The following is a 57,671-nucleotide window of genomic DNA, read 5'->3' as shown; positions in this document are numbered from 1 at the left end:
TTGTCAATATTAAAGCGAATAATGATTGACAAATGATTTCAAAATGTTATCATAATAAAAATACAAATAGCAATCAAGCTACACATAAATAAGAAAAGAGGAAGAAAATGTCAAACTGGGACACTAAATTTTTGAAAAAAGGCTTTACTTTTGATGACGTATTACTTATTCCGGCTGAAAGCCATGTTTTACCACACGATATTGATTTAAAAACACAATTAGCACCAAATTTGACCCTTAATCTTCCGATTATTTCTGCTGCCATGGACACTGTAACAGATAGCAAAATGGCTATCGCTATGGCACGTGCAGGTGGTTTGGGTATCATCCATAAGAATATGTCTATCGCGGAGCAGGCTGATGAGGTGCGTAAGGTAAAACGTTCTGAAAATGGTGTCATTATCGATCCATTCTTCCTAACACCAGAGCACACCATTGCTGAGGCTGAGAAATTAATGGCAACTTATCGTATTTCAGGTGTGCCAATCGTCGAAACATTGGAAAATCGTAAATTGGTTGGTATTATTACCAACCGTGATATGCGTTTCATTTCCGATTATTCACAGCCAATTTCTACAAACATGACAAGCGATGCTTTGGTAACAGCGCCAGTTGGAACTGACCTTGAGACTGCTGAGGCTATTCTACACAAGCATCGTATTGAAAAATTGCCATTGGTTGATGAAAATGGTCGTTTGTCAGGCTTGATTACTATCAAAGACATTGAGAAAGTCATTGAGTTCCCAAATGCAGCGAAGGATGAATTTGGTCGTCTCTTGGTTGCGGGTGCTGTTGGTGTCACATCTGATACTTTTGAACGTGCTGAGGCTCTCTTTGAAGCGGGTGCTGATGCGATTGTTATCGATACTGCTCATGGTCACTCAGCTGGTGTTCTTCGTAAGATTAAAGAAATCCGTCAACACTTCCCAACTCGTACCTTAATTGCCGGCAATATTGCCACAGCTGAGGGAGCTCGTGCTCTTTATGAAGCTGGTGTTGATGTTGTGAAGGTCGGTATTGGACCAGGTTCAATCTGTACAACACGTGTCATCGCAGGTGTTGGGGTACCACAAGTGACTGCTATCTATGATGCAGCTGGTGTTGCGCGTGAATATGGAAAAACCATTATTGCTGATGGTGGTATCAAGTATTCAGGTGATATTGTGAAGGCACTTGCAGCAGGTGGTCATGCCGTTATGCTGGGTTCTATGTTTGCAGGAACGGATGAAGCACCAGGTGAAACAGAAATCTTCCAAGGTCGTAAATTTAAGACTTACCGTGGTATGGGCTCTATCGCTGCCATGAAACAAGGTTCGAAGGACCGTTACTTCCAAGCATCTGTAAATGAAGCTAACAAACTTGTTCCAGAAGGAATTGAGGGACGTGTAGCTTATAAAGGATCTGTTGCAGATATGATATTCCAAATGGTTGGTGGACTTCGCTCAGGTATGGGCTATGTAGGTGCTGGCAACTTGACCGAATTGCATGAAAATGCTCAGTTTATCGAAATGTCAGGCGCTGGTTTGAAAGAAAGCCATCCACACGATGTTCTAATTACAAACGAAGCTCCAAACTATTCAGTACAGTAAACAAAAACAAGACCCTGGTTGACAGGGTCTTTCTTTATATGTAAATGTAGTTGACAAATGTTGTAAAGCACCTTTTCACTCTTCGGTAATGTTTCCCTTTTGAATATGGAAAATTTTAAGATTATCAGGCAGCTTATGTAAATGGTCCAAAGATGTCGTAGTTATAAATGTTTGAATCGTATCGGTAATTGTTTCAAGCAATTTCAATTGTCGACTGTTATCAAGTTCGCTCATGACATCATCTAACAATAGAATCGGATACTCTCTTGTCATTTCTTTCATTAATTCTATTTCAGCGAGCTTGAGAGAAAGCACAAGACTACGGTGTTGTCCTTGGCTACCAAAATGGGCGTTCATGTCATTTAGAAAGAAGGCAATATCATCACGGTGTGGTCCTACACCTGTATTTTTTTTGAATAAATCACGTTTACGATTATTTTCTAACTCTGTCAAGAAAGTGTCAATTAAATTGACAGAGTTAGTCAAGTTTACTGAAGATAGATATTGAATGGTTAAGGTTTCTTTTTGATTTGAGATTTCTTGAACTTTGCTGTTGCCATACAATTCTAATTTTTTTAGAAAGTCAATCCGGTGTTGGATAACACGACTACCATACTCTGCTAGTTGATGATCCAATACAGATAAAAAGGTATTGTCTACCGTTTCTGTAGATTTAAGATAGGCATTTCTTTGTTTTAAAACATGGTTATAGCTTGACAAGTCTGAGAGATATATTGGTTTGATTTGTCCCAATTCGACATCAATGAACTTTCTCCTTAAGGCAGGGGCACCTTTGATTAATTGCAAGTCTTCCGGTGCAAAGAGAACAACGTTTATGTGTCCAATGTAGTTTGAAAGCTTTGCTTGCTTGAGATGATTGACTTTTGTTACTCGCCCTTTATCTGTCAAGTGAATGTCAAGCGGAATCTTACCATTTGTACGATGAAGTGTTCCGGAAATAGATAATTCTTTTTCCTGAAATTGTAGAAGGTCTTTATCTGTTCGGGTTCGATGACTCCGTGTCAGGGCTAAAAAATAGATAGATTCTAGCACATTGGTTTTACCTTGGGCATTTTCACCTAAAAAGACATTGAGTCCTTTGTGAAACTCAATATCTAGATGGTTGTAATTCCGAAAATGTTTTAATGCTAATCGTTCCAACCACATGTTTATGTACCAGGGAAACGAACAGGTTTTCTATCAGCTTTTTGAGCTGTTTTTTTTGAAGGAGGGACCTGTTTCTTGTTTTTTTTATTCTCTTGATTCAATTTTTTAACAATGGCAGCTACCCGCTCTTTTTCAGCCTGATCTTCTTGGTATTGCTGAATTTCTTCTGTACTTGGAGCAATAACAGTTATAGTAATACCATGTTCTGGTAGTGCGACTGTGTCACCAATACGGATTTTTTTCCCTCTTCTTTTTTCATCTTCTCCATTAAAAAGGATGGTATTTTCCTCTAAAAAACCTTTGATAGCACCGCCTGAGTGAAGAATACCAGTTGTTTTTAAAAGGGCCTGTAAAGTAATGTAGTCATCAAATAGTTTAAATTCCATATGTCACCTCGTTACAGAATATTATAACACAAAATGGTATAATGAAAGGTATAATGTTTGAAAGAGGAAGAAAATGGAATTACAAGAAGGAGTTAATCTTCATTTTATAGAATCAAGTAAGTTTACAACCAATAGAATTCGTGTGCGTTTTGCTGCAGCAATGAGTGAAAAAACAGTGGCAGGTCGTGTGCTACTAGCCAATTTACTAGAAATGGGAAATCAAGATTATCCAACAGCGCGTCAACTTCGAATGAAACTAGCTGCTTTATACGGAGCACATTTTTCAACCTCTGTTTCTAAGAGGGGACGAGTTCATTTTGTTGATGTGAACATCTCGTATGTGAAATCATCGTTTTTACTCAATAAAGAAGATATAACCTTAGAAATAATTGATTTTCTATATGCCTGTCTATTTCGACCGTTGACAGAAGGAAAAGCTTTCAATAAAAAAATGTTCGAAGTGGAAAAAAGAAATTTATTAAGTTTTTTAGAATCTGAGGTAGAAGATAATTTTTATCATGCGGATGTTGAAATGAGTCGTCTCTATTTTAATGATGAAGATATACAGGTGCCACGAGTTGCCAGAATTGATTTAGTACAAAAGGAGACAGCTGAATCTGTTTATGAAGCATACAAAAGAATGCTAAAAATGGACAGAATTGATATTTTTGTTGCTGGAGAAGTCAATCAATTAGAGGTTCAAAATAAATTTAAAAACTTTGACTTTACATACCGAAATCCAAAATTGGAGTTAGAGTACTCACAAGATTATTCCAATATCGTTCATGAAAAAGTGGAACGAAAAGTTGCTCAGCAATCTATTTTAGAATTAGCATATCATTTACAAGTTGTTTACAACGATGTAAACTATCCTGCATTGTTGATTTTTAATGGTCTGTTCGGTGCCTTTTCTCATTCTAAATTATTTATGAATGTTCGGGAAAAAGAAAGTCTGGCCTATACGATTGGGAGTCAAGTGAATATTTTTTCAGGTATGTTGAAAGTATATGCTGGAATTAATCGAGAAGATCGATTGAGGACAATGAGGCTCATAAATCGTGAATTTCTTGCAATAAAACGTGGTCAAATTACAGAGGATGACTTGGAATTAACAAAAAAATCACTAACACACTCTGCAACGCTGGCTCAAGATAGACAAAATAATCTAATTGAACAGGCCTATAATGAAGTCTGCTTAGGAGAACGAAATCTAACTTGGCAACAGTGGATTGATGGTATTAATGCAGTATCGATAGACGATGTTGTAAAAGTTGGAAGAGTTATTCGTTTACAGGCTATTTACTTTATGGAAGGAGTTGCTCAATGAAACTAATTGAAAAATGCTATCCGTATATGAAGGAGAGTCTTTATTATGCTAAACTTAACAATGGGTTGACAGTAACTTTACTTCCAAAAACTGATTTTAATGAGGCCTATGGAGTATTAACGACAGAATTTGGGGCCCTACATACTCAATTTAAAGCAGATGGTAAAGAAATTGTTCACTATCCCGCAGGGATTGCCCATTTTTTGGAGCATAAACTATTTGAATCAGAAGAAGATGGCGATGTGATGAATCAATTTGCCAAATTAGGTGCTAGTGCAAATGCCTATACTGGATTTCGTCAAACAAGCTATCTTTTTTCAACTACCCAAAAAGTGTTATCTTGTTTGAAATTACTGCAATCATTTGTTACTAAGCCTCATTTTACAAAAGAAAATGTAGAGCGTGAGCAAGGAATCATTGAACAAGAAATTGAAATGTACCAAGACGATGCAGATTATCGTCTTTATATGGGAATTTTAGCTTCACTATATCCGGGAACTCCATTAGCTTATGATATTGCTGGTACTGTTGAATCAATTTCACAAATTACAGCTGATGCTTTGTATGAAAATTATTTAGCCTTCTATCGTCCAAGTAATATGCATATGTTTATTGTTGGAAATTTTATTATAGAAGAGGTGTGGGAAGAAATTATTCAAACTCAAGAGAACTCTGTGCAAGATAGTAGGTCGTTTGAAAAACTTGCCTTGACACATTTACCAATTTTAGAACATCAAACAGAGCATTTTGAGGTAGCTACTTCAAAATTAGCAATAGGGTTAAGAGGGAACGATGTTATTTCAAGTCAGGAAATTCCAAGATACCAAGTATGTTTACAATTATTATTTGCAATGTTATTTGGTTGGACTTCAAAACGCTATCAAGCCTTATATGAGGATGGAATAATTGATTCTTCGTTTCAATTTCAAATTGAGGTAAGCCCAGATTATCACTTCGTAGTCATTACAACAGATACCGAATCACCAATTCGATTATCTAGTTTAATTATGAAAGCCATTCACCAATTTGAAAATGATAAAGATATCAATCATCAACAACTTGCATTATTAAAAAATGAAATGTATGGTGATTTTATTCGAAGTTTAAATTCACTTGAATTTACTGCCAGTCACTTTGTGACTCAACTCACTGATGAGCAGACTATTTTTGATTTTCCAGAGATTATTCAGTCTGTTACACTGGAGGATGTTTTTGAGGTTGGGCGACAGTTTATTTACAACTGTGATATGACAGATTTTACGATTTTTCCCCGATAGAATGTTGTAAAGCATCGAAATTTCCGTAGTTTTTTGTTAAAATAGAGTATTGTATACAATGAATGAATGAGAGAAGGGATTTATGAGGCAAAAAAGTATCGGTGAAGTTCTTCGATCAGCTCGAGAAAGTAGGAGCTGGAACCTAATTGATGTGCAGAGAATGACGAAAATTCAGGCTAAATATTTACAAGCATTAGAATATAATGATTTCGAATATATACCAGACAGTAACTACATAGAAAGTTTTTTGGTAACGTATGCGGATGTACTTGAATTAGATTCTGCTGTATTACTAGATGCTTATAAAAAGAATAGTCTAGTAATCTACTATGAAGAAGGAGAAGAGGAAGAACTTTCTACGGAGTTAAAAAGACGTTATAAGTTAAGAAAAAAGAATAAAAAAGATTCTTTTCTTCCTTTGTTTTACTTGTTACTAGCAGCTGGTTTGATGATTATTTTTGTGACATTTGTGATTCATAGTCGTATGAAGCAAATTTCACTATTCTCAAATCAAAGTACATCTTATAGTGTGACTAGACAAGTGACAAATTCATCAAGCTCAATAGCAAGTACATCAACATCAGGAAATGTCATAGAGGAGTCATCTTCAAATAGTTCTAGTTCTACTAGCAGTTCAACAACTAGCGCTTCTGAGATGATTCAGTTAACCGGATCTGGAGAAAGTATTAGCGCTACCGTATCAAAGTTTACCTATCCAATTGATATTACTGTAACTGCAGATAATACAACTAGTTGGATTAGTTTATCTGATACAACACTTTCAGGTGGGGTAACACTGACCCCTGATAACCCATCAGCAACAACAAAAATAGAGGAAGGAGTATCTTCAGCTACTCTCGTTTTAGGTGTTGTAAAAGGGGTTACTATTACAATTGGTGGTCAAAAGTTGGATACATCGGCTTTAACTACTCAGACAGGAAGTATTACCCTGTACTTTGAACAATAAAGGATGAAAAGATGAAAAAAGAAAATATTCCCAATGCATTAACAATTGGTCGGATTCTCGTTATCCCCATCTTTATTTTATTATTAACGCTTTGGAACAATGCAATCAGCCATACATTGGCTGCAATTATCTTTGCTTTAGCTAGTATTACGGACTATTTAGATGGTTATTTAGCTAGAAAATGGAAAGTTGTTACAAATTTCGGGAAGTTTGCCGATCCAATGGCGGATAAAATACTGGTAATGACAGCTTTTATTATGCTAGTTGAATTGGGATTTGCCCCTGCTTGGGTTGTTGCAATTATCATTTGTAGGGAGCTTGCTGTAACTGGTTTGCGTTTACTTTTAGTTGAAAATGGTGGGACAGTCCTAGCCGCAGCAATGCCAGGGAAAATTAAAACCTTTTCTCAAATGTTTGCGGTCATTTTCCTACTCTTGCATTGGAACCTGCTTGGTCACATAACATTGTATATCGCACTTTTCTTCACCCTTTATTCAGGTTATGATTATTTCAAGGGTGCCTCATTTCTTTTCAAAGATACATTTAAATAATGGAAAATATTATCGAAGTTAAAAATCTTAAGTATAAGTACGATCAAGAAGACGAAAAATATACTTTAAACGACGTTTCGTTTCACGTGAAACAAGGAGAGTGGTTGTCCATCATTGGCCATAATGGATCAGGGAAATCAACAACTGTCCGTTTAATAGATGGCTTATTGGAAGCTGAATCTGGGGACATTTACATATCCGGCGATAAATTGACAGCTGATAATGTCTGGGAAAAACGCCGTCTAATTGGAATGGTTTTTCAAAATCCAGATAATCAATTCGTTGGGGCTACAGTAGAGGATGATGTTGCTTTTGGTTTGGAAAACCAAGGAGTTCCTCTTGAAGAAATGCGTGTTCGTGTTCAAGAAGCTTTGGAATTGGTTGGCATGGCTAGTTTTAAGAAGAGAGAACCTGCTAGACTCTCTGGTGGACAAAAACAGCGTGTTGCAATAGCAGGTATCGTGGCTTTGCGTCCCAATATTGTTATTTTGGATGAAGCAACATCTATGTTAGATCCTGAAGGGCGTTTAGAATTAATTCGTATTGTGAAGGAAATTAAAGATGAACATAATATGACGGTTATTTCTATTACGCATGATTTAGACGAAGTTGCACTAAGTGAACGTGTGATTGTGATGAAGAATGGGCAAATTGAATCAACCAGTACCCCAGCAGAATTATTTATGAGGGACGATTTGATTGAGCTTGATTTAGAACAGCCATTTACAGCAAATTTAGCTGAATCATTGCGCCAGGCGGGAATCGCTATTCCGCTACGCTATTTTACAGAGGAAGAATTAGAGGAAACTTTATGGGAATTCATCTCCAAGAAGTAAGCTATACCTATCAAGCTGGCACACCTTTTGAGGGGCGTGCGCTTTTCGGTGTAGATTTGGAAATTGTTGACGGTTCCTATACTGCATTGATTGGGCATACTGGTTCTGGGAAATCAACTATTTTGCAACTTTTAAATGGATTAAATATCCCCACATCTGGTAGTGTGATTGTTGATGATATGGTTATCAACGCGACTTCAGATAAAAAAGGTATTAAGCAAGTAAGAAAAAAAGTTGGCTTGGTTTTTCAGTTCCCAGAAAGTCAAGTTTTTGATGAGACAGTCTTAAAAGATGTGGCATTTGGTCCACAAAATTTTGGTATTTCCCAAGAAGAGGCTGAAAAGATTGCTCGTGAAAAACTTGCACTCGTTGGTATTTCAGAAGAGCTATTTGAAAGAAGCCCTTTCGAGTTATCTGGAGGTCAAATGCGCCGAGTTGCGATTGCAGGAATATTAGCCATGGAACCAAATGTTCTAGTATTGGATGAACCTACAGCAGGACTAGATCCAGCTGGACGTCAGGAATTAATGGACATCTTTAAACAGTTACACGCTAATGGCATGACCATCGTTCTGGTAACTCATTTAATGGATGATGTTGCAAATTATGCAGATTGGGTCTATGTGATGGAGAAAGGGAAGTTAATCCGTTCAGGAAAACCGAGGGATGTTTTTCAAGAGGTTGAATTTTTGGAAACAATTCAATTAGGTGTTCCAAAAATAACAAAATTTGCTGCGAATCTGGAGAGAAGGGGCTTTGTATTTGAACGCTTGCCAGTTACGATAAAAGAATTTGCCGAGGTGATGAGTCATGGATAAATTGATTTTAGGTCGGTATATTCCTGGAAATTCGATGATTCATCGTTTAGATCCGCGTAGTAAATTGTTGGCCATGTTTGCCTTTCTTTTGCTTATTTTCTGGGCAAATAATTTGATAACAAATGTTCTAATCATTGCATTTGTGTTTGCAATGGTCCTTTTATCACAAATACGCTTATCTTTTTTTATCAATGGTTTAAAACCAATGATAGGGATTATTCTGTTTACAACCTTTTTCCAAGTTTTCTTCACACCTGGAGCAAGTGTTTTGTGGGAATTTTGGATTTTTAAGGTTTCGATTGAAGGCTTGCAGCAGGCGCTGATTATCTTCATCCGATTTGTACTCATTATTTTCTTTTCAACCTTGTTAACATTGACAACAACACCTTTGAGTCTGGCAGATGGTATTGAATCTGGTTTAGCCCCTCTGAAACGGTTGAAAGTACCTGTTCATGAAATTGGTCTAATGCTCTCGATGAGTTTACGTTTTGTACCAACCCTTATGGATGATACCACACGCATTATGAATGCACAGAGAGCACGTGGTGTGGATTTTAATGAAGGAAATCTGATTCAAAAAGTTAATTCGGTTATTCCTATTTTGATTCCACTATTTGCTTCAAGTTTCAAGAGAGCTGATGCCCTTGCTACAGCGATGGAAGCGCGTGGTTATCAAGGAGGCGAAGGAAGAACCAAATACCGAGTTTTAGAATGGAAATTGCCAGATACCTGTGCTGTTATTGTCATGATATTACTAGGTGTAACACTCTATGTACTAAAAAGTGCTTAAAATAGTATCCTTTTCACCATAAAGCAACTTTATTGTAATATTTGTAATAAATTTTTAAATAAAAAGCAATATTATGATAGTATGATAGGAATAGTTATAACAATAAGTAAAGGACTATTCTTTTAATGAAAAAGAGTTTGATGTATAAAGCATTGAAAGGTGTTACTGGATTATTCACTATTCTTGTTTTGGTGTTAGTTGGTTTCATTCTAACAGGGAAGATATCTCATACACAGATTGTGAGAGCAGTATCTGATGCCCCATATACTATTAAGAATACAGTAAATAAGATTCGTAATGGTGTTCCACATACAACTGAATATATTTCAGCAAGTCCTATTTTTGAATTGGGCTATGAAACCATATTAGAGTTGAAGACTGATTCTCAACCACTTCAAGTGGAAGCTTTAGAAATTACGTTTGAAGAACCGCAAATTGTTGAATCAACAGAAGTGGTGGATTCAAGTTCAGTCACTTCAGTAGATGCATCGCAGGAGAGTATTCAGACCGAAATATCAACACCTGTGGAAGATTCTAATCAAGCGTATGATACAGCAGAATCAACAGTACGAGCCGTCACTGATGTTGTGCCTGTCGTAACTGAAGTAAGCACTCCAGTTGTAGAGCAAACTCAATCAGTTTCTGTTTCAACTCCTACAGTTAATCCTGTTCCATCAGGTTCCGTACTTGACGATGTTTCCGCTAAAGAATGGATTGCACAAAAAGAATCTGGAGGTAGCTATACGGTTTCTAATGGAATATACATTGGAAGATATCAGCTACATAGCGCTTATTTAAATGGAGATCATTCACCAGAAAATCAGGAGCGTGTAGCAGATGCCTATGTTTTGCAACGCTATGGTTCATGGTCAGCAGCCTACCAGTTTTGGTTAGCAAATGGATGGTATTAAGAAAATAAGTAATGCCTAGTTTTATCTAGGCATTTTCATATTTTAAAAAAAAATATATTTCTGTAAAGAATCGTGTAAATATATGTAGAAAGTGCCAGTAAATAGCGCTTTTATAGTGTAAACTCAATGTCACTGTAATATTTGTAATATTTTTTCAAACTCAGAGTAATAGTTGAAGTGTATGATAGATAACGTAACAGAAAGGAATGTATTTACATGATGAATATTACATTTAAACAGAACATTAAAACAACTATTTTAGGCTTGGTTGCGGGCGTCGCAATTTTAAGTGCTGGTGTGGTTAGCGCTGACACTTATACTGTAAAATCAGGGGACACATTGTCAGAGATTGCTTTGACATATAACACTACCGTCGAAAAATTAGCAGAGCAAAACAAAATCACTAACCCTGATTTTATTCGTGTTGGTCAAGCTATCGAGTTGGGTGAAGTGATAAAAGTGGCTACTTCAGCACAATCAGCTCAGGAGACTGAAACAGCAACGACAGCAAAAACAACAACAACTAGCTCTTATTCTTCAAACTTGAGTGCTGAAGATGTCGCAGCTAAAGAGTGGATTGCACAAAAAGAGTCAGGTGGTAGCTATGATGCTCAAAATGGTATCTATATTGGTCGTTACCAATTGACAAATACGTACCTAAATGGTGATTATTCTATTAAAAACCAAGAGCGCGTAGCTGATGCTTACGTTGCCAGTCGTTACGGTTCATGGTCAGCAGCCAAAGCATTCTGGTTGGCAAATGGATGGTACTAATAATTTGTCTTTATCGAAACTCTGAAAATTAGACTACAGTCTGATTTTCAGAGTTTTTTACATTTTAAAAAGATTTAGTAGTTGTAACTAAATCTTTTCTTCATTTTATAAAGGAATTTCTTGCATTGACACAAGGGAAAAGTCATCAAAGGTTAAACAAATCATATAAGGAAAAATGTGTTTGATCCGATTGAAATCTTTGATAGAATAAGTAGGCTGATAGTAGCGTAAAATCGTTGATAATGCTGTTCCATGGGTGCCAATCACTAGTGTCTTCCCCTGATGTCTATCAAGTAAGGTGAGGAGAGCCATAACATTTCTTTCCTGTACTTCTTGTAAGGATTCACCTCCGGGAAGATGATAGGAAAAATCAGCCCACTGCTTTTCGGTAAAACTATTAAAATCTTCAATCCAGTGAGTTGTTATTTTCCGTTCACGGAAATGTGCAATATGATATGTTTCTTTCTGATGGAAGGCTGCCAGAGGTAAAATTGTGTCAATAGCTCTCTTATAAGGACTAGAATAGAAATAATCAATCTGCTCATCGCGTAAAATAGTTACAATTTGTTGACTATCTTGTAAACCTTTAGGTGAGAGTTCACGAGAAATGTCATCGTGATTGTCGTAGTTAGGTTCGGCATGTCTAATAAAATAAACTTTGGTTTTCATTCTTTTTCCCCAAAAATCTCCTGTGCAAGTCGCCGACCAGTCGGTGTAGCAGCAAGCCCGCCTTCGGCTGTTTCACGAAAGGCTGTTGGTAAAGCAGCACCTACTTGATACATAGCATTTATTACCTCATCAGCAGGAATCTTTGATTCAATACCAGCTAATGCCATATCAGCAGCTACCATAGCATAGCTAGCGCCCATCGCGTTTCTCTTGACACAAGGCACTTCTACTAGGCCAGCGACTGGATCACAGATGAGACCAAGCATATTTTTGATAACAAAGCAGATAGCTTGACTAGCTTGATACGCTGTCCCGCCTGCAGCTAATGTTAGTGCGGCAGCAGACATAGCAGAAGCTGAACCAACTTCAGCTTGACACCCACCCTCTGCTCCAGAAATAGAAGCATTGTTGGCAATGACAAGACCAAAGGCACCAGCTGTAAAGATAAAGTCAAGTTGTTGCTCTTCTGTCAACTTCAACTTGTCAATGGCAACTCCTAAAACAGCTGGTAAACATCCGGCAGAGCCAGCAGTCGGAGTGGCACAAACAAGACCCATCTTAGCGTTTAGTTCATTGACAGCCATGGCATTTCTAGCTGCTGACAGTATGGAGGTGTCGGACAGTGTCATTCCACCTTTTATATATGCGTCGAGTTTTGCTGCGTCCCCACCTGTCAATCCTGAAACAGATTTACTTTCGGAGAGACCATCAATAATAGAATTTTTCATTACTGTCAAGTTTCTTGACATTATTGTCAATATTTCGTCACGGTTCCGACCAGTTAGCTCTATTTCAGTAGCAATCATTAGTTCTGAGACGCTACCAGAAAACTGTTCTGCCTGTGAAACCAATTCTTCAATTGTATAAAACATGTCTCTCTCTTTCTAGTTAAAGAAGGTAATATTGTGCAAGTGAGGGATTTTTTCAATTTCTGGGATAGCATGTTCACATTGACGCGAGTCCACCTCAATAATCATGATGGCTTTTTCCCCTGCTTTTTCACGAGTGACATTCATTTGAGCAATATTAATATCAAATTTAGATAAAATATCGGTAACTTTTGCAATCATACCTGGGACATCTTGATGAACAATAATGATGGTTGGGGTGTTCATATTCAGATTGACAGAAAAACCATTTAGTTCCGTTACCTGAATATTTCCTCCTCCAATGGATACACCTGTTGCAGAAATAGATTTTTTCTCATTCTTTATTATGATTCGCGTTGTATTGGGATGGGGTGTATTACTCTCTTTGTTGACACGCCAGTAAACTTTGATACCACGTTCCCTCGCAATATCTAAAGAGTTAGGAATCCGCGGATCATCCGTATCCATACCTAGAATACCTGCGACCAAGGCTACATCAGTACCATGCCCTCGGTATGTTTTAGCGAAGGAGTTGTAGAGTTGGAATTCAACTTCGGTGGGTTGCTCTCCAAAGATAGATGAGACAATCTTGCCGATACGGACTGCACCTGCTGTGTGACTGGAAGAAGGTCCAATCATGACTGGTCCAATAATATCAAAGACCGATTGAAATTTTAAATTTGTCATAGTAATCCTCACGTTTTTCTTGGTTCTATTATATCAAAAATTCATTTATGAGAATATGCTTAAATGCATGGGCTTTAATATCAAAATTCTATCTATGTCCCATCTTATGTGATATAATACAAATTGTTCAAATCGACCTTCAATCGTTTTGGATAAAACTAGACCCTTCAAGTCTAAGTTGAAATTGAACTCGGATTGAGTCTGAGTATCACAATTGATGGGAGAAAATTATGTCAATAGACAATTCTAAAACCCGTGTTGTTGTCGGTATGAGTGGTGGTGTGGATTCATCGGTTACAGCTTTGTTGCTTAAAGAACAAGGCTACGATGTCATCGGCATCTTCATGAAAAACTGGGACGACACGGACGAAAATAGCTTCTGTACAGCAACAGAAGATTACAAAGATGTGGCTGCGGTGGCAGACCAAATCGGCATTCCTTATTACTCTGTCAACTTTGAAAAAGAGTATTGGGACCGTGTGTTTGAATATTTCCTTGCGGAATATCGAGCTGGCCGTACACCCAATCCAGATGTCATGTGTAACAAGGAAATTAAGTTTAAAGCTTTCTTGGATTACGCCATGAATTTGGGAGCAGATTTTGTGGCGACGGGGCACTATGCTCAAGTAACACGTGATGATGATGGCACCGTTCACATGCTACGTGGGGCAGACAATGGCAAGGATCAGACCTACTTCCTTAGCCAACTATCACAGGAACAACTGCAGAAAACCATGTTTCCGCTCGGCCATTTACAAAAGCCTCAGGTAAGAGAAATAGCAGAGCGAGCAGGCTTGGCGACAGCTAAGAAAAAAGACTCGACAGGGATCTGCTTTATCGGTGAAAAGAACTTCAAAGAATTTTTAGGACAATATTTGCCAGCCCAGCCCGGTCGGATGATGACGGTAGATGGCCGTGATATGGGCGAACATGCAGGACTTATGTACTATACGATTGGTCAGCGGGGCGGGCTTGGTATCGGCGGACAAATCGGTGGGGACAATGAGCCTTGGTTTGTTGTCGGAAAAGATCTGTCGAAAAATATCCTTTATGTCGGTCAAGGTTTCTATCATGAGTCCTTGATGTCAACATCTTTACAGGCTAGTCAAGTTCACTTTACACGTGATATGCCGGAAGAATTCACGTTGGAATGCACAGCTAAGTTCCGCTATCGTCAACCAGATAGTCAAGTAACTGTCAAGGTAAAAGGTGACAAGGCAGAAGTTATCTTTGCAGAGCCACAAAGAGCCATCACACCAGGACAAGCCGTTGTTTTCTATGACGGACAAGAATGTCTTGGCGGTGGTATGATTGATATGGCTTACAGGGACGGGGAAGCTTGTCAGTATATTTAGTTGACAGTTTTGTAAAGGAGGAGAAGATGCGTGTTGTAGTTATTCAAGCTAGTACAAGAACAGAGATCAACCAGCTCTTGTTTAATACAGTTTGTGAAGCTGTGGGCGGACCACATGAAGTTGTCAATCTAGGCGTATTTCCAGAAGAAATAGAAAACTACTCCTATGTGGAAGTGGCTGTTATGATTAGTTTGTTGATTGAAACATGTGCAGCTGACTTTATTGTAACAGGGTGTTCTTCTGGTCAAGGAATGATGATGGCTTGCAATAGTTTACCAGGTTTACGTTGTGGATTTGTTCAAACACCTCAGGATGCCTATCTATTTGGTCGGATTAACAACGGTAATGTAGTTTCTTTGCCACTAGGCTTAAATTTTGGTTGGTCTGGCGAGTTGAATTTGCGTTATACCTTGGAAAAATTATTTGATGGAGAATTTAATACAGGCTATCCAGTTCAAGATGCTGAACGTAAAAAGAAGGAAGCAACTGAATTAGTGCATCTTCATCAGTTGACAACACGCTCTTTTTTGGAAATTTTACCAAACTTTGATGAGCATCTATTGACTAAAATTTTAAGAAGAAAAACGTTTGTCGATTATATTTATCAAAACGGAACGAATAAACTCCTTTTAGAAAAGTTAATGGCTTATAAGGTTTGAACTTTAGAAGCAGATTTGATACAATATTTCTAACAAGAACTATGATGGTCAAAGCTCATGGGAATTGTAGGCTTTTTTGTCCTACAGTTTTCGAGAGTTTTGGCTATTTTTTGTGAGAATAGGAGGAACTATGCCTGTCAAACTGATTGCCCATGTTTTACTGACTGTTGCAGACAGTCATCTGATTATTCAGCGTTCGCAAATTAAGCGTGGTAAGCCCAATGTTTTTCCTCAATATTGGGACATTCCAGGCGGTCGTGTCGAGGAGAATGAATTGCCTCGTGATGCTGCTGTTCGAGAATGCTTTGAAGAAACTGGCATTTCGCTAGCCAAGGAAAATTTGACCATTATCCATGAAGATAGTCAGTTTGATGATGAGAAAGAGGCGGTGTTTACAAGGCTGGTCTATGAAGTGAAACTTCCTGAACAGCCCAAAACAATTCTTCTTGATCCAGAAGAGCATACTGACTTTCTATGGATTACTAGCCGCGATGAAAACAAGAAAAACTTAGTTCCATATCTCGATGAAATTTTAGAAAAGAGAAGGAAGAATGGATTTTAGAACTAGAATTGACAATCAGGTCTTCGGTGTTCGTGCCACTGCATTGATTATAAAAGATGGGAAAATATTTCTCACGAAGGACTCTAAGGGGCGCTATTATACCATTGGCGGTGCTATTGCGGTCAATGAGGTGGCGGCAGATGCGGTTGTTCGAGAAGTCAAAGAAGAATTAGGGGTTGACAGTTGTGTCAACAAACTAGCTTTTGTCGTTGAAAATCAATTTACACAAGGAAGCATAGCTTTTCACAATATCGAGTTTCATTTTATCGTCGAGCCTATTGGAGAAATGCCTGATGAAATGATAGAAGGCAAGTTGAAGCAAACTTGTGAATGGATTGACGTTGACAAACTTGTCAACCTAGATGTTGTGCCAGCTTTTCTGGCAGAGGAATTGCCAAACTGGGACGGGCAAATCAAACACATCATCAATATGAAGGAGAAAACAACATGACACACACATTTGCAGAAAACTATGATGTCATCGTAATTGGAGCGGGGCATGCTGGTGTAGAAGCGGGCTTGGCAGCCAGTCGGATGGGTTGTAAGACCTTGCTTGCGACGATTAACTTGGATATGGTTGCGTTTATGCCCTGTAATCCATCTATTGGTGGCTCAGCCAAGGGGATTGTGGTACGGGAAATTGATGCCTTGGGTGGTGAAATGGGCCGAAACATTGACAAAACCTATATTCAGATGAAAATGCTCAATACCGGAAAGGGACCAGCTGTTCGTGCTTTACGGGCTCAGGCTGATAAGGCAGAATATGCAGCGGAAATGAAGCGAACGGTGGAGCGTCAAGAAAATTTGACCCTGCGTCAAACAATGATTGATGAGATTTTGGTCGAAGACGGTAAGGTTGTAGGTGTTCGTACTGCTACTGATCAGAAATATTCAGCAACAGCAGTCGTGGTAACGACTGGTACAGCCCTACGTGGTGAAATCATCATTGGAGATCTCAAGTATTCGTCAGGACCTAACAATAGCCTATCTTCTATCACGCTGGCGGATAATCTGAAAGAACTGGGTCTTGAAATTGGACGATTCAAAACAGGGACACCACCACGTGTGAATGCTCGTACTATAAACTACGAGGAGACAGAAATTCAACCAGGCGATGAAAAACCAAACCACTTTTCATTCTTGTCAAAGGATGAGGATTATTTACAAGACCAAGTTCCTTGTTGGTTGACCTATACCAATGCGACCAGCCATGAGATTATCAACAGTAATCTTCACCGAGCACCCATGTTTTCAGGTATTGTCAAGGGGATTGGTCCCCGTTATTGTCCATCTATCGAGGACAAGATTGTGCGTTTTGCCGACAAGGAACGCCACCAGCTTTTTCTAGAACCAGAAGGTCGTCATACAGATGAAATATATGTCCAAGGATTGTCGACTAGTTTGCCTGAGGATGTTCAAAGAGAGTTGGTTCATTCAATCAAGGGATTGGAAAATGCTCAAATGATGCGAACAGGTTATGCAATTGAGTATGACATGGTTATGCCTCATCAGTTGCGCGCTACATTGGAAACCAAAAAGATTTCAGGGCTGTTTACAGCAGGACAAACAAACGGAACATCAGGCTACGAAGAGGCAGCAGGCCAAGGGATTATTGCTGGTATTAATGCGGCCCTCAAGGTACAGGATAAACCAGAATTGATTTTGAAACGAAGCGATGGCTATATTGGGGTCATGATTGATGACCTAGTGACTAAGGGAACTGTTGAGCCTTATCGTCTCTTGACCAGTCGGGCTGAATACCGCTTGATTTTGCGTCATGATAATGCCGATATGCGCTTGACAGAAATCGGTCGTCAGGTTGGACTGGTAGACGATGAACGCTGGCAGGTCTTCCAAATCCACAAAAATCAATTTGATATCGAAATGAAACGTTTAGAGTCTATCAAACTCAAGCCAGTCAAAGAAACCAATGAAAAAGTTGTTGCAATGGGCTTTAAACCTTTAACTGATGCACTGACTGCAAAGGAATTCATGCGTCGCCCTGATGTAACGTATGCGGATGTTGTTGCATTTATTGGCCCTGCGGCAGAGGACTTAGATGCAAAAACAATTGAGTTGATTGAAACGGAAGTCAAGTATGAGGGATACATTGCTAAGGCCATGGATCAAGTTGATAAGATGAAACGCATGGAAGAAAAACGAATTCCAGCAGATATAGACTGGGATGATATTGATTCGATTGCAACCGAGGCTCGTCAAAAATTTAAGCTGATTTCCCCAGAAACAATTGGACAGGCAAGTCGGATTTCAGGCGTCAATCCCGCAGATATTTCCATCCTAATGGTATATTTAGAAGGACGCAGTCGCTCTATTGCGAAAAATAAGAAGAAAGATAGCCTTTAGTGCTTATCTTTTTCTTTTAAGCAGGTGGTACCAAAACTAGAATTTTCTTGCATTTTATGGTAAAATGGCAGGCAGAGGTTAATGATGAAAAAGTTTCGTTTTTCGACAATTCATTTTGTCATGATAGGTGTGATATTATTTGGTTTGGTTTCAGTTCTCCATCGAATGTTTCCAATGGGCATTGTTACGGTCTTTGCGCTCTTCTTAAGTCTCGTCTTGCTCGTATCTTTATTTGTATACCAGAAGTATTCATATGAATTTAGTGAGTTGGAGCAGATTGAGTATTTAAATACTCAGGCAAATTCTGGATTAATGAAGCTGTTAGATAAAATGCCAATCGGTGTCATTAAAGTAAAAACTGACAGTAATCAGGTTGAATGGTTTAATCCATTTGCAGAATTAATATTTGCAAAAGAAAATGGGGAGTTTGATGAAAAAAAACTCCGAGAAATCATTGATGTGGGATTGGATGAAGAGCGGACCTATGCAAATTTTTCAGGCAAAAGGTACACTGTAAATGTTGACTTTGATCAAGGATTGTTCTATTTTTTTGATGCATCCACAGAATACACAGCAACAAATAGCTTAATTGGCAGCAGACCGGTTATTGGCATTATTTCTGTTGACAACTATGATGAGTTAGAAAATTCAGTGACCGACTTTCAGATTAGCCAAGTAAATTCATTCTTAGCTCAATTTGTTTCAGATTTTTGCCACGAGTACGGTATTTATTACCGCCGTGGAACGATGGATCGATTTTATTTCTTTACAGATTATGCAGTTCTAGAGAAATTGATTCAGAATAAATTCTCAGTTATTGATAAGTTCCGAGAAGAAGCAAAAAAATTGGAGTTGGGTTTGACTTTAAGTATGGGGATTGCTTTTGGTAATGAGAATCATCATCAAATAGGACAAGCAGCACTTCAAAATTTAAATATGGCTGAAGTTCGTGGTGGCGACCAAGTTGTTGTCAAGGAAAATGATGAAAGCAAGCAGCCACTGTTTTTTGGAGGCGGTTCAGCTTCGTCAGTCAAACGAACACGAACACGGACACGGGCCATGATGACGGCTGTATCCGACAAACTGAAATCAGTGGATGCCGTTTTTGTTGTAGGACATCGTAATTTAGACATGGATGCGCTCGGCTCAGCAGTAGGGATGCAATATTTTGCACAAAATATTATGAATAATGCCTATACGGTGTATAATCCAGATGAAATGGCTCCGGATATTGAACGTGCTGTGAAGAAATTGTCGGAAGAAAATTGCTCTAATTTAATCACGATTGATGAAGCACTAAAATTAGTCACTTATGAGTCCTTACTCATTATGGTAGACCATTCTAAGATTGGATTGACCTTGTCACAAAAACTATTTGAGAAGTTTAATCAAGTGGTTGTTGTGGATCACCATCGTAGGGATACGGATTTTCCAGATAATGCGATTCTGACCTATATCGAAAGTGGAGCAAGCTCTGCAAGTGAGTTGGTAACGGAACTCATTCAGTTCCAGAATGATAAACACCATAAGTTAAATAGACTTCAATCAAGCCTTTTGATGGCGGGGATTATGCTGGATACCAAGAATTTCACGTCACGCGTGACTAGTCGTACATTTGACGTAGCTAGTTATTTACGTACACGTGGCAGTGATAGTTTGGAAATTCAACAAATTTCTGCGACAGACTTTGAAGAATATCGTCAGATTAATGAGTTAATTTTACGAGGGCAAAAAGTTGAACCACATGTGGTCGTTGTTTGTGCTGATGAGACGAAAGACTATGACAATATAATCCCAAGTAAAGCAGCTAATACTATTTTAGATATGGCAGGAATTGAAGCAGTATTTGTACTCACAAAAAATATCAAAGGCTATGTGGCAATTTCTGCGAGAAGTCATAGCAAAGTCAATGTTCAACGGATTATGGAAGAAATGGGCGGAGGCGGTCACTTTAATTTAGCTGCTGCCCAAGTGTATGATCAAACGATAGAAGAGGTTTGTGAAACACTCACTACGATAATACGGGAAGAAATAAAAGACAGTTAAGGAGTTAGAAGATGAAAGTAATCTTTTTAGCAGATGTTAAAGGACAAGGAAAAAAGGGCGAAATCAAGGAAGTTCCAACGGGTTATGCTCAAAATTTCTTGATCAAAAAAAACTTGGCAAAAGAAGCTACAAATCAAGCAATTAGCGTACTTCGTGGCCAAGAAAAATCAAAAGAAAAAGCTCATGCGGAGATGATGGCAGAGGCTGAAAGTATTAAAGCTAAATTGGCTGAAGAAACGACCTTGGTGACCTTTGTTGAAAAAGTTGGTCCAGATGGGCGTACATTTGGTTCTATTACGAGCAAGAAAATTGCAGAAGAATTGGATAAACAATTTGGAATCAAGATTGACAAACGTCATATTCAATTAGATCACCCTATTCGTGCGATTGGTTTGATTGAAGTTCCTGTTAAAATTTATCAGGATGTAACAGGTCTTATTCAATTGAGCATCAAAGAAGCCTAGGACACTACTTAGCCAGTGAGGAGGTGAGGTCTTGGCAGAGTTAGAAGAATTACGAGTACAACCTCAGGATATTTTAGCGGAGCAGTCCGTTTTAGGCGCGATTTTTCTTGATGAAGGAAAGCTTGTTTTTGTCCGTGAGTATATTGAGGCGGAAGACTTTTTCAAACATGCCCACAAGTTAATTTTTAAAGCGATGATTGCCCTTTCTGACAGGAATGAGGCAATTGATGCGACAACCATGCGCAACTATCTTGTCAACCATGGTGATTTGGAAAATATTGGTGGCTTGGCTTATTTGGCGGAAGTCATCAGTTCTGTACCGACAGCAGCCAATGCGGAATTCTATGCCAAGATTGTTGCGGAGAAATCGAATCTTCGTAAGTTGATTGCCCGTTTGACGGATGCAGTCAATCAAGCCTATGAAGGAGCTGATGGCTCAGATGACATTATTGCTAATGCTGAAAAAGCTTTAATTGATGTCAGTGAGGGAGCAAGTCGGAGTGGCTTTAAGAGAATTGACGACGTTCTAAATATCAACTTTGATAACTTAGAAACACGCGCCAAACAGACATCCGATATTACAGGTATCGCGACTGGCTATCCTGCTCTTGATGCTATGACAACGGGCTTGCATGAGGAAGAGTTGATTATTCTTGCGGCTCGTCCTGCGGTTGGTAAAACGGCATTTGCTCTCAATATTGCACAAAATATCGGTACAAAACTGGGTTTGACAGTTGCTATCTTCTCTTTGGAGATGGGTGCAGAAAGCTTGGTTGACCGTATGCTCGCTTCTGAGGGAGTTATCAATTCGAGGGCTATTCGTACGGGTCACCTAACGCAAGAGGAATGGAACAAGTACATGGTGGCTCAAGCTAATTTGGCTCGAGCAAGTATCTACATTGATGATACTCCAGGTATCAAGATTACCGAAATTCGCTCGCGTTCTCGTAAATTGGCGCAGGAGACTGGGAATTTGGGTTTGATTTTGATTGACTATCTCCAATTGATTACTGGAACCGGTCGAGAAAACCGTCAACAAGAAGTTTCAGAGATTTCTCGACAATTGAAAATTCTAGCCAAGGAATTAAAAGTTCCAGTTATTGCTCTAAGCCAGTTGTCTCGTGGTGTGGAGCAACGTCAAGATAAACGTCCTGTATTGTCTGATATCCGTGAGTCAGGGTCTATTGAGCAGGATGCGGATATCGTTGCCTTCTTGTATCGTGATGATTATTATGAACGCGGAGAGCAAGAAGATGGTGGCATTCCAAACAATACGGTTGAAGTTATCATAGAAAAAAACCGTTCCGGTGCGCGTGGTACTGTGGAACTAATGTTCCAAAAAGAATATAATAAATTTGCAAGTATTTCCAAGAGAGAGGATGGCTAGAGAATGAGTGATGCATTTACAGATGTTGCCAAGATGAAGCAAATCAAGCAAGATATCAAAGAGCATGAGGGTCAAGTTGTTGAATTAACCCTTGAAAATGGTCGGAAGCGAGAAAAGAATAAACAAGGACGTATTTTAGAGGTTTACCAGTCTCTCTTTATCGTTGAATTTCAAGATCCCAACAATACCTTCGTAGAATCTTATACTTACTCAGACATTTTGACAGAAAAAATATTGATTCATTATTTTGATTAATCGCTATATAAGGCTTTACAGAGCCTTTTTTTTGTGCTATACTAATCTTTGTGCGAAATAACAGCAGGGCAAAATGAAGCTCGTCAACAGAAGGTCAGCAAGAAGAGTAATCGTTGCTGTTTCGATGAAGGCCTCCTGCACGAATCAGGTTTGCTTAAAACGTTATTTCCTACAATAATAATTATTTTAGGAGGACATAACAAATGTCACGTTATACAGGACCATCTTGGAAACAAGCTCGTCGTCTTGGCTTGTCATTGACAGGTACAGGTAAAGAATTGGCACGTCGTAACTACGTACCAGGTCAACACGGACCAAACAACCGTTCTAAATTGTCAGAATACGGTTTGCAATTGGCTGAAAAACAAAAATTGCGTTTCTCTTACGGTTTAGGTGAAAAACAATTCCGTAACTTGTTCGTACAAGCTACTAAAATCAAACAAGGTACAGTTGGTTTCAACTTCATGCTCTTTTTGGAACGTCGTTTGGACAACGTTGTTTACCGTCTTGGTTTGGCAACTACTCGTCGTCAAGCTCGTCAATTTGTAAACCACGGTCATATCCTTGTTGATGGTAAACGTGTTGATATCCCATCATTCCGCGTTGAAGTTGGTCAAGTAATCTCAGTTCGTGAAAAATCATTGAACGTTCCAGCTATCCGCGAAGCAGTTGAAGCAACTCTTGGTCGTCCAGCTTTCGTATCATTCGATGCTGACAAACTTGAAGGTTCATTAACTCGCTTGCCAGAACGCGATGAAATCAACCCAGAAATCAACGAAGCCCTTGTCGTAGAATTCTACAACAAAATTCTTTAATTCTTACATTAAACACTTTAAAAGCCTATTTAATAGGCTTTTTTTGGTGTTAACTTTTGATATTTTGCACTTAGCTTCGATTTTAGCTGAGTTTATAGTGAATTAACTGCCGTTTCAAAGAATGAGACGGCTTTTTCCCTTCTCCAATAGAGTGATTATTCGTATTAAATGTCCTGGCAAGATTGACGTAGCCAAGTCTATATTGTAGGTCTTTGGTATCCAGGTCCACATAATGTCCCAATGCTGAGAGTTTATTCACTCACTCGGATGAATGCATGGGTTTTACCTATCCGCCTCACTTTTTTGTCAATGGCACCAGTTAGAGAGCGAATGTAGTCCGCCTCAGATACATCTTTGTATTGATGAATCAGACCAGACACATATTCTACTTCCATTATTTCATTTTCCCACCCAATAGACTTGACCATCCTAGCTTTTACATTTCTACGCAGCACTTTATTTCCTCTCTTAATTGAAAATGCTCCATACAATCTATACGAATACGTTGGAGAACTTCCCCACAGTATAGGCTGAAGGAATGGAGTCAATTTCTACTCAATAAGTAGTTGTTGGTAGCTATAAAGCTATTATATCATAGCGAAAAGCAGGGAGCGTTTCAAAAGCAACGAATATGTTAGAAAAGCGTGTGTGGAATAAAAGAGTTAATACTCAATGAAAACCAAAATCCGACTTGCTCCAAAGGTTCGGGGAACCTTTGGAGGTTGGAAATAAGGCGAACAAAGTTCGCTACAAAAAGGTTCGGGGAACCTTTGGAGGTTGGAAATAAGGCGAACAAAGTTCGCTACAAAAAGGTTCGGGGAACCTTTGGAGGTTGGAAATAAGGCGAACAAAGTTCGCTACAAAAAGATTCGGGGAACCTTTGGAGGTTGGAAATAGCCGAACGTAGTTCATTTCGCTCTGAAGCAGATAGAACTCTGTTCCTTTTATCTTTCAAGGGAACAGGCTGAGGCCGGGCAGAAAGTCCAGCCTCGCTTCTCGAGTTCGTGTCAACATCTCAGCGCAGTGGTTGATTGGCTTTAACAGTCTGGGAGACTGTTAAAGGTAGGAGATAAGATTTGCACAGCAAATCTCAGCAGTTCGTTTTTTACACTCCAAATCTGACCACTACGGCTGATGCGAACGAGTTCGCTTCATTTCCAACCTCAAACTGTCTCCCAGACAGTTTGAGCTGTGCGGGGGTGGGGAGTTTAAAAGGTCTGGGAGACCTTTTAAAGTGGGAGATATAAGCTGACGGCAGTCAGCTCACATAAATTGAAGTCTGGGATAGACTGTTTCAGCTCAACAACTTAAAACAGAAAAGTGTTGACGAACTCTTTTTAGACTGGTCGAGTGCTTTCCCGCTCCCACTCATCAAATCAAGTCAACAACGTTTGATATTGATTTTCGCAGAGTATAAATTGATGTTTGTAGGGAAAACTGCCGATTCTCTAGCTCATTGGATTAGATATTTTTTGCATTACCTTACTACAAGTCTACGATAGAGGATTTTTACTTAATTTTGATATAATTAACTTATTAGTAGGGTTTTCAAATTGTATTTCCTATTACCACCGTGTGGTTAAAAAATAGAATGTACAATCAATTGATTAGGAGATTTATCGTGCGTAAATATATTGTTTTGCTTTTACTTAGTATTGTTGGAATTGGGGCATCTGTATTTCTTGTCCGACAATCCTCTAGTTCAACAGAATCGGAATACCGTCAGGCAGTGAATTCGTATCAGACTATTTCCATTAGTGAACTGGAAGAAAAATTGGATCGGCAAGATGATTTTATCCTGTATATTGGGAGGGAAACGTGCCCTTATTGTAGAGCATTTGTGCCTAAACTGACCCAAGCTGTTGAAGAGACAGGGAAGATAGTTTTCTACCTTGATAGTGAGAACGATCCAGATGGGAAGATTGATTTATTTCGTCAGGTAAGCGGTTTGAAGACGGTACCTAGTCTGACATATTTTAAATCAGGAAAATTGAATGGCTTGTTAAGAAAAGGAAGTCAGGCTTCCCAAGATGAGATAAAGCAATTCCTGCAGTTGCTAACTGAATAAATTAAATAAATTGCACAATTTTTCGAGTAAATTGTGCAATTTTTTCACACATTTTTTTGTTGACAACCAGAAACATTGTGAAAATTATTTCAAATAAGATTGAAAAATATTTCACAATCCAGTATAATAGTTGTATCAGATAAAATTGGAGGTTTATCATGAAAAAGAAAACGTTGTTAGGCTTGTTTATGAGTCTACTTGCTGTAGTATTTTTGGTTGCATGTGGAGGTAAAACTGAAAATACTACCACATCATCATCGTCTACAAGCTCTTCTTCATCAGAAGAAGCTGTATCAGGTGCATCTGTGAAAGAATACACTGATCCATCTGAGTTGAAAGATAGCTATGATGTTATCGTCGTTGGTTCTGGTGGTGCAGGGATGTCTGCTGCTATCTCAGCTAAAGATGCTGGCGCTAGTGTTGTTTTATTGGAAAAAATGCCTGTAATTGGTGGGAATACAGCTAAATCATCAGCTGGTATGAACGCTTCACAAACTAAATTCCAAGAAGCGGAAGGTATTGCTGATACCAATGATAAATTCTATGAAGAAACCCTTAAAGGTGGTAAGGGTACAAACGATCCTGAATTACTACGTTACCTTGTAGATCATTCTGCTAGTGCGATTGACTGGTTGGACGGAATGGGGATTACCCTTAGCAACCTTACTACAACTGGTGGTATGAGTGAGAAACGTACCCACCGTCCAGCAGATGGTTCAGCTGTTGGTGGCTACTTAGTAAATGGTCTTTACCATAATCTTGTGGAACGTGAAGTACCAATTTTTGTAAATGCAGATGTGACAAAACTGCAAGACAAAGATGGTGCCGTAACAGGTGTTGAGGTAGAAATTGCTGGAGAAACGAAGAAAATTTCAGCAAAAGCAGTTGTGTTGGCTACGGGTGGTTTTGGGGCAGACTTGGAAATGGTTGCAAAATTCAATCCTGCCCTTGAAGGCTATGTAACAACTAACCAACCTGGTTCAACAGGTGACGGTATTGCGCTTGCTGAATCAGAAGGTGCAGCAATTGTTGATATGGATCAAATCCAAATTCACCCAACCGTAGAGCAAGAAACCTCTTATTTGATTACAGAAGCAGTTCGTGGTGAAGGTGCTATCCTTGTCAATTCTAAAGGGGAGCGCTTTGTTAATGAGTTGGAAACTCGTGATAAAGTTTCAGCAGCGATTAATGCTTTAGATCCTAACTACGCTTACGTTATTTTTGATGATGCTCTGAAAGATCGTGTGAAGGCAATTGCTCAATACGAAGAAAAAGGACTTGTAAAAACAGGTGCTACTCTTACAGATTTGGCTAAAGAAATTGGTGTACCTGCGGATACACTTCAAACAACACTTGATACTTGGAACAAGGCTGTAGCGGATAAAAATGATGTGGCATTTGGTCGTACATCTGGTATGGATCATGCTTTGGATACAGGTTCTTATCATGCGATTAAGGTTGCTCCAGGTATCCACCATACGATGGGTGGTGTGAAAATCAATACTAATACTCAAGTATTGAAGACAGATGGTTCAGCAATCTCTGGTCTTTATGCTGCTGGTGAAGTAACTGGTGGTGTTCATGGTCAAAACCGTATTGGTGGTAATGCTGTAGCAGATATCATAGTATTTGGTCGTCAGGCTGGTGAGCAAGCAGCAGGATTTGCAAAAAAATAATAAATGACTAAAGGAGTTAGACAGATTAATTGTCAAACTCCTTTTTCTTGTCGCTCTCTCTTTAAGATGGTATACTTTTAGGGTATGAAGAAGAAAATGATATTACTGGCAGGGACCTTAATTTGTTTGATAGTAGTCTGGTCAGTTATGACAGGTCAGCGTCAGCAATCCTATGCCGAGGCTGAATTAACAGACCAAGATAAAATTTGGATCATCACTGATTTACATTATTTATCACAAGATTTATTTGATGATGGAGAGGCTTTTTCCTATATAGAAAAAACTGCTGCTGGCAAGGATTTGCGCTATGGAAAAGAGCGGATGGAGGCCCTGGTTGAACAAGTAGAGCGTGAGCATCCTTCTTTGCTACTAGTTAGTGGTGATTTGTCTCTCAACGGTGAAAAACAGAGCATGGTTGAGTTGGCCCAATATTTTTCACAGATTGAAGAAAAAGGAACGGAGGTTTTGGTCATTCCTGGCAACCATGATATTGCCAGTGGATGGGCTAGAGCCTTTAAAGGAAATCAGCAGGAAGTGACGGATCAAGTTACCGCTCAGCAATTTGAAGATCTCTTTGCTGATAACTGCTACCAACAAGCTAGCAGTCGAGACCAAGCTTCATTGAGCTATCTGGCCAAGCCATTTTCAAATGCATGGTTTCTGATGATAGATAGCAACATCTACGCTAGTGGGCAAGGAGATGGCGCACCGACTACTAATGGACGTATCAAAAAAGAGACCTTGGATTGGATAGAAGTACAGCTTCAGGCAGCCAAGCAAGCTGGAGTGAGTCTGATACCTATTGTCCATCACAATGTCTTGCAACAGCATGCTATGCTCTCAAAAGGGTATACTTTGGATAATGCTGCCGATTTGAAGGCTTTGTTCAATCAATATGGCATTCAATTTGGTTTTTCGGGACACACGCATTCTCAGAATATTGTTGAAGAAGACTTGGGGCAAGTCAGCTATACTGAAGTGGTTAATGGTGCATTTTCTATTTACCCAGCTGTTATCGGCCAATTGAGCCTTGATGATACAAGCATTCACTATCAAAAAACTCAACTTGATATGGCTTCGTGGGCAGAAAAGCACCAGCCTAGTGATCCTAATTTGCAGGATCACGTAAGCTACTTACAAACCGTCTTTGACAGTACCAGTGATATTATGGTGCACAATGCTTTGAACGATGAACATTGGTATGATGGCGAGACAGCGGATGCTATTTCACAATTTATCATGCCAGCTAATCGTGCTTATTTTTCAGGAGAAAAGTTGGATCAGACTTGGCTTGATGAGACAGTATTTCCAAGCCAAGCCTATCAGACCTTGCAAGCAGTGTCACCGAGAAGTTTCTTAGCTGACTATCTTGATGTGATTATAAAACGGAGTCAAAATCGAGATGTAGAGCAAGTGACGGTTTCTAAATGACGAATATAAAGAAAATCCCGCCTATAAACGGGATTTTTCTATGCTTGTAGGGGGAGAATGATTTTTAGTTGCACCCAATTATCTTCCTTGCTAAGTGTGAGACTGCCCCCGTATTTATTGGCAACATACTCCATACTCTTAAGACCGAATCCGTGATAGTCCTTATTTGTTTTTGAAGTTTCAGGGAGCTGTCCTGTGGATAAGTCTAGTGAAGAAGTATCGTAGTTGTCTAATCGAATGATGAGAAATTGCTGATGGCTAGTAACCTTTAAAGTAATCAAGCGTTGTTCGGTGTTATCTATTTTTTCCACAGCCTCGATGGCATTGTCAATGGCATTTCCAAACAGAGCTGAAATATCCATTACATCCATAAAATGGAGGGCCTCTAACTGAACAATACAGGTAAAGTTAATACCATTTTGCAAACAGTAATAATTTTTTTGGCTCAAAATGGTGTCAAGAACAGGATTTCCTGTTTCAATCTTTGCATCAAGTGTCTGGATCACCTCGCTGATTTCCTCTAGGTATTGTTCCTTTTTGGTTTTATCAGGTTCTTGTTGGATGATGGCCAGTTGATGCTTTAAATCATGGACCTTACGGTCAAGAATCTCACTGTTTTCACGATAAGCTTGGTATTGCTTGTATTGAAGTTGAAACATATTATTGATAGAAGTCAACTCCTGCCGTAAATAGCGATCGTATTGTTGAGATTCTTGGGTGAATAGGAGCAGAAGACCAGAGAGATTGACGGTTGTCCGGAGGATGAAAATGCTGGTCGAGTCTTGAAATTGGCGCGTGCCTGAGAGGATGAAACCAATATTACTAAGAACAAAGATAGATAAGGTTGTAAAGACAGCTACCGTCACATCTCGCTGCTCAATGAATTTATCCAATTCTTCTAAGTGAACCTTTTTATCTTGTAGATAGATGAGCCAGTAAGAAAGTAGAGAAGTTATCAACATAAATAACCCCTGTGTCCACAAGTTATCCACAGGTTGTTGATAAATCGTCAAACAGTAGAGATGCCAAGTAATGGAGGCTACTAATTCGGCAATAATAAAGGCTTTTGCTGTCAAATAGAGACTAGCCCTCTTGTGGATAACTCCAAGCAATCGAATGGAAACAAACATCCAAGCGATATTGATGCCCATTCCCACAGTCCAAAAAAGCAAAGGGAGTTTGCCAGCCACAAGTTGAAGTAAGATTTGTATGAGGAAAATCAGGAGGATACGGAACTGTTTGAGTGACCATTTTTCAGACAAAACAAGTGAGGAACAGACCAGTAGGCAGGCCAAGCTTTCTGTTAGAGCAGTATAGAAACGTGGAATATCAGGGAAGTTGATCATAGTAAGCTATCTCCGATGAAGTTGGTTAGAGCTGTCATAAATTCTTTTTTCCTTGGGTGGCTAATCGGCAAGGCTGTATTTGTGACGTAAACAAGGTTACCTTCCACTTTTTGAACATGGGACAAATTGATGATATAGGCCGAGTGGGCTCGTACAAACAATTTACTGTCTAACATGGCTTCGAGATTCTTGAGACTATTATTGGTAATCGTTAGGCCACCGTCAACTGTGTAGATGTGAACCTGATGTCCTTGACTTTCTAGGTAAACAATATCTTCTTGATAGAGTTTTACAGTGGACTGCTTGCTTTTTATATACAAACTTTGTTTCTCTTGGCTATCGGGCAATTTTCTAAGAATTTTCTATTAGCTAGCTTACTGAAAAAAGCAGAGCAGAAAGGGACTCCTGACTTGAACCTGCTGTTCCTTTATAATATGCCATTTAGGGCAATGGCAAAGATGACAGGAGACATGCTCGATTTAGCGATGGTGGAAGGAATTCTAACCATTGTCAATGGCCATTTTTTCAAGGGCTTAGGCCAACTATGGAGAGCCTATCAAGCAAAAAGAAAATATCAAAAGCAACTTTCCTGAAAATGTGATAAAATAGTAACAAATTGTGTCAAATGGAGAGAAAGATGACCTTACTAAGTATTGCCATTCCGAGTTATAATTCGGAGGCTTACCTTCATTACTGTGTTCATTCCCTTGTAATGGGTGGTGACAAGGTTGAAATTCTGATTATTAACGATGGGTCGACCGATCGGACTCAGGAAATCGCAGAGGGACTAGAGAATCAATTTTCAAACGTACGTGCCCTCTATCAGGACAATAAGGGCCATGGCGGAGCTGTAAATACAGGGATACGTGAGGCCAAGGGTAAGTACTTTAAAGTCGTGGATTCAGATGACTGGGTCGATACTAGGGCCTATTTGAAGATCCTAGAGAGTTTGCAGGCTTTGGAAGATGAAAATACGCCAGTTGATGCCTTTATCTCCAACTTTGTTTATGAAAAAGAGGGACAATCTCGTAAAAAATCCATGTTTTATCAATCCACTCTGCCTGAGAACCGTATATTTGGCTGGGAAGATGTTGGTGCCTTTCCAAAGGGACAGTACATGATGATGCATTCCTTGATTTACAGGACTGAGTTGTTAAGAGATGTCGGTCTCGTTCTACCTGAGCATACTTTCTATGTGGATAATATTTTCGTATTTACCCCTTTGCAGGCTGTGAAAACCATGTACTATCTACCAGTAGATTTTTATCGTTACTTTATTGGGCGAAATGACCAGTCTGTCAATGAGTCTGTCATGATTAAACGAATTGACCAGCAGTTAAAAGTCAATCGGATTTTAGTGGATGATTTAGATTTAGAGGCAATTGATAATACTGATTTACGAAGTTATTTGCTCAATCACGTGGAAATTACGACCATTATCTCCTGTGCTCTTCTCAACCGTGCTGGGATAGCTGAACATATGTTGATGAAACAGGCGTTGTGGGATTATATCCGTGACAATAATCCAGCGCTCTTTAAGGTCGTTCGCAAGGGATTGTTAGGCCAGTTGACCAATCTTTATGGCTACCCAGGACGAAAAATTTCCAATGCTGTCTACAATATCGCTAAAAGAATTTATGGTTTCAACTAAATGACAATAAAACTCAGTTATGGCTGAGTTTTTCTGTTATAATGAACAGAAGAAAAACGTTTACAAGGAGGATTAACTATGCAAGAATTAGGACAAACAGGCTTACAGGTTTCCCGTATTGCTTTAGGCTGTATGCGAATGGCCAGTTTAAATGAAAGGGAAACGGCAAATGTTATAGAAACTGTGGTCCAACACGGCATCAATTTTTTCGATCATGCAGATATTTATGGTGGTGGTGAGTCAGAAATACGTTTTGCTCAGGGAGCAAAATTGGCAGGATTGAAACGTGAGGACATGCTCCTCCAATCAAAATGTGGTATTCGTAAAGGCTATTTTGATTTCTCAAAAGAGTATATTTTGGAATCTGTAGATGGGATTTTGAAGCGCTTGGATACGGAATATTTAGATGTTCTCGCCTTACATCGTCCGGATGCTCTAATGGAAGCAGAGGAAGTAGCTGAAGCCTTTTATCTCTTGAAAAAAGCGGGGAAGGTTCGTCATTTTGGCGTTAGCAACCAAAACATTTACCAAATGGAGTTACTACAATCCTATTTCGATCAACCGCTAGCAGTGAATCAATTGCAGCTCTCTCCTGCTCACACGCCTTTGATTGATGCCGGACTACATGTCAATATGAAAGATGATGCTGCGACTATGCGTGATGGTGGGATAATTGACTATTGCCAACTTAAAAAAATCACTATCCAAGCCTGGTCTCCTTTCTTGATTGATTTGCAACGAGGTATTTTTGCCAACCATCCAGATTATGCTCTTTTAAACCAGACCATTGGGGAAGTAGCAGAGCGATACAATGTTTCACATGAAACAATTGTCGTAGCTTGGATTTTGCGTCATCCAGCAAAGATTCAAACCATAGTAGGGTCCATGAATCCAGAACGTTTGACCAAGATTGCACAAGCTAGTCAGATTACCTTGACTCGACCAGAATGGTACGAAATATATAGAAGTGCAGGCAACATTTTGCCCTAGGAGGCAACTATGCAGTGGGAAATAAAAGCATTTGACCAACTGAGTTTACAGGAACTTTACGGTATCTTGACACTGAGAACCAATGTCTTTGTTGTTGAACAAGCCTGTGCCTATCCTGAAGTTGACGGAAAGGACCCAAACTGTCTTCATCTCTTAGGAAAGGATGATGGTGAGTTAGTGGCTTACTTGAGAATCTTGCCAGCTGGCCTAAGTTATGATGAAGTTTCCATCGGACGTGTAGTCATCAAGCCAAGTCATCGTGGCAAAGGCTTAGGTCGACCAATGATGGAGCAAGCAATTCACTATATTACAAACAAATGGAAAGAGAGTCAGATTAAAATTGGTGCCCAAGCCTACCTAGAAAAATTCTATCAATCCCTTGGCTTTAAACCGGTATCTGAGGTATATTTGGAAGATAATATTCCGCATCTGGATATGTTGTATAGTAAACCAGTCGTTTAGGGCTGGTTTTTTAAGCCTGTACTCACAAGTAAAGTTATATAAGAGATAGTTTTTGAAGGAAACTGACTAGATTTTGAAAAAAATAAGGCTGAGTATCTGAATAAAAAGCCTAAGATAGGAGTGTTAGACGGTGAATACAGGTTCCTTAGATTTTTCTCGGCAATTTCCCACAAAAATCAGCCATTTTATGGTAGAATGAATAGGTATAAAATCAGTAAAAGAGGAAGAAAATGAAACGTTCTATGTACGCTGGACGTGTTCGTAAGGAACATGTCGGACAGGAAATTACTTTGAAAGGTTGGGTTGGCCGTCGTCGTGACTTAGGTGGTTTGATTTTCATTGACTTGCGTGACCGTGAAGGCATTATGCAATTAGTGATTAACCCTGAGTCAGTTGAAGCTGATGTGATGGCAAAAGCTGAGAGTCTTCGTTCTGAATTCGTTATCGAAGTAACAGGAACGGTTGTGGAGCGTGAACAAGCCAATGAGAACATCCCAACAGGAGCTGTTGAATTGCAAGTAACAAGCTTGACTGTGTTGAACATGGCCAAGACAACACCATTTGAAATCAAGGACGGCATTGAAGCCAGCGATGATACCCGTCTTCGTTACCGTTACTTGGATCTTCGTCGTCCAGAAATGCTCAACAACTTTAAATTACGTGCAGCAGTAACTCACAGTATTCGCAACTACTTGGACGACTTAGAATTTATTGATGTGGAAACGCCAATGTTGACAAAGTCAACACCAGAAGGTGCACGTGATTACTTGGTACCATCTCGTGTATCCAAAGGGCATTTCTATGCCCTTCCACAAAGTCCACAGATTACTAAGCAGCTTTTGATGAATGCTGGTTTTGACCGTTATTACCAAATCGTTAAGTGTTTCCGTGATGAGGATTTGCGTGGAGATCGTCAACCTGAGTTTACACAGGTTGACTTAGAAACTTCATTCTTGAATGAATTTGAAATCCAAGACATTGTAGAAGGATTGATTGCTAAGGTCTTGAAAGACACCAAAGGAATCGAGTTGCCCTTGCCGTTCCCTCGTATGGCCTATGAACATGCTATGAACTTTTACGGTTCAGATAAACCAGATACTCGTTTTGAAATGCTTTTGCAAGACTTGACAGCTACTGTCAAGGAAGTTGACTTCAAGGTCTTCTCAGAAGCGCCTGTTGTTAAGGCCATTGTGGTCAAGGGTGCGGCGGATAGCTACTCTCGTAAAGATATTGATAAATTAACAGATTTCGCGAAGCAATTTGGTGCTAAGGGCCTTGCCTGGGTGAAAGTTGATAAGGGAGAATTAGCTGGCCCGGTTGCAAAGTTCTTGACAGGCATTACAGAAAAATTGACAGCTAGTTTACAACTTGAAGACAAAGACTTGGTTCTTTTTGTAGCTGATGAATTGGAAGTAGCTAATAATACCCTGGGGGCTTTGCGAAACCGCTTGGCTAAGGAACAAGGCTTGATTGATGAAAGCAAGTTCAACTTCCTCTGGATTGTAGACTGGCCAATGTTTGAGTGGTCTGAAGAAGAAGAGCGTTATATGAGTGCCCACCACCCATTCACCTTGCCGACAGAAGAAACAGCTCATCATTTGGATGGTGAGTTGGCGCAGGTGCGTGCAGTTGCCTATGATATTGTTTTGAACGGTTATGAATTGGGTGGCGGTAGCCTTCGTATCAACCAAAAAGAAATGCAAGAACGGATGTTCAAGGCTCTTGGTTTCTCAGCTGAAGATGCGCATGAGCAGTTTGGTTTCTTGCTAGAAGCTATGGATTATGGATTCCCACCGCACGGAGGCTTGGCTATTGGTTTAGACCGTTTTGTGATGTTATTGGCTGGTGAGGATAACATTCGTGAAGTCATCGCCTTTCCAAAGAATAACAAGGCCACTGATCCAATGACCCAGGCACCAAGTACGGTTGCCTCAGCACAATTAGAGGAATTGGCTTTAGATATTAAACTTGAAAATGAATAAATTTTTCAGAAAACAGCGTGTACTCTTCTTAAGAAAGGCCAGAAAAAATAAATTTTGGTCGGTCATTTCGGGGATTTCTCGGCAAAAATACGCAGAACGGATATCGGGGTCCATTCTTTATGGACTCCTATCTAGTATCGCAGTGAATTTTTTCTTTAGACCTGGGAATGTCTATTCGTCTGGAGTCACCGGACTAGCACAAATTGTTTCTGCATTATCAGCCTCTTATGCAGGATGGAATATTCCTATTTCTGTAGTCTATTACGCTCTTAACATTCCCTTGCTGATTTTGGCTTGGTATAAAATTGGCTATAAATTTACCATCTTTACTTTTATTACGGTATCGTTTAGTTCTTTCTTTATCCAATTTATGCCACCAGTTACTCTGACGACAGATCCTTTAGTCAATGCTATTTTTGGTGGTCTCATGCTGGGAACTGGGATTGGATTTGCGCTTAGGAACAATGTATCCAGTGGTGGTACAGATATTGTTTCCATTATTATTCGCAAGAAGACGGGACGACAAGTTGGTTCCATTTCCTTGATTGTCAATATTATGATTATGTTGATAGCAGGAATGACCTTTGGTTGGCAATACGCGTTGTATTCAATGGTTGCACTGTTTATCACCAGTCGAATGACAGATGCGATTTTTGTGAAACAAAAACGGATGCAGGCCATGATTATTACCAGTCATCCTGATCGCGTGATTAAGATGATACACAAGAAGCTTCATCGAGGGGTAACCATTATCAATGGTGCCGAAGGGGCGTATAATCATGAGCAAAAGACAGTGCTGATTGCGATTATTACACGTGCAGAATTTAATGAATTTAAACATATTATGAAAAAAGCTGATAAATCTGCCTTCATTTCAGTAGCAGACAATGTAAATATCATCGGTCGCTTCGTGGAAAGCGACTAATTGACAAACACTACATATAGGAGTAAAATATTATTTATATCCTATATGTAGTGTTTTTTTAGTGAAAAGAGGAAATGTATGAAGAAAAAAATTTATTTAGTTTACATTAGCTTAAGTGGCAATACAGAAAGTTTTGTGAAACGCCTAAAGTCTTTTTTCCAATTTCAGACAGACTGGGAGATTGAATTGGTCCATGTCAAAGATTTGGTCAAACAAGATATTCCCTTCTATCCGCTAGATGCACCCTTTGTCGCCTTTTTACCAACCTACTTAGAAGGTGGAAATGGAGTGGACAACGGAGATGTGGAAATTCTGACCAATCCTCTCGGAGATTTTATCGCCTTGGGGACCAATGCAGAGCTCTGTTTGGGTGTCGTTGGCTCAGGCAACCGAAATTTTAACAACCAATATTGTCTGACTGCCAAGCAGTATTCTGAGCGATTTAATTTTCCTGTCATAGATACCTTTGAACTCCGTGGAATGCAAAATGATATAGAGCGAATCGGTCGAAAAATCATTGAATTGATGAAATGAAAACAGTCACAGATTACGGGACTGATTTTTTTGTCAAAAAAAAAAAACTCACCAGCGCGACCAGTGAGTTTTAAGGAGATTATGAAAAATATTTGGGATTGACTATAGTATACCCTAGGTGATGAGTTCTTTCATCAGTCTAAAGCCCTATTTATCTTCCAAAATGCAAATACTTTGTCCTGCAATGGTGATTTTTTGTTGATCATGTTCTTCAACTGGAGGATAGTTGTAGAGAACAGTCTTGTCTTGATCACGTTCAAAAGTAAAGTCACTATCCGCAAAATTAATGATAAACTGAATAGTTTTTTCTTCGCTAATGACCTGGTATCGGAGGACAAACTCAGTTATCCAGTAGAAATCACATGTTTGTTGAATACTTTCGTAGTTGTCTTGGCTTAGAATTGGATTGTTTTTACGGAAAGCAATTAATTCCTGAATGAATTCAATATGTTCCTTGTAATGAATAGCTCTTGTCCAATCTAAGCGGTTAATTGTATCAGAGACATTGTATGTATTTTCAATCTTATCTTTTGTACGGAAAAATTCTTGTCCGCAATGAATAAAGGCCATACCCTGAGAAATCAAAATCAGTTGAAGTCCAAAGCTAGCAGCACGTTTTTGTTGGTGAGGTGTCCAGTTTGGATTTTCAATATGGAAATAGTCAAATGCAGTAGCATTATCGTGGCATTCAATATAGTTGAGAGATTGTTGCGGTGTTAAGAAATGAGTGAGACGGCTACCTGTTAAAAGATGCTGAACCTTTTCATGTAATTGTTTCTCAATCAAACGGTTCGGATTGAGTAAGAGCTTCTTGAAAGTATCACGGTAGTCGTCATTGAAGAAACTGATATTTGGTAATTGTGCCGCATTGTATTGGTGAGCAAGTTTGTCATATTCTAGACCAGTAGCCATCTTCCAACCTTCACCATAGAGATAGACATTCGGATGCAGAGCAACTAATTCAGCTTGAATCTGGTTGATTGTTTCAATATCTAAAATACCCATTAAATCGAAACGGAACCCATCAAAGCCATAGATTTCTAGCCACTGACGAACTGACTGTTTGATGTAGTTTCGGACCATGCTTCGTTCGCTTGCAACATCATTGCCACAGAATGTTCCATCTGTACGCATACCATGCTCATCATAACGATAGAAATAACCAGGAACGATGAGTTCGAAGGCATACTTTTCCGCGTGATAGACGTGGTTGTATACAACATCCATGATAACGGAAATGTCTGCATCATGATAGGCTTGGATAGCTTCCTGTAACTCTAAAATGCGAGCATAAGGATCGTTCGGTTGACTAGAATAGGAACCTTCAGGCAGATTGTATTGCATAGGGTCGTAGCCCCAGTTGTAAACAGCTTGTGGTTTGTTTCCATCTACACTAGCAAAATCAAAGACAGGCAATAATTGGATATGGGTAACACCTAAATCCTTGACATAGTCCATTCCCAGCTTCATTCCATCCATGAAAGGAGATTCTGTTAGGCCGAGGTATTGACTGCGATGGTTAAAACCAGCCTCTTTTTGCCATGAGAAGTCACGGACGCTCATTTCGTAGATAACTGCTTGAGAAATTGGAAGCTGAGTATTTGCACGTCGAATGCGATGAAGTTTATCAGGATTAATCACGTAGCTATCGCCGGAATTTACCTGAGAAGATAAGGCATATGGATCATGAACGGAGATCCATTCTCCATTTACCTTGTGGAGATAGTGGTAACTTTTAGTTTCCAAATCTCCCTCTACTGTGACTTCCCAAACACCTTTTGATCCCCTAGTCATCGCATACGGATTACCCTCAAGAACGAGAAATACCTGTTTAGAAATAGGAGCCCACAGCTTGAATGTCGTCGCTTCTGAACGATAGTTTGCACCCAAATCGTTTCCGTTATAGGTGTAATTTTGTTCAAAAATAGCAGAGCGGACAATATGACCGTAACCCAATTCAATTTTATTGCGGTCTTGATCATAGACGGTATAGTCTTTATCCAATGTTAAAGCGTGCAAGCTAGTTAAATAGTAGATGATTTGATTATCTACTTCTAAACAAGAATGTATAAAGAGTTGAGATGTAGCAACATTTGATTCAAGTGAGAAAATCATATGTTCAGAGTCAAATCGTTTCTCCATGACCAAGCGAATGGTAGCTTCATCATCAAGAAATGCTTGGAATTGTCGTAAAGCCATGAGCCAAAAGGCTCCTTTCTAAGTTAAAGTTCAGTAATTATATGTGGAATGACACGACGGTAGCAAACTTGCTTACCTTGTTTGTTGTCACTGATGATTTGATGCAGCGTATTGAAAGCAACACGTCCCAACTTAATCGCATGAACATCTACGTAGGCATCAATATCTAGTTTTGGTTTGACAGAGTCAAAGGAAATGATTTGCAACTTAATATTTGCCTCGTTGAGGTATTTAACAACCCCTTCAGCCACGGAAGTATCGGTTGTGACGATTGCTTCCAAGTCTTGTTTGAGAAATTTTTTTGAGATTTTATAAGAACTATCTTCAAGCAAGAAACCAGACACGAATCTTACTTTGTTTTCATCCAGTGGAATATTGTGTGATTTCAATGCATTTTTGTAACCTAAGTACCGGTCCTGTGATACGACCAGCTCCTTGTTACCAGCAACAAACGCGATATTCTTGTAACCTTTATTGATAAAGTAGTTTGTTGCCTCAAAACCAGCCTGAATATTATCATTATCGACGAGAGAGATAAAAGGAGAGTCAGCTTTACCCAAAATTAAGAAGGGGAAATTATGCTGGATGGCAAGTTGCACTAAAGGATCATCAGGTTTAGAATACAAGAAAATTAATCCATCAACACGTTGCCCGTAGACCATCTGCGAAATAGCTTCTAAACGTTGCGCCTCATTCTTCCCAGTAGAAATCTGGATGGCGTAGTTGTGATCAGCAGCTACTTGAGAAATCCCCCGCAATACAGTTGGGAAAAAGGGGTTTTGATAGAAAACATCTGAATCATCAGGTAAAATTAGACCAATTACCTGGGTGTAGCTACTTACTAAACTACGTGCATTTAAGTTTGGATGATAGTTGAGCTCAGTCATCGCTTTGCGGACGAGGTCTTTTGTTTTTTGGCTAATAGCAGAGCTATTTTGAATAACACGCGTCACAGTAGAGGGAGACACCCCTGCTAATTTTGCGACGTCTTTGATTGTTGCACGCATAATAATCTCCTAGTTCTCATCTCTGAATTTTGTTTTGAAAAATACCCATAATAAGCATAGTACAAAAAGGATATTTTGTAGAGTCAAAATAGTAGTAATTGGCTGGCCAAACAAACCAATTAGACAGGCAATAATCGTCGGAAAACCTAAACAATTTAGAGAAAAATTGTAACATTCAGCGAAGGTTCTAAAATGGAAAAGGCGTGATTTTTTTGTTAAGTAAAGGAAGAAACTGGCACCTAATAGGATAAATAGTAGGTTGACTGCCAGAATAAATGAAGATACCAATGTCACACCGAGCCCAACAACTGCTTTATTGGCTTGATACCAGTTTTTTGAGATCACAGCACGAAGCTGCTCTTTGTTAGCAAAGTCATCTGTAGACATGCCGCCATAAGTGATTTCTGCTAATACATCTTGACCTTTTCGAATGATCAGGTTACTCTCTTTGAATTGGAATGAGAAGTCTTTACTAGTGCTAACAGTGTCTCCGAATGTAACTTGCTCCCATTGCTTGGTACCAGTGTAAACGAATTTTCCTCCAGTTAATTGACTATTCGCGTGAAGGTCGGTTACTACGTCATCAGATAAGGGTTGGTAAATTCCCTCAACAAAATTATCAAGTGGATAAGTCTCCAATGAAAAGGTTTGTAAGGTTGGAGGAATCACAAGGAGAGCAACTAAAAAGATTGTTGTAAATAGACGTTGCCAAAGGTTCATTCGTTTCCGATTGGCAAACATTTTTCTAGGTGTGGCAATGCTGGAAAAATATGAAAATGGATATGGTAGCATAAATTTGTCCTTTCATAGATATCATAGCCCACCCATAAAAAGGGAAAAGGGTGGGACAAGATTAACCCTTGTCGCCACCACTTGTAAGACCAGATACAAAGTTCTTTTGTAGGAAGAAGAATAGAATACTGATAGGTAGGGCAATGAGAATCGCACCTGCCGCAAAGTATGATATCTTAAGATTCTTAGCATCGCTAATGAAGGTTTGTAGACCAACGGCAACGGTATAGAATTCTTTTTCACGAAGCAAGAATTTTGATAAAATATAGTCCCCGAAAGGTCCCATGAAAGCCCAAAGCGCTTGTACCGCAATCATTGGACGAACCAAAGGCAAAACGATTTGCCAGAAACGTCTGAAGTGACCAGCACCATCTAGCTTAGCAGATTCGTCTAATGAAATTGGAACTGTATCAAAGTATCCTTTCATGAGCCAAGCATTCATTGGAATACCACCGCCAATATAAAGGAAGATAAGGAACCAGCTCTTGTTTAATGCATTTAGCATGAGGGCCATAACGAAGAAGGCGGTCAAGGCAGCCATTGTCGGTACCATTTGAATAATCAAGAAGAACACCAAACTTTGTTTACGAGCCATAAAGTTGTAACGGCTATATGCATAACCTGCAAGGACAACGATACTTGTTTGAACAATCATTGTAACGGTAGCAATAATCAGTGTATTCAAGTACCAAGTTCCATACAGCGTTTCATTAAACAAACCTAGGAAGTTATCAAACGTAAAATTAGTAGAACCATCCAATTTGAAGGCAACCACGTTACCAGATTTGAAGGCAGACATGATTGTAATCAAAAGCGGATAGATAATAATAATAGACAGTGCAATCAAATAGAGATAAGTTAAAATATGATTGAGTCTGCGTCTAAATTTTACAGATAGTTTCATCTTAAACATCCTCCATTTCAAATGCGTTTAGTTTCTTGAATGCAACCATTGAGATACTAATAACAATCAATGAGATAATCAAGGTAACGGCAGCGGCCATTGAGTATTGAGGTGATGTACCAGTTGTCAGTTTATAAATCCAAGAAATCAGGATATCTGTTGACCCTGCGCCACCACCGACACTACCAGGACCACCATTATTGAAGAGGTAAATGATAGAGAAGTTGTTGAAGTTGAATGTATATTGACTGATCAGAGTTGGTGCTGCAACAGCCAAGATCATTGGGAAAGTAATGTTGTTGAATTTTTGAATAGCATTAGCACCATCAATATAAGCAGCTTCGTACAAGTCATTTGGAATTGATTGTAGAATACCAAGTGTCAATACGTAGATATATGGGAAACCGAGCCATGCCTGCATCATAATCAAGGCGACTTTAGTCCAAAATGGATCAGTTTTCCAAGGGATTAAGAAATTATCAATAAATGGTAAAAATTTACTCAAGAAAGGTAATACTTGTGTATTAATGGCACCTACACTATCGTTAAACATGTTACTGAATGTCAAGATAGTTACGAAGGCTGGAACCGCCCATGGAAGCAAGAAGATAACACCAAAAATACGTTTTCCTTTGATAAATGGTTGGTTTGCAATGATAGCTGTCAAGATACCGATAACAATTTGGGCAGTTGAAGCACAAAGAGCCCAGATAATGGTCCAGCCAAGTACAGAACCAAATGCTGTACGGAAAGTACTCAATTTCCAAATATTTATAAAGTTACTAAGCCCAACCCAGTCTAGCAATGCACCAGGAGGTAAATGCTTAAAGTCATAGTTTGTAAAAGCGATAAACAGTGTTACTACAACAGGAAAGATGATAGCAAACGTCATCGCAATATAAGATGGAATAATCAACAAGTAAGGGAAGCCATTTTCATAGACTCCTTTAATCATATCTTGCAAAGAAGTAGTAACTGGATGACCAGCATTCCATCGCTTAGCAGTACTGTGAGCATCTTTTAGGTTCAGTGCATAAAACGCCAAATAAACAACTGTGATAATCAAATGGAAAGAACCACGAATCAACATGAAAAGAGAGTTATCTTGGCCACGTTGACTACCTAAAGTGACGAGATTTCCGAGTTCACCAGCAGCAATTGTAATGAAGTAGATTAGAAAAGCAACCGACACCCCTAGAAAAATATATCCCTTTGCTTTTTGTTTATTATAGATTTGCCCAAGACCTGGAATCAGGGACAAAAGGAGGGCCTTGCCTGGATTTTGTTTCATAGTCATAGTCTCCTTTGAGAATAGGAGTTAGTATATTATCCTAATTTTTATTACTAACACCCTTGAGTAAATTTAAGTAATAAAGTAGACTGGGAAGAATTCCCAGTCCAACTTTAAACTTGACTAGTTGCTGTGTTTTTGAGCAATCTCATCTGCAATAGCTTTTACAGCATCTGTTGCAGCAGTTTTAGCGTCTTTAGCACCACTTGCTGCTTCGAAGAGCATGTTACCAGCTGGTGTCCAAACTGAACCCATTTCAGAGATGTTTGGCATTGGTTGAGCTGAAGCGAATTGGTTGATAACAGCAGTTGTCAACTCATCGTTTTTGCTTACTGCGTATTCACGAGCTTCAGTGTTAGCAGGAATTTCGTTTGTAGCATCGTAAAGTGCTTCTTGTTGATCTGTAGAAGTCAAGTAGTCAACAAATTTTTGAGCCAATTCTGGGTTTTTAGAACCTGTAGGAACAACCCAAGCTTTACCACCACCAAATGCTGCGTAGTTTTCGCCATTTGGAAGAGTTGGGATAGTAGCTACACCGTAGTTCACACCAGCTTCTTTATATGAAGCTGCTTTCCAAGGACCTTCGATGACTGCAACAGCTTTACCTTCAGTGAATTGAGTGTTGATCAAGTTGTTAGCAGCTGTGCTATCTTGAAGACCTTGAGGCCATTTTTCATACCAAGTTTTAGCGTATTCAATCGCTTTAACAGCACCATCGTTTGCAAGACCGATGTCTTCTGGGTTAGTACCGTTATCACCGAATACGTAACCACCGTAACCTGCTAAAAGACCGTAAGTGTAGTAGAAGTTTGTCCAGTCAGCAAGGAAGGCAGTTGTTTTACCAGTTTCACCTTCAAAAGCATATTTGCTATCTTTAGCCAGTTCTTCTAATTCAGCAAATGTTTTAGGTGCCGCTGAAACTAAATCTTTGTTGTAGTAAAGAACAAGTGTTTCGATAACTGCAGGTGAACCATAAACTTTACCGTCGTTTGTTACCAGAGCAGTTGTTGTATCATCAGTTTTGCTGCTGTCAGCAAGTTTCAATTCTGATAATTGACCTTCAGAACCAAGGCTACCTACGCGGTCGTATGGTGCCATCATAACGTCTGGAGCTGAACCTGATTGGTTATCCAATGACAAGTTATCCAAACCAGTCAATGCATCACCAGTTTTAACTGTAACAGTTACATCGTTTTCTTTTTCAAAAGCAGCTTTGACATCATTGATGTAAGTTTCATAACCTTGGTCAATGTAGATTGTCAACTCTTTGCTTTCGCTAGCAGCGCTAGATGAAGATGTTGATGAATTTGAGTTTGAGCAAGCAGCCAAAACAGCAGTTGATGCAGCTAGAAGAGCAACGCTCTTGAGAAGTGTGTGTTTCATATTTTTCCTCCAAGAAAATAGTGATGATACGCCTGCTAGGTGCAAACGTTTTCCTAATGTGTCTATATTATACACCAATGCGCACATGTTTGCAAGCGTTTTTAAAAAAATTTTTTAAAAAATTTTTTTGTGCAATTTTGGGCAACTAGTTTTTCAAACACATAATGGACGAAAGTGAAATATTTCTCCAACTTTTAAAGAATTAAATGAATATTGCTTGATTTGTTTAGACCTTAAGTATATAATATGACGAGAAAACGTTTGCACTATCTGTTATAGTGCAAGAATAGGGGATATAAATGAAACAACGCCAAAGTGGTGTGCTCATGCACATCTCATCATTACCGGGAAAATATGGAATTGGTTCAATGGGGCAAGCAGCTTATGATTTTGTTGATTTTTTAGTTCGCACAAAGCAACGCTATTGGCAAATTTTACCGTTGGGAACGACTAGTTATGGAGATTCTCCATATCAGTCATTTTCGGCATTTGCTGGTAATACGCATTTTATTGATTTCGATATATTAGTCGAAAAAGGTTGGTTACAATCAGAAAATTTACAAGATATTGATTTTGGTCAGAATCCTGTAGAAGTAGATTACGCAGCAATTTTTCAAGCTCGTCGGCCATTATTAGAAAAAGTAGTTGCGAATATCAAAGCGCAAGGATTGCCAGCTGAGTACGGAATTTTCTTGACGGAAAATGATTTTTGGATCCATACATTTGCTGAATATATGGCCATTAAAGAGCACTTCGATCTCAAACCCTGGACTGATTGGGAAGACCAAGGGGTTCGTTTGCGTCATCACGACACTTTGGAACACTATCGTCACTTGTTGGCAGATCGAATTGATTATCACCGCATTACACAATATTTATTCTTTTCACAATGGGAGGCTTTAAAGGCTTACGCCAATGCCAAAGGTATTGAGTTTGTTGGGGATATGCCGATTTATATCGCGGCTGATTCTGCTGATATGTGGGCCAACCCTCATTTCTTTAAGATAGATGACGAGGGCAAGCCTAGTGTTGTTGCTGGATGTCCACCGGATGCCTTTTCGGAAATCGGTCAGTTATGGGGTAATCCAATTTATGATTGGGAAGCGATGAAACAAGATGGCTTCACTTGGTGGGTTGCACGTTTACGAGAATCCTTCAAGATATACGATATGGTACGTATCGACCACTTTATCGGCTTTGCCTCTTTCTGGGAAATTCCAGCAGGTGAAGAAACTGCTGTAAACGGTTACCGTGTCGAAGCACCAGGTTTTGAATTATTTGATACGATCAAACGTGAACTTGGTGATTTAAATATTATTGCTGAGGATTTGGGCTCCGTGACGGACAAGGTCATCCAATTGCGTGATACGACAGGTTTTCCTGGTATGAAAGTTTTGCAGTTTGCCTTTGACCCTGAGGGCGACAGCATTGAAATGCCACATAATCATCCGAATAATGTGGTGGCATATACAGGTACGCATGATAATGATACGATTCTTGGCTGGTATGAAAATGAAACGACTCCTGCTTCACGTGCATTCTTAGATAAGTATAGCAATCGACGTGATGATGAAACGGTCCATCACGCCCTCTTCCGCCTTCTCTTTGGATCCCCAGCCTTCATGGCTGTTGTAACCATGCAAGACCTACTTGGCTTAGACGGTTCTGCACGCATGAACTTGCCAAATACACTTGGTGGCAACTGGACATGGAGAATGAAGGCAGATCAATTGACACCAGAGATTGAAGCGGAATTGCTAGACCTTACAGAAACCTATCGTCGTGTTAATGTGCATTTGGTTAATGAAAAATCAGAATAAAATGAACTCCTCTAAGTAACTGACTTAGAGGAGTCTTTGTTATCTCTGTTTACGGACATAGAGCCAGTAACGAATCCAGTAGTAGATGGTGTAGAGTAGGCAGGCTACGATAGTCCAAATGAAAAATGTATTCAGCACTTTAGCAAGACTTGGCAATAACCAGTTAATCAGTAGCGTAACTACAAAAATAATCACTCCGATATAGGTGGGTAATTTCTTCATGATTTTTCCTCCTTTGAATTTAGTATAACAAAATTATATTTGTAGTGAAATGAAATATATGATTGACAAAACAAAGATATAAGGGTAAAATAATATAAGGAGGTTCATATGAAAAAACCAATTCATTTATATATTCTTGTTACTCTATCAGTTATCCAAAGTTTGTTAAGAGGATACTCAGCTTTTTTTGCAAAATATGATGAAGAATCGGCACGGCAAATGTTTCAAAATTTGAACGTCACAGGACTAGATGAGACAATTTTTGATTACTTGAAAGAGTCATTTCTTTTCCAAACCAATATCATCAATAAGGGGTTAGTAGTTGTTCTTCTGTTCGCTGTTATTGCAACGATTGTGTTACTGTTTCTGAAACGAAATGAACAAGCTTCTTATACTTACTTGGGCTATCTTTTTGGAACTCTGGTGTTTTCAACCTATGCATTTATTGGTTCGAAAGGGGTGGCACAGGTTTATACCGATGCAGTAATGCGTCAAGGGGTAGAATCTCAAGCTATGCTTGGATATATTTTTCAAGTAGTGCTGTTTGCTATCTATTTTGGGATAACAATTTTCTTCCATTTGCGTAAACCAAAAGAAAAACCAAGCACAGCCGTTAATTCAACAGATATATAATTCAAAAAAGCGCAGTCGAAAGATTGCGCTTTTGAGTTAAGAAATAGCTATGTAGCGTCGTATGCCTGAATAACTAATATAGCTAATCCACAGCCGACCATCAGCAGATATAAGCTTGTCGTAGTGCACCGTGGCGCCGGCATCGTAGTAGGTGATTTCAGGACTGGACAATTTCGGGGCATTTCGAATGCTGGAGCGTATTTTTACTCTATAGGTACCCGATGATGGGAGTTGGGGTAAGGAACTTGTTTGGTGGGATTGGCTCAAGGAATAAACTGGGATATAGCGCCGAACCCCTGAATAGCTGATATAACTAATCCAAAATTGCCCTTCAGCTTCTATAACCTTATCATAATATACCTTCTCACCTTTCTCATAGTATCCAACGGTCGTACTAGCCTGGGTAGCTTGAGATTTTATAGGAAGACGACTGGAAAATGTATAGACTCCAGTGGATGGAAGTTTTGGCAAGGCAGAAGAAGACAAATCCTTAAAGTGGATGTAGCCACTGACGGAGTTTCTATTAATGGTTCTGCGATTGTATTTGTACTGATAACCGTAGTTATACTCTTCTATTTCTACAGTGTCTCCATATACTGCCGACACCCAAGCAACATGCATGGGCGATTCCCACCAAGCTATAGCTCCTACAGCAGGTATCATATCCACCTGATATCCCTCTTGTCTAGCGCGATGACCCCAGACATTGGCGTCACCATAGGCAGGTGGTAGTGTAAATCCGTTGACCGTACTGAGTCGAAAGGCAGAGAAAGAAGTGCACTGTCTGGTATAGAGTCTCCAAGGGTCTACGGCATTGATGGCAGTATAGGGATAATTATCCCCAAGAGTAGTGGCGGAAGCAAAAAACGCCGAATGTATATGGAAATAGATGATACAGGCCGTTATCGCAAGTTGATAAATGGTCCTTTTCTTTTTAAAAAGATTGTTCATGAATCCTCCTTCTAATAGATGTTGAGGTACTAATGATCCCTCTTGTAGTCATTTAGTTTATCTTTGATTACTTCGTTAACTCGCTTTCCCGTACTTTAGTACAGCCTGCAGTTCGTTGCCTTGTACTAAAAGCAAACTAAACGACTATATCTATTTATTCGTAACGCCGAGAGCATTTACTTATAGAAATCAAGTTAAACTCCAACCAATAATTCGGCCAGAAGCTGGTATCGGAGGGGTAGAAAAAAGCCTCGGCTGGTGGCCCAAGGCTTTGATTACATTTTTTCTGGAGCTTTTACACCGAGGAGGCGAAGCGCTTCTTTAAGAACTACACCAGTTGCATAGGCCAGTGCTAGACGGCTATCACGCTCTGGGCTTTCATCCAAGATACGAGTATGTGCGTAATACTTATTGAAGGCTTGGGCTAGATTAATAGCATATTTAGCAATGAGAGATGGGTCAAATTTATCACCAGCACGTTCTACAACAGTTGAGAAGTTTTGGATATGTTTGATAATTTCCCAGCTTTCTGCGTCAGCTAGTTTGTAGTTGTTTTCTGTGCTTGGAACAAAGTTTGCTTTGCGCAAGATAGACTGGATACGGGCGTAAGCGTATTGTACATAAGGACCTGTCTCACCTTCAAAGGAAACCATAGCCTCTAAATCGAAGTCGTAGCCGTTGTCACGGTCGGTTTTTAGATCGAAGAACTTAACAGCACCGACACCGACTGCATGAGCCACCTCTTCCTTGTTCTCAAGATTAGGATTTTTGGCTTCAATTTGTGAAAGGGCGCGTAAAATCGCTTCGTCAAGTGTGGGTTCGAGCAGGATGATGTTTCCTTTACGAGTAGAGAGCTTTTTCTTGTCCTTGGTAACAAGACCGAAGGTGATATGGGTCATATCGTCGCTCCAGTCAAATCCCATTTCCTTTAGAACAGCTTTCAACTGTTTGAAATGGTTGATTTGCTCTTGACCAACGACATAGATGCTTTTCACGAAGTCATAGGTGCGCTTGCGGTACATTGCTGTTGCCATATCGCGCGTAATGTAGAGGGTTGCACCGTCTGTTTTTCTGATAAGAGCAGGTGGAAGGTTGTATCTTTCAAGGTCAACAATTAGAGCACCTTTAGATTCTTGAAGAAGACCTTTTTCTTCTAAGATTTGGATACCCTCGTCCATCTTATCGTTATAGAAAGCTTCACCATTGAAGCTGTCGAAGTGGACGTCTAGTTTTTCATAGATACGATTAAATTCGACCAAACTTTCATCACGGAACCATTGCCACAATTCCAAGGCTTCTTGGTCGCCATCTTCCAATTTTTTGAACCATTGGCGTGCTTCTTCATCCAACTCAGGTTTTTCTTCAGCTTCTGCATTGATGCGCACATAGAGTTTGAGGAGTTCTGAAATTGGGTCTGCTTCTACAGCAGTCTTGTCCCCCCACAGTTTGTAGGCAACAATCAGCATACCAAATTGTTTTCCCCAGTCACCCAAGTGGTTGATACGGATTGGGTTAAAGCCTAGTTTTCCATGAATATTGGCAAGAGCATCACCGATAACCGTTGAACGTAAGTGACCAACTGAGAATGGTTTGGCAATGTTTGGACTTGACATATCGATGGTAACATTGCGACCTTGACCGATATTGAGCTGACCATACTGGTCTTTCTCGGCAATCACATCTGTCAAGACTTGGTGGGAAATAGCATCCTTATCCAAGAAGAAGTTGACATAAGGACCAGTTGCAACAACTTTCTCAAAGCCAGTTGTATCAAGCTTTTCCACGATATCCGTTGCAATAGCCTGTGGCGCTTTTCGCTCAACTTTTGCAAGTGAGAAGGCAGGAAAAGCGATGTCTCCCATTTCTGATGATTTTGGTTTTTCTAGTAATGAATAAATCGTCTCAATGTCCAATTGAGGAAGGACAGCAGACAGTGTATCTGCTACCATTTGTTTATGATTCATAAAAATTCCTCCAAGAGTTATTGATTCTATTTTATCATAATTCTAGGTCAATAGTTTGGAAAAATGTTATAATATTTCTATAAATATACATTTTGAGGTACAAGTATGAATAAAGTAGAAAGGCACGAATTGATTAAGTCAATGATTCGGCAGGGGAAAGTTGGTCGACAAATTGATATTCAATTATGGCTAGAAGACCAAGGAATAACGGTAACCCAGACAACCCTGTCACGTGATTTGAGGGAATTGGGGGTTATCAAAGTTCATGAATCTGGAGAGTCCTTTTATGCACTAGGAGAGGATGACAGTCAAGGTCATTTTTGTCAATTATTAGCCCAGTATACGCGAAGTGTGAACCGAGCAAGTTTTATTTTAGTTTTACATTCTGAGCTCGGTGAAGCAGCTTTGATGGCTAATATTATAGATGAGGAGAAGCCAGAGACCATTTTGGGTACCGTGGCTGGAGCGGATACCTTGTTGGTCATCTGTAAAGATGATATTTCTGCTCAGCACGTTGAGGAAGAAATAAAAAGTTTCTTATAAATAGTTAGAATGAGAGAATATTAATGGCAACAGAAAAAATTTCTCCAGGAATGCAACAGTATCTGGATATAAAAGCACAATATCCAGATGCTTTTTTGCTTTTCCGTATGGGAGACTTTTATGAGCTATTTTATGAAGATGCAGTAGAAGCGGCACAGATTTTGGAATTGTCCTTGACCAGTCGTAATAAGAATGCGGAGAATCCGATTCCTATGGCGGGGGTACCGTATCACGCGGCACAACAGTATATCGACACACTTGTTGAATTAGGGCATAAGGTTGCTATTGCTGAGCAGATGGAGGATCCCAAGCAAGCAGTTGGGGTTGTCAAGCGGGAAGTAGTGCAGGTCATCACACCTGGAACGGTGACGGATTCCTCGAAAATGGGAGCTGACAGTAACTATTTGGTTGCGATTGACCGTCAGGGAGTGCAGTTTGCACTTTCTTATATGGATGTGTCGACAGGTCAGTTTTATGTGACAAGTTTGGATGATTTTACAAGTCTTTGCGGTGAAATCCGCAATTTACGGGCACGTGAATTGGTCATCGGTTATGCTCTGTCAGAGGAAGAAGAGCAAGTTTTCTCTAATCAGATGAATTTACTCTTATCTTTTGAGGATGGGGTGACAGAGGATGTCCAATTGATTGATAATTCCTTGACAGACTTGGAAAAGGCTGCGGCGGGTAAACTCCTCAGCTACCTACATCGGACTCAGATGCGAGATCTGAGCCACTTGCAAAAGGTGGTCCATTATGAAATCAAGGACTATCTGCAAATGGACTATGCAACCAAGTCTAGTCTGGACCTGCTTGAAAACGGTCGGACAGGTAAGAAGCATGGTAGTTTGTATTGGTTGCTAGACGAAACTAAGACAGCCATGGGTATGCGACTATTGCGGACATGGATTGATCGTCCCTTGATTGACCTTAAGCGGATTGAGAATCGTCAGGCTGTCGTTCAGGTTTTTCTGGATTACTTCTTTGAACGGAGTGATTTGGTCGAGGCTTTAAAAGGTGTCTATGACATCGAACGTTTGGCCAGCCGGGTGTCTTTTGGAAAAACCATGCCCAAGGATCTCTTGCAGCTGTCCCAGACTTTGGGAAATATCCCAGCAATCAAGAATATCTTGCAACAAATCAATGAGTCTGCTCTAGGCAATCTGGTAGCTGGATTGGACCCAATTCCAGAAATGTATGCTCTCATCAGCTCTGCTATTGACCCAGAAACTCAAGGGACCATCACAGATGGAAACATCATCCGTACGGGATTTGACGAAACGCTGGATCAGTACCGCCTGGTCATGCGTGAGGGAGCGGGTTGGATTGCGGAGATTGAGGCCAAGGAGCGTGAAGCGTCTGGTATCAACAATCTCAAGATTGATTACAACAAAAAAGACGGCTACTATTTCCATGTGACCAATTCCAATCTGGGCAATGTGCCGGACCATTTTTTCCGTAAGGCGACCTTGAAAAACTCGGAGCGCTATGGAACGGAAGAGTTGGCTAAGATTGAAGGGCAGATGTTGGAGGCGCGTGATAAGTCTGCTAATTTGGAGTACGAGATTTTCCTGCGGATTCGCCAAGAGGTTGAGAAGTATATCGGTCGCTTGCAGAAGTTGGCTCGGACCATTGCAACCATCGATGTTTTGCAGGCTTTTGCAGTTGTGGCGGAGCAGCAACATTTGGTTTGTCCACGCTTTACAGATCAAAGAGAACTGACCATTGACCATGGTCGGCATGCGGTGGTGGAGAAGGTCATGGGCAAGCAGACCTACATTCCCAACTCTATTCACTTGAATGTTGATACACATATGCAACTGATTACTGGTCCAAACATGAGTGGTAAGTCTACTTATATGCGACAGTTGGCAGTTATTGTCATCATGGCGCAGATGGGTTCCTATGTGCCTGCGGATCAGGCTGAATTGCCGATTTTCGATGCTATTTTTACCCGTATTGGGGCGGCAGACGACTTGGTCAGCGGGCAGTCGACCTTCATGGTGGAAATGATGGAGGCCAACAAGGCCGTGCGTTTGGCGACAGATCGTTCGCTCATCCTCTTTGATGAGTTGGGGCGGGGAACGGCCACCTATGACGGTATGGCCCTGGCCCAGTCTATCATCGAGTACATCCACGACAAGATTGGAGCCAAGACTCTCTTTGCTACCCACTACCATGAGTTGACAGACCTTAGCCAGACCTTGGAACACCTAGAGAATGTCCATGTATCGACCTTGGAGAAGGACGGCCAAGTCACCTTCCTCCACAAGATTGCACAAGGACCAGCTGACAAGTCCTACGGGATTCATGTCGCTAAGATTGCGGGAATGCCAGAGGAGTTATTAGAGCGGGCAGACAGGATTTTGCAGACGCTTGAAAATCAAGCTCCTACTGCACCAGCTAACCCAGCTGCGTCAGTAGTGGAAGAACCGTCTGGTCAAATCGACCTCTTCGCAGACACGCCTTCTCATCCAGTCCTCGATGAACTGGCAAAACTAGACATCTACAATATGACTCCAATGGAAGTCATGATGAGGGTGGCAGAATTCAAGAAGAAACTATAAGACAATGAAAGTCAGGACAGTTGTTCTGGCTTTTTTGCCGTTTAGCTTAAGTAATCAACCATATAGCCAAAAGCCCTTGAAACCAGTAAAGAAATGGTGTTTAATAGGGACAGAAAGGAGAGAATATGAAAGTGAAACTAGATATTTCTTCAGAAATTTTAGAAGATATGGTGATAATTGAAGCCCAGTCTATGTCTGAGCAAATTACTCACTTGGTGACCTATATTCAGAATTTGGACAAGAGAACTACCAGTCTGACTGTAAAGAAAGGAGAGCAGATTTACCTTGTAGATTACGCTAGTATTGTAAGGTTATATCTGCAAGACAAAATCTTACAGGTGGAAACTGAGGAGGATTCCTTTACTTCCAATCTACGCTTGTATCAGGTCAAAGATATGCTTCCTGTACACTTTTTGCAAATTTCTCAGTCGGAAATCATTCAAATTAGGCAACTGGACCACCTCAAACTGACTCCAAACGGTATGGTCAAACTATTCATGAAAAATGGCTCTATCACCTATTCATCCCGTCGTTATTTAAAAACTATCAAAGAAAGGTTAGGACTATGAAAAAATATATTTTATCCGCCAGTTTAGGCGTTTCAATTGGGACTATCATTTCCATCATCACTTCCAGTATTTTTGGACAGGGAACGTATCTTCCGCTCAATCCACTCTCAACCATGGGGGCTTACTATTTAGCTCATTTTACTCAAACAACGGTCATGCTGATTTGTGTAGTCGTTTGGGCAAGTATTGGCCTTTTATTTCAGCTAGCAGATAAGATTTACCAGCAGGACTGGAGCCTCTTGCATATGACAACAACTCATTTTTCTATAACAGCTTTAGGCCTCACACCACTGGGTATTTTAGCTGGTTGGTTTCCACTCAATCTTGGCTCTTTGCTTTTCTTCTGGCTAATCTTTGTCTTGGTCTACGCTTTGCTATTTTTTCTAAATTATCGAAAAATGGAGCGGTATATCAAGGACATTAATAGTGGTTTATAGTATAATAAACACTATCTTTTAATTGGGGTGTGTTATGAAAATTTTCTTGACAATTCTTTACAGTCTTGGGGTAGCCTGGAATGTCCTCTATATTGCTGTTAATGTCAATAGACTTTCGGTGTTTCAGTTGATTTGGCCAACCGTGATATTAATCGCATGCGCCATCAATCTCTATTTTTTATGGAATAAAAAACAAGAGTCAGAGTAGGCTCTTTTTTTGATCCATAAATATTTTATATAGCTGGCTATAAATAATTTAAAATATACAAAAAAGAGAGGGCATGATAAGATAGTGTCTATACATTACGAAAGGAGGGTGGGATGGGGAAACCGATTATTGGTATCACCAGTAATGAAAAGCCTGTCGCAGAGGGGATTCCGATTATGAATTTATCGGTGTCTCGTAACTTTGCAGATGGAATCAAGCGAGGGGAGGGCCTTCCTTTTTATATCCCCTTGTCTGGTGAAACGGATGTTGTCGACTATGTGTCGGCGATTGATAAGTTATTACTGACGGGTGGTCAACATGTATTACCTCAGTTTTACGGTCAAGAAAAACTCATCGAAAGCGATGACTATTTCAAGTAACGTGACGAATTTGAACTGAAATTGATCCACGAAGCCTTGAGACAGGAAAAACCGATTTTGGGGATTTGCAGGGGGATGCAGCTTTTCAATGTTGCACGTGGAGGAACTCTCAAACAAGCGGTAGAGCGGCATCGGTCCCTGCCTTTTGATCTGATTCACCAGGTAGAATGTAAAGAGGCGACGCCTCTGGCTAGTATTTTTGGTCAGAGAGTAGCTGTCAATTCTATTCACAGCCAGGCGATAGAGAATCTGGGTCAGGGGCTAGAAGCGCTTGCGCATTCTGTAGATGATGGTATTATTGAGGCTGTCCAATCAATGGATGAGACACGTTTTCTGGGTGTCCAGTGGCATCCGGAACTTCTGATTGATCAAAGTGGCGGTAATCAGAAGCTATTTGATTATTTTGTGCAGACCTTGTAGGTCTGACTTGCTTATACAAAAGGAGAATTACTATGAAATTAAGAACTATTCTATCACTGGCTGGTATTACAGCTCTTGCGACAGTTGCTTTGGCAGCTTGCTCGTCTACCTCAAGCTCATCAAACACTAGCTCTTCAGAAGCGGATAAAAAAGAAACCATCGTAATGGGAACTGTTGGGACTACTAAACCTTTTTCTTATCGAGATGAGAATGGAGAGTTGACAGGGTTTGATATTGAATTGGCTCGAGCTATCTTTGATGGTTCTGACCAGTATGAATTGACCTTTGAAACAACAGATGGTAGCGGTCAATTCCCTGGCTTGGATTCAGGACGCTTTGATTTGTTAGGGAATAATACTTCCTATACAAAAGAGCGTGGTGAAAAATACCTCTATTCTTATCCAACGGCCTCTACACCGTCTGTTTTAGCTGTGCCAAAAGATACGGATATTCAGTCTTATGATGATATTGGTGGTCATTCTACACAGGTAGTTACAGGGACAACAACAGCTGCTCAGCTAGAGGAATACAATACTCAGCATACGGATAAGCCAGTCGAAATCAACTATACTGGTGAAAATATCACACAGATTTTGACCAATATAAATGATGGCAAGTATGATTTTAAAATTTTTGATGCCCCTACGGTTAACGCTATTATTGCGGATCAAAATTTGACAAATCTTAAAACAATTGAGCTTGAAGCAGCAGAAAAACCGTTTATTTACTATGTATTTTCTTCAGACAATACGGCTCTACAAAGCTTTGTCAACGACCGCATCAAGGCTTTGAACGAAGATGGGACCATTGCGAAATTGACAGAGCAATTCTTCGGAAAAGACTATGCTCCAACGGCGGAGGAACTAGATGTTCCTAATGAATAGGAGTCAATAGTATTGTGACAGGAGGGAGCAGTCCAAGTGGGCTGTTTCTTTTTCATTGTCTTTTTATAATCATTAAGATTACTTATCACAGCCATAAAATATATATAAGGTTGATGTGGATGGTTACATGATAAAATAGAGTATATAGCAGAAAATCTGTCATTTTTAAATGTTTGGAGAAGAGTATGATTGGTGTATTAGGAATAACAGGACCGGCATGGTATCAAGGTTTTTTAGATTGGTTACCGGATGGTAAGCTATTTAGCATTAGGGCTGTTTTTGATGCACTGCCATCCATTATTGAACGTTTACCGATTACGATTGGCTTGACGCTCGCAGGTGCTTTTTTTGGTTTGATATTGGGCTTGGTTTTTGCGATTGTAAAGATTAATCGTGTGCGATTCTTATATCCCGTTCAGGCAGTTTTTGTTAGTTTTTTGCGAGGCACTCCTATCTTGGTGCAGCTGATGTTGACCTACTATGGAATTCCATTGGTTCTTAGAGGGCTTAATCAGGAATATGGTCTTAATTGGAATATCAATGCTATTCCTGCAGCTGTCTTTGCGATTACAGCCTTTGCATTTAATGAGGCTGCCTATATGAGTGAGTCTATTCGTGCTGCGATTCAGGCTGTTAGTCCAGGGGAGATTGAGGCAGCTCGTTCCTTAGGTATGACTTCTGGCCAGGTTTATCGTCGGATCATCATTCCTAATGCGGCTGTGATTGCAACTCCGTCGTTGATTAACACCTTGATTGGTCTGACTAAAGGAACTTCTCTAGCCTTCAGTGCGGGTATCGTTGAGGTGTATGCACAGGCACAGATTCAAGGCGGGGCAGACTATCGTTACTTTGAGCGGTACATTTCTGTCTCTTTGGTCTACTGGGCGCTCTCTGTTCTGATTGAGTCTTTCGGCCGTTTCCTTGAAAATAAAATGGCTATTGAGGCCCCTGAATCAGTAGATATTTCTGGAGTTGGAGGTGATCGCTAATGATTAAAATTCGCAATTTAGTCAAGGAATTTTCAGGACAAAAAGTACTAGATGGAATCGATATGGACATTGAAAAAGGGCAGGTTATTGCCCTTGTTGGACCATCTGGAGCAGGGAAATCAACAATTTTACGTAGTCTGAACTATCTGGAGCAGGCAGATGCGGGGAGTATCGAAATTGATGGTTTTACAGTTGATTTTACCAATATTTCAAAAGAGGAGATATTGACCTTACGCCGCAAACTGGCTATGGTTTTTCAGCAGTTTAATCTGTTTGAACGAAAGACAGCTCTTGATAATGTCAAGGAAGGGCTTAAAATTGTCAAGCGGATGGATGATGCATCTGCAACCGCCCTTGCCAAAGAAGAATTGAGAAAGGTCGGTCTGTCAGAACGTGAGAACCATTATCCAAGACATCTGTCAGGTGGTCAAAAGCAACGTGTGGCTCTTGCACGCGCTCTTGCCATGCAACCAGACATTTTGCTACTAGATGAGCCGACTTCGGCGCTTGATCCAGAGTTGGTTGGAGAAGTAGAACGTTCCATTGCCGATGCGGCTAAGACAGGACAAACGATGATTTTAGTTAGTCATGACATGAATTTCATTTATCAAGTGGCGGATAAGGTATTATTTCTAGAAAACGGCCGTATTCTGGAGCAGGGGACACCTGAGGAGCTTTTTCATCATCCTAAAGAAGAACGAACTAGAGAATTTTTTGCCTCTTATTCAAATCCTCAATTTTAAAGAGGCGTGTGGTGACCCGCCCTACCTATTTTCAATACATAGAGCCAGCCCAGCCCTGTTAGAGGGCTGTTTTTTAGGCTTTCTGATAGAGAAGTTAGACCTTTGCCTCAATCTGTTTTCCTGTTTCAATCTAGTAATTCATCCTTGTCAAATGGTGAAATTGGACACAGTTGTTTTC

At 39.8% G+C, this 57,671-nt stretch carries 55 protein-coding genes and 4 pseudogenes; 42 read left to right on the top strand and 17 right to left on the bottom strand.

Annotation, left to right across the window (positions count from 1 at the left end; all coding sequences use genetic code 11):
• Window positions 1-107 precede the first annotated feature (107 nt).
• Window positions 108-1,589 (top strand): IMP dehydrogenase, encoded by a 1,482-nt coding sequence (locus D2A30_10530; protein ULL21949.1) that lies wholly within the window; start codon window positions 108-110, stop codon window positions 1,587-1,589.
• A 75-nt stretch (window positions 1,590-1,664) separates the two neighbouring features.
• Here D2A30_10530 and recF read toward each other — a convergent pair whose 3' ends face one another.
• Both recF and D2A30_10520 read right to left on the bottom strand, forming a co-directional pair.
• Window positions 1,665-2,756 carry a DNA replication/repair protein RecF gene (gene recF / locus D2A30_10525; protein ULL21948.1) on the bottom strand — a complete coding sequence of 364 codons (1,092 nt, stop codon included), beginning with the start codon at window positions 2,754-2,756 and terminating at the stop codon, window positions 1,665-1,667.
• Between the two features lie 2 nt (window positions 2,757-2,758).
• Entirely contained in the window at window positions 2,759-3,142 is a 384-nt protein-coding gene (locus tag D2A30_10520; GenBank protein ID ULL21947.1) for a hypothetical protein, read from the bottom strand.
• 73 nt (window positions 3,143-3,215) lie between these two features.
• Between D2A30_10520 and D2A30_10515 the strand changes: the two genes are divergently transcribed.
• From D2A30_10515 to D2A30_10475, 9 genes and pseudogenes are all read left to right on the top strand, one after another.
• Entirely contained in the window at window positions 3,216-4,469 is a 1,254-nt protein-coding gene (locus D2A30_10515; protein ID ULL21946.1) for an insulinase family protein, read from the top strand.
• A complete protein-coding gene (locus tag D2A30_10510) occupies window positions 4,466-5,746 on the top strand; it encodes an insulinase family protein (GenBank protein ID ULL21945.1) in 1,281 nt (426 codons plus the stop codon). The genes D2A30_10515 and D2A30_10510 overlap by 4 nt, the downstream gene beginning before the upstream one ends.
• Window positions 5,747-5,828: 82 nt before the next feature.
• Complete coding sequence (locus tag D2A30_10505; GenBank protein ULL21944.1) at window positions 5,829-6,713, top strand: helix-turn-helix domain-containing protein; 885 nt, start codon at window positions 5,829-5,831, stop codon at window positions 6,711-6,713.
• An 11-nt stretch (window positions 6,714-6,724) separates the two neighbouring features.
• On the top strand, window positions 6,725-7,264 hold the full coding sequence (gene pgsA / locus D2A30_10500) for a CDP-diacylglycerol--glycerol-3-phosphate 3-phosphatidyltransferase (protein ID ULL21943.1): 540 nt from the start codon (window positions 6,725-6,727) through the stop codon (window positions 7,262-7,264).
• Entirely contained in the window at window positions 7,264-8,100 is an 837-nt protein-coding gene (locus D2A30_10495; GenBank protein ID ULL21942.1) for an energy-coupling factor transporter ATPase, read from the top strand. The genes pgsA and D2A30_10495 overlap by 1 nt, the downstream gene beginning before the upstream one ends.
• Complete coding sequence (locus D2A30_10490) at window positions 8,076-8,918, top strand: energy-coupling factor transporter ATPase (GenBank protein ID ULL21941.1); 843 nt, start codon at window positions 8,076-8,078, stop codon at window positions 8,916-8,918. The genes D2A30_10495 and D2A30_10490 overlap by 25 nt, the downstream gene beginning before the upstream one ends.
• Window positions 8,911-9,708, top strand: a complete 798-nt coding sequence (locus D2A30_10485; protein ID ULL21940.1) for an energy-coupling factor transporter transmembrane protein EcfT — start codon at window positions 8,911-8,913, stop codon at window positions 9,706-9,708. The genes D2A30_10490 and D2A30_10485 overlap by 8 nt, the downstream gene beginning before the upstream one ends.
• 701 nt (window positions 9,709-10,409) lie before the next feature.
• Window positions 10,410-10,619, top strand: a pseudogene (locus tag D2A30_10480) (peptidoglycan-binding protein LysM).
• 219 nt (window positions 10,620-10,838) lie between these two features.
• Window positions 10,839-11,393 (top strand): LysM peptidoglycan-binding domain-containing protein, encoded by a 555-nt coding sequence (locus D2A30_10475; protein ULL22038.1) that lies wholly within the window; start codon window positions 10,839-10,841, stop codon window positions 11,391-11,393.
• A 105-nt stretch (window positions 11,394-11,498) separates the two neighbouring features.
• Here the strand turns inward: D2A30_10475 and D2A30_10470 are convergent, their stop codons facing one another.
• From D2A30_10470 to sdaAB, 3 genes are read right to left on the bottom strand one after another with little or no spacing between them, the layout of a single operon-like run.
• A complete protein-coding gene (locus D2A30_10470; protein ID ULL21939.1) occupies window positions 11,499-12,062 on the bottom strand; it encodes a histidine phosphatase family protein in 564 nt (187 codons plus the stop codon).
• A complete protein-coding gene (sdaAA, locus tag D2A30_10465; GenBank protein ID ULL21938.1) occupies window positions 12,059-12,934 on the bottom strand; it encodes an L-serine ammonia-lyase, iron-sulfur-dependent, subunit alpha in 876 nt (291 codons plus the stop codon). Before sdaAA ends, D2A30_10470 begins: the two co-directional genes overlap by 4 nt.
• A 12-nt stretch (window positions 12,935-12,946) precedes the next feature.
• Window positions 12,947-13,618 carry an L-serine ammonia-lyase, iron-sulfur-dependent, subunit beta gene (gene sdaAB / locus D2A30_10460; GenBank protein ID ULL21937.1) on the bottom strand — a complete coding sequence of 224 codons (672 nt, stop codon included), beginning with the start codon at window positions 13,616-13,618 and terminating at the stop codon, window positions 12,947-12,949.
• A 230-nt stretch (window positions 13,619-13,848) separates the two neighbouring features.
• Between sdaAB and mnmA the strand changes: the two genes are divergently transcribed.
• From mnmA to D2A30_10405, 11 genes are all read left to right on the top strand, one after another.
• On the top strand, window positions 13,849-14,973 hold the full coding sequence (mnmA, locus tag D2A30_10455) for a tRNA 2-thiouridine(34) synthase MnmA (GenBank protein ULL21936.1): 1,125 nt from the start codon (window positions 13,849-13,851) through the stop codon (window positions 14,971-14,973).
• 26 nt (window positions 14,974-14,999) lie between these two features.
• Window positions 15,000-15,632: a 4-deoxy-L-threo-5-hexosulose-uronate ketol-isomerase gene (locus tag D2A30_10450; GenBank protein ULL21935.1), complete on the top strand. Its 633-nt coding sequence runs from the start codon at window positions 15,000-15,002 to the stop codon at window positions 15,630-15,632.
• A 130-nt stretch (window positions 15,633-15,762) separates the two neighbouring features.
• On the top strand, window positions 15,763-16,194 hold the full coding sequence (locus D2A30_10445) for an NUDIX hydrolase (GenBank protein ULL21934.1): 432 nt from the start codon (window positions 15,763-15,765) through the stop codon (window positions 16,192-16,194).
• Window positions 16,184-16,645 carry an NUDIX domain-containing protein gene (locus tag D2A30_10440; GenBank protein ID ULL21933.1) on the top strand — a complete coding sequence of 154 codons (462 nt, stop codon included), beginning with the start codon at window positions 16,184-16,186 and terminating at the stop codon, window positions 16,643-16,645. The genes D2A30_10445 and D2A30_10440 overlap by 11 nt, the downstream gene beginning before the upstream one ends.
• Window positions 16,642-18,558: a tRNA uridine-5-carboxymethylaminomethyl(34) synthesis enzyme MnmG gene (mnmG, locus tag D2A30_10435; GenBank protein ID ULL21932.1), complete on the top strand. Its 1,917-nt coding sequence runs from the start codon at window positions 16,642-16,644 to the stop codon at window positions 18,556-18,558. The genes D2A30_10440 and mnmG overlap by 4 nt, the downstream gene beginning before the upstream one ends.
• 84 nt (window positions 18,559-18,642) lie before the next feature.
• On the top strand, window positions 18,643-20,604 hold the full coding sequence (locus D2A30_10430; protein ULL21931.1) for a DHH family phosphoesterase: 1,962 nt from the start codon (window positions 18,643-18,645) through the stop codon (window positions 20,602-20,604).
• A gap of 11 nt (window positions 20,605-20,615) precedes the next feature.
• On the top strand, window positions 20,616-21,068 hold the full coding sequence (locus D2A30_10425) for a 50S ribosomal protein L9 (protein ID ULL21930.1): 453 nt from the start codon (window positions 20,616-20,618) through the stop codon (window positions 21,066-21,068).
• A gap of 31 nt (window positions 21,069-21,099) precedes the next feature.
• The gene (locus D2A30_10420) at window positions 21,100-22,455 is read left to right on the top strand and encodes a replicative DNA helicase (protein ULL21929.1); all 1,356 of its coding nucleotides are present in this window, start codon (window positions 21,100-21,102) and stop codon (window positions 22,453-22,455) included.
• A 3-nt stretch (window positions 22,456-22,458) separates the two neighbouring features.
• Complete coding sequence (locus tag D2A30_10415; protein ULL21928.1) at window positions 22,459-22,710, top strand: hypothetical protein; 252 nt, start codon at window positions 22,459-22,461, stop codon at window positions 22,708-22,710.
• Between the two features lie 48 nt (window positions 22,711-22,758).
• Complete coding sequence (locus D2A30_10410; GenBank protein ULL21927.1) at window positions 22,759-22,971, top strand: hypothetical protein; 213 nt, start codon at window positions 22,759-22,761, stop codon at window positions 22,969-22,971.
• On the top strand, window positions 22,914-23,525 hold the full coding sequence (locus D2A30_10405) for a 30S ribosomal protein S4 (protein ID ULL21926.1): 612 nt from the start codon (window positions 22,914-22,916) through the stop codon (window positions 23,523-23,525). Before D2A30_10410 ends, D2A30_10405 begins: the two co-directional genes overlap by 58 nt.
• A 251-nt stretch (window positions 23,526-23,776) precedes the next feature.
• Here D2A30_10405 and D2A30_10400 read toward each other — a convergent pair whose 3' ends face one another.
• Window positions 23,777-23,953, bottom strand: coding sequence for a KTSC domain-containing protein (locus D2A30_10400; protein ID ULL21925.1), 177 nt, complete (start codon window positions 23,951-23,953; stop codon window positions 23,777-23,779).
• 216 nt (window positions 23,954-24,169) lie between these two features.
• Here D2A30_10400 and D2A30_10395 point away from each other — a divergent pair, with 216 nt between their 5' ends.
• The 4 genes from D2A30_10395 (at window position 24,170) to D2A30_10380 (ending at window position 28,700) form a co-directional block, all read left to right on the top strand.
• The gene (locus D2A30_10395; protein ULL21924.1) at window positions 24,170-24,367 is read left to right on the top strand and encodes a hypothetical protein; all 198 of its coding nucleotides are present in this window, start codon (window positions 24,170-24,172) and stop codon (window positions 24,365-24,367) included.
• Window positions 24,368-25,143: 776 nt separating this feature from the next.
• Complete coding sequence (locus D2A30_10390) at window positions 25,144-25,593, top strand: thioredoxin (GenBank protein ULL22037.1); 450 nt, start codon at window positions 25,144-25,146, stop codon at window positions 25,591-25,593.
• A gap of 158 nt (window positions 25,594-25,751) precedes the next feature.
• Window positions 25,752-27,269, top strand: coding sequence for a flavocytochrome c (locus D2A30_10385; protein ULL21923.1), 1,518 nt, complete (start codon window positions 25,752-25,754; stop codon window positions 27,267-27,269).
• 84 nt (window positions 27,270-27,353) lie between these two features.
• On the top strand, window positions 27,354-28,700 hold the full coding sequence (locus D2A30_10380) for a metallophosphoesterase (GenBank protein ULL21922.1): 1,347 nt from the start codon (window positions 27,354-27,356) through the stop codon (window positions 28,698-28,700).
• Window positions 28,701-28,738: 38 nt separating this feature from the next.
• Here the strand turns inward: D2A30_10380 and D2A30_10375 are convergent, their stop codons facing one another.
• Window positions 28,739-30,046, bottom strand: coding sequence for an ATP-binding protein (locus D2A30_10375; GenBank protein ULL21921.1), 1,308 nt, complete (start codon window positions 30,044-30,046; stop codon window positions 28,739-28,741).
• A pseudogene (locus tag D2A30_10370) lies at window positions 30,043-30,408 on the bottom strand (LytTR family transcriptional regulator). Before D2A30_10370 ends, D2A30_10375 begins: the two are co-directional and overlap by 4 nt.
• On the opposite strand from D2A30_10370, the pseudogene D2A30_10365 reads away from it, so the two are divergent.
• The 7 genes and pseudogenes from D2A30_10365 (at window position 30,409) to nrdI (ending at window position 36,590) form a co-directional block, all read left to right on the top strand.
• Window positions 30,409-30,639: pseudogene (locus D2A30_10365) on the top strand (hypothetical protein).
• A 32-nt stretch (window positions 30,640-30,671) separates the two neighbouring features.
• On the top strand, window positions 30,672-31,697 hold the full coding sequence (locus tag D2A30_10360) for a glycosyltransferase family 2 protein (protein ULL21920.1): 1,026 nt from the start codon (window positions 30,672-30,674) through the stop codon (window positions 31,695-31,697).
• 78 nt (window positions 31,698-31,775) lie between these two features.
• Window positions 31,776-32,687, top strand: coding sequence for an aldo/keto reductase family oxidoreductase (locus D2A30_10355; GenBank protein ID ULL21919.1), 912 nt, complete (start codon window positions 31,776-31,778; stop codon window positions 32,685-32,687).
• Window positions 32,688-32,696: 9 nt separating this feature from the next.
• The gene (locus D2A30_10350; GenBank protein ID ULL21918.1) at window positions 32,697-33,149 is read left to right on the top strand and encodes a GNAT family N-acetyltransferase; all 453 of its coding nucleotides are present in this window, start codon (window positions 32,697-32,699) and stop codon (window positions 33,147-33,149) included.
• 230 nt (window positions 33,150-33,379) lie between these two features.
• Window positions 33,380-35,131, top strand: a complete 1,752-nt coding sequence (locus tag D2A30_10345) for an aspartate--tRNA ligase (protein ULL21917.1) — start codon at window positions 33,380-33,382, stop codon at window positions 35,129-35,131.
• Window positions 35,118-36,056 (top strand): YitT family protein, encoded by a 939-nt coding sequence (locus tag D2A30_10340; protein ID ULL21916.1) that lies wholly within the window; start codon window positions 35,118-35,120, stop codon window positions 36,054-36,056. The genes D2A30_10345 and D2A30_10340 overlap by 14 nt, the downstream gene beginning before the upstream one ends.
• A gap of 78 nt (window positions 36,057-36,134) precedes the next feature.
• Window positions 36,135-36,590, top strand: coding sequence for a ribonucleotide reductase assembly protein NrdI (nrdI, locus tag D2A30_10335; GenBank protein ULL21915.1), 456 nt, complete (start codon window positions 36,135-36,137; stop codon window positions 36,588-36,590).
• A gap of 147 nt (window positions 36,591-36,737) precedes the next feature.
• Here nrdI and pulA read toward each other — a convergent pair whose 3' ends face one another.
• From pulA to D2A30_10305, 6 genes are all read right to left on the bottom strand, one after another.
• Entirely contained in the window at window positions 36,738-38,789 is a 2,052-nt protein-coding gene (pulA, locus tag D2A30_10330; GenBank protein ULL21914.1) for a type I pullulanase, read from the bottom strand.
• Window positions 38,790-38,812: 23 nt separating this feature from the next.
• Window positions 38,813-39,796 carry a LacI family transcriptional regulator gene (locus D2A30_10325; GenBank protein ULL21913.1) on the bottom strand — a complete coding sequence of 328 codons (984 nt, stop codon included), beginning with the start codon at window positions 39,794-39,796 and terminating at the stop codon, window positions 38,813-38,815.
• 9 nt (window positions 39,797-39,805) lie between these two features.
• Window positions 39,806-40,588, bottom strand: coding sequence for a DUF1189 domain-containing protein (locus tag D2A30_10320; protein ULL21912.1), 783 nt, complete (start codon window positions 40,586-40,588; stop codon window positions 39,806-39,808).
• A 61-nt stretch (window positions 40,589-40,649) separates the two neighbouring features.
• Window positions 40,650-41,492, bottom strand: a complete 843-nt coding sequence (locus D2A30_10315) for a sugar ABC transporter permease (GenBank protein ID ULL21911.1) — start codon at window positions 41,490-41,492, stop codon at window positions 40,650-40,652.
• Between the two features lies 1 nt (window position 41,493).
• Complete coding sequence (locus D2A30_10310; protein ID ULL21910.1) at window positions 41,494-42,789, bottom strand: sugar ABC transporter permease; 1,296 nt, start codon at window positions 42,787-42,789, stop codon at window positions 41,494-41,496.
• Between the two features lie 117 nt (window positions 42,790-42,906).
• Complete coding sequence (locus D2A30_10305) at window positions 42,907-44,166, bottom strand: extracellular solute-binding protein (protein ID ULL21909.1); 1,260 nt, start codon at window positions 44,164-44,166, stop codon at window positions 42,907-42,909.
• 299 nt (window positions 44,167-44,465) lie between these two features.
• Between D2A30_10305 and malQ the strand changes: the two genes are divergently transcribed.
• Complete coding sequence (gene malQ / locus D2A30_10300) at window positions 44,466-45,986, top strand: 4-alpha-glucanotransferase (GenBank protein ID ULL21908.1); 1,521 nt, start codon at window positions 44,466-44,468, stop codon at window positions 45,984-45,986.
• A 39-nt stretch (window positions 45,987-46,025) separates the two neighbouring features.
• On the opposite strand, the gene D2A30_10295 is transcribed toward malQ, so the two are convergent.
• Window positions 46,026-46,208: a hypothetical protein gene (locus D2A30_10295; GenBank protein ULL21907.1), complete on the bottom strand. Its 183-nt coding sequence runs from the start codon at window positions 46,206-46,208 to the stop codon at window positions 46,026-46,028.
• 108 nt (window positions 46,209-46,316) lie between these two features.
• Between D2A30_10295 and D2A30_10290 the strand changes: the two genes are divergently transcribed.
• On the top strand, window positions 46,317-46,841 hold the full coding sequence (locus D2A30_10290; GenBank protein ULL21906.1) for a hypothetical protein: 525 nt from the start codon (window positions 46,317-46,319) through the stop codon (window positions 46,839-46,841).
• 36 nt (window positions 46,842-46,877) lie between these two features.
• Here the strand turns inward: D2A30_10290 and D2A30_10285 are convergent, their stop codons facing one another.
• Window positions 46,878-47,792, bottom strand: a complete 915-nt coding sequence (locus tag D2A30_10285) for a CHAP domain-containing protein (protein ULL21905.1) — start codon at window positions 47,790-47,792, stop codon at window positions 46,878-46,880.
• A gap of 275 nt (window positions 47,793-48,067) precedes the next feature.
• Complete coding sequence (locus tag D2A30_10280; GenBank protein ID ULL21904.1) at window positions 48,068-49,756, bottom strand: arginine--tRNA ligase; 1,689 nt, start codon at window positions 49,754-49,756, stop codon at window positions 48,068-48,070.
• A gap of 105 nt (window positions 49,757-49,861) precedes the next feature.
• On the opposite strand from D2A30_10280, the gene argR reads away from it, so the two are divergent.
• The 8 genes and pseudogenes from argR (at window position 49,862) to D2A30_10240 (ending at window position 57,493) form a co-directional block, all read left to right on the top strand.
• The gene (gene argR / locus D2A30_10275) at window positions 49,862-50,299 is read left to right on the top strand and encodes an arginine repressor (protein ULL21903.1); all 438 of its coding nucleotides are present in this window, start codon (window positions 49,862-49,864) and stop codon (window positions 50,297-50,299) included.
• A 23-nt stretch (window positions 50,300-50,322) separates the two neighbouring features.
• Entirely contained in the window at window positions 50,323-52,863 is a 2,541-nt protein-coding gene (gene mutS / locus D2A30_10270; GenBank protein ULL21902.1) for a DNA mismatch repair protein MutS, read from the top strand.
• Between the two features lie 125 nt (window positions 52,864-52,988).
• A complete protein-coding gene (locus D2A30_10265; protein ID ULL21901.1) occupies window positions 52,989-53,432 on the top strand; it encodes a DNA-binding response regulator in 444 nt (147 codons plus the stop codon).
• Window positions 53,429-53,869: a DUF3021 domain-containing protein gene (locus D2A30_10260; protein ID ULL21900.1), complete on the top strand. Its 441-nt coding sequence runs from the start codon at window positions 53,429-53,431 to the stop codon at window positions 53,867-53,869. The genes D2A30_10265 and D2A30_10260 overlap by 4 nt, the downstream gene beginning before the upstream one ends.
• A gap of 321 nt (window positions 53,870-54,190) precedes the next feature.
• Window positions 54,191-54,877, top strand: a pseudogene (locus tag D2A30_10255) (gamma-glutamyl-gamma-aminobutyrate hydrolase family protein).
• Window positions 54,878-54,909: 32 nt separating this feature from the next.
• Complete coding sequence (locus tag D2A30_10250) at window positions 54,910-55,761, top strand: amino acid ABC transporter substrate-binding protein (protein ULL21899.1); 852 nt, start codon at window positions 54,910-54,912, stop codon at window positions 55,759-55,761.
• A 185-nt stretch (window positions 55,762-55,946) separates the two neighbouring features.
• Window positions 55,947-56,750, top strand: coding sequence for an amino acid ABC transporter permease (locus D2A30_10245; GenBank protein ID ULL21898.1), 804 nt, complete (start codon window positions 55,947-55,949; stop codon window positions 56,748-56,750).
• Entirely contained in the window at window positions 56,750-57,493 is a 744-nt protein-coding gene (locus tag D2A30_10240; protein ULL21897.1) for an amino acid ABC transporter ATP-binding protein, read from the top strand. Before D2A30_10245 ends, D2A30_10240 begins: the two co-directional genes overlap by 1 nt.
• Window positions 57,494-57,671: the final 178 nt, after the last annotated feature.

The organism is Streptococcus suis (assembly GCA_022354845.1).
GTDB lineage: Bacteria > Bacillota > Bacilli > Lactobacillales > Streptococcaceae > Streptococcus > Streptococcus suis_AA.
Note: the sequence above shows the minus strand (reverse complement) of the source record. Positions and strands in the feature narration are given on the sequence as shown.

Bases quoted from the DNA above. Each gene is read 5' to 3' on its own strand.
- D2A30_10475 (ULL22038.1), top strand. From the start codon at position 10,839: ATGAATATTACATTTAAACAGAACATTAAAACAACTATTTTAGGCTTG.
- D2A30_10245 (ULL21898.1), top strand. From the start codon at position 55,947: ATGATTGGTGTATTAGGAATAACAGGACCGGCATGGTATCAAGGTTTT.
- D2A30_10485 (ULL21940.1), top strand. From the start codon at position 8,911: ATGGATAAATTGATTTTAGGTCGGTATATTCCTGGAAATTCGATGATT.
- D2A30_10520 (ULL21947.1), bottom strand. From the start codon at position 3,142: ATGGAATTTAAACTATTTGATGACTACATTACTTTACAGGCCCTTTTA.
- D2A30_10295 (ULL21907.1), bottom strand. From the start codon at position 46,208: ATGAAGAAATTACCCACCTATATCGGAGTGATTATTTTTGTAGTTACG.
- D2A30_10515 (ULL21946.1), top strand. From the start codon at position 3,216: ATGGAATTACAAGAAGGAGTTAATCTTCATTTTATAGAATCAAGTAAG.
- D2A30_10415 (ULL21928.1), top strand. From the start codon at position 22,459: ATGAGTGATGCATTTACAGATGTTGCCAAGATGAAGCAAATCAAGCAA.
- sdaAB (ULL21937.1), bottom strand. From the start codon at position 13,618: ATGACAAATTTAAAATTTCAATCGGTCTTTGATATTATTGGACCAGTC.
- D2A30_10265 (ULL21901.1), top strand. From the start codon at position 52,989: ATGAAAGTGAAACTAGATATTTCTTCAGAAATTTTAGAAGATATGGTG.
- D2A30_10355 (ULL21919.1), top strand. From the start codon at position 31,776: ATGCAAGAATTAGGACAAACAGGCTTACAGGTTTCCCGTATTGCTTTA.
- mutS (ULL21902.1), top strand. From the start codon at position 50,323: ATGGCAACAGAAAAAATTTCTCCAGGAATGCAACAGTATCTGGATATA.
- malQ (ULL21908.1), top strand. From the start codon at position 44,466: ATGAAACAACGCCAAAGTGGTGTGCTCATGCACATCTCATCATTACCG.
- D2A30_10360 (ULL21920.1), top strand. From the start codon at position 30,672: ATGGAGAGAAAGATGACCTTACTAAGTATTGCCATTCCGAGTTATAAT.
- mnmA (ULL21936.1), top strand. From the start codon at position 13,849: ATGTCAATAGACAATTCTAAAACCCGTGTTGTTGTCGGTATGAGTGGT.
- D2A30_10400 (ULL21925.1), bottom strand. From the start codon at position 23,953: ATGGTCAAGTCTATTGGGTGGGAAAATGAAATAATGGAAGTAGAATAT.
- D2A30_10440 (ULL21933.1), top strand. From the start codon at position 16,184: ATGGATTTTAGAACTAGAATTGACAATCAGGTCTTCGGTGTTCGTGCC.
- D2A30_10325 (ULL21913.1), bottom strand. From the start codon at position 39,796: ATGCGTGCAACAATCAAAGACGTCGCAAAATTAGCAGGGGTGTCTCCC.
- D2A30_10405 (ULL21926.1), top strand. From the start codon at position 22,914: ATGTCACGTTATACAGGACCATCTTGGAAACAAGCTCGTCGTCTTGGC.
- D2A30_10285 (ULL21905.1), bottom strand. From the start codon at position 47,792: ATGAACAATCTTTTTAAAAAGAAAAGGACCATTTATCAACTTGCGATA.
- argR (ULL21903.1), top strand. From the start codon at position 49,862: ATGAATAAAGTAGAAAGGCACGAATTGATTAAGTCAATGATTCGGCAG.
- D2A30_10490 (ULL21941.1), top strand. From the start codon at position 8,076: ATGGGAATTCATCTCCAAGAAGTAAGCTATACCTATCAAGCTGGCACA.
- D2A30_10310 (ULL21910.1), bottom strand. From the start codon at position 42,789: ATGACTATGAAACAAAATCCAGGCAAGGCCCTCCTTTTGTCCCTGATT.
- D2A30_10425 (ULL21930.1), top strand. From the start codon at position 20,616: ATGAAAGTAATCTTTTTAGCAGATGTTAAAGGACAAGGAAAAAAGGGC.
- pgsA (ULL21943.1), top strand. From the start codon at position 6,725: ATGAAAAAAGAAAATATTCCCAATGCATTAACAATTGGTCGGATTCTC.
- nrdI (ULL21915.1), top strand. From the start codon at position 36,135: ATGAAGAAAAAAATTTATTTAGTTTACATTAGCTTAAGTGGCAATACA.
- D2A30_10510 (ULL21945.1), top strand. From the start codon at position 4,466: ATGAAACTAATTGAAAAATGCTATCCGTATATGAAGGAGAGTCTTTAT.
- D2A30_10320 (ULL21912.1), bottom strand. From the start codon at position 40,588: ATGCTACCATATCCATTTTCATATTTTTCCAGCATTGCCACACCTAGA.
- D2A30_10450 (ULL21935.1), top strand. From the start codon at position 15,000: ATGCGTGTTGTAGTTATTCAAGCTAGTACAAGAACAGAGATCAACCAG.
- D2A30_10470 (ULL21939.1), bottom strand. From the start codon at position 12,062: ATGAAAACCAAAGTTTATTTTATTAGACATGCCGAACCTAACTACGAC.
- D2A30_10375 (ULL21921.1), bottom strand. From the start codon at position 30,046: ATGATCAACTTCCCTGATATTCCACGTTTCTATACTGCTCTAACAGAA.
- D2A30_10350 (ULL21918.1), top strand. From the start codon at position 32,697: ATGCAGTGGGAAATAAAAGCATTTGACCAACTGAGTTTACAGGAACTT.
- D2A30_10495 (ULL21942.1), top strand. From the start codon at position 7,264: ATGGAAAATATTATCGAAGTTAAAAATCTTAAGTATAAGTACGATCAA.
- D2A30_10530 (ULL21949.1), top strand. From the start codon at position 108: ATGTCAAACTGGGACACTAAATTTTTGAAAAAAGGCTTTACTTTTGAT.
- D2A30_10380 (ULL21922.1), top strand. From the start codon at position 27,354: ATGAAGAAGAAAATGATATTACTGGCAGGGACCTTAATTTGTTTGATA.
- D2A30_10280 (ULL21904.1), bottom strand. From the start codon at position 49,756: ATGAATCATAAACAAATGGTAGCAGATACACTGTCTGCTGTCCTTCCT.
- D2A30_10385 (ULL21923.1), top strand. From the start codon at position 25,752: ATGAAAAAGAAAACGTTGTTAGGCTTGTTTATGAGTCTACTTGCTGTA.
- recF (ULL21948.1), bottom strand. From the start codon at position 2,756: ATGTGGTTGGAACGATTAGCATTAAAACATTTTCGGAATTACAACCAT.
- D2A30_10260 (ULL21900.1), top strand. From the start codon at position 53,429: ATGAAAAAATATATTTTATCCGCCAGTTTAGGCGTTTCAATTGGGACT.
- D2A30_10240 (ULL21897.1), top strand. From the start codon at position 56,750: ATGATTAAAATTCGCAATTTAGTCAAGGAATTTTCAGGACAAAAAGTA.
- D2A30_10505 (ULL21944.1), top strand. From the start codon at position 5,829: ATGAGGCAAAAAAGTATCGGTGAAGTTCTTCGATCAGCTCGAGAAAGT.
- D2A30_10250 (ULL21899.1), top strand. From the start codon at position 54,910: ATGAAATTAAGAACTATTCTATCACTGGCTGGTATTACAGCTCTTGCG.
- sdaAA (ULL21938.1), bottom strand. From the start codon at position 12,934: ATGTTTTATACAATTGAAGAATTGGTTTCACAGGCAGAACAGTTTTCT.
- D2A30_10345 (ULL21917.1), top strand. From the start codon at position 33,380: ATGAAACGTTCTATGTACGCTGGACGTGTTCGTAAGGAACATGTCGGA.
- D2A30_10290 (ULL21906.1), top strand. From the start codon at position 46,317: ATGAAAAAACCAATTCATTTATATATTCTTGTTACTCTATCAGTTATC.
- D2A30_10305 (ULL21909.1), bottom strand. From the start codon at position 44,166: ATGAAACACACACTTCTCAAGAGCGTTGCTCTTCTAGCTGCATCAACT.
- mnmG (ULL21932.1), top strand. From the start codon at position 16,642: ATGACACACACATTTGCAGAAAACTATGATGTCATCGTAATTGGAGCG.
- D2A30_10430 (ULL21931.1), top strand. From the start codon at position 18,643: ATGAAAAAGTTTCGTTTTTCGACAATTCATTTTGTCATGATAGGTGTG.
- D2A30_10315 (ULL21911.1), bottom strand. From the start codon at position 41,492: ATGAAACTATCTGTAAAATTTAGACGCAGACTCAATCATATTTTAACT.
- D2A30_10445 (ULL21934.1), top strand. From the start codon at position 15,763: ATGCCTGTCAAACTGATTGCCCATGTTTTACTGACTGTTGCAGACAGT.
- pulA (ULL21914.1), bottom strand. From the start codon at position 38,789: ATGGCTTTACGACAATTCCAAGCATTTCTTGATGATGAAGCTACCATT.